Annotated in this window: 39 protein-coding genes (1 of these 39 cut by a window edge); 24 read left to right on the top strand and 15 right to left on the bottom strand. The window is 63.4% G+C overall.

Annotation, left to right across the window (positions count from 1 at the left end):
• Positions 1–224: 224 nt before the first annotated feature.
• Positions 225–1,472 carry an O-antigen ligase family protein gene (locus V4T21_RS05160; protein ID WP_332713990.1) on the bottom strand — a complete coding sequence of 416 codons (1,248 nt, stop codon included), beginning with the start codon at positions 1,470–1,472 and terminating at the stop codon, positions 225–227.
• A 141-nt stretch (positions 1,473–1,613) separates the two neighbouring features.
• On the opposite strand from V4T21_RS05160, the gene V4T21_RS05155 reads away from it, so the two are divergent.
• The 6 genes from V4T21_RS05155 (at position 1,614) to V4T21_RS05130 (ending at position 6,689) form a co-directional block, all read left to right on the top strand.
• On the top strand, positions 1,614–2,147 hold the full coding sequence (locus V4T21_RS05155) for a hypothetical protein (RefSeq protein ID WP_332713986.1): 534 nt from the start codon (positions 1,614–1,616) through the stop codon (positions 2,145–2,147).
• A complete protein-coding gene (locus V4T21_RS05150) occupies positions 2,144–2,653 on the top strand; it encodes a hypothetical protein (RefSeq protein ID WP_332713983.1) in 510 nt (169 codons plus the stop codon). Before V4T21_RS05155 ends, V4T21_RS05150 begins: the two co-directional genes overlap by 4 nt.
• A 64-nt stretch (positions 2,654–2,717) precedes the next feature.
• Positions 2,718–3,908, top strand: a complete 1,191-nt coding sequence (locus V4T21_RS05145; RefSeq protein ID WP_332713980.1) for a glycosyltransferase family protein — start codon at positions 2,718–2,720, stop codon at positions 3,906–3,908.
• Positions 3,909–4,010: 102 nt separating this feature from the next.
• Positions 4,011–4,892 (top strand): glycosyltransferase family 8 protein, encoded by an 882-nt coding sequence (locus V4T21_RS05140; RefSeq protein ID WP_332713978.1) that lies wholly within the window; start codon positions 4,011–4,013, stop codon positions 4,890–4,892.
• 2 nt (positions 4,893–4,894) lie between these two features.
• On the top strand, positions 4,895–5,710 hold the full coding sequence (locus V4T21_RS05135; protein ID WP_332713975.1) for a glycosyltransferase family 32 protein: 816 nt from the start codon (positions 4,895–4,897) through the stop codon (positions 5,708–5,710).
• An 85-nt stretch (positions 5,711–5,795) separates the two neighbouring features.
• The gene (locus V4T21_RS05130; RefSeq protein ID WP_332713972.1) at positions 5,796–6,689 is read left to right on the top strand and encodes a Wzz/FepE/Etk N-terminal domain-containing protein; all 894 of its coding nucleotides are present in this window, start codon (positions 5,796–5,798) and stop codon (positions 6,687–6,689) included.
• 36 nt (positions 6,690–6,725) lie between these two features.
• Here V4T21_RS05130 and V4T21_RS05125 read toward each other — a convergent pair whose 3' ends face one another.
• From V4T21_RS05125 to V4T21_RS05105, 5 genes are all read right to left on the bottom strand, one after another.
• Entirely contained in the window at positions 6,726–7,703 is a 978-nt protein-coding gene (locus V4T21_RS05125; RefSeq protein WP_332713969.1) for an NAD(P)H-quinone oxidoreductase, read from the bottom strand.
• A gap of 4 nt (positions 7,704–7,707) precedes the next feature.
• The gene (locus tag V4T21_RS05120) at positions 7,708–8,706 is read right to left on the bottom strand and encodes an aldose epimerase family protein (protein WP_332713966.1); all 999 of its coding nucleotides are present in this window, start codon (positions 8,704–8,706) and stop codon (positions 7,708–7,710) included.
• Positions 8,707–8,831: 125 nt separating this feature from the next.
• On the bottom strand, positions 8,832–12,161 hold the full coding sequence (locus tag V4T21_RS05115) for an error-prone DNA polymerase (protein WP_332713964.1): 3,330 nt from the start codon (positions 12,159–12,161) through the stop codon (positions 8,832–8,834).
• Positions 12,158–13,723 carry a Y-family DNA polymerase gene (locus V4T21_RS05110; protein WP_332713961.1) on the bottom strand — a complete coding sequence of 522 codons (1,566 nt, stop codon included), beginning with the start codon at positions 13,721–13,723 and terminating at the stop codon, positions 12,158–12,160. Before V4T21_RS05110 ends, V4T21_RS05115 begins: the two co-directional genes overlap by 4 nt.
• Positions 13,611–14,399, bottom strand: coding sequence for an ImuA family protein (locus V4T21_RS05105; protein WP_332713958.1), 789 nt, complete (start codon positions 14,397–14,399; stop codon positions 13,611–13,613). The genes V4T21_RS05110 and V4T21_RS05105 overlap by 113 nt, the downstream gene beginning before the upstream one ends.
• 102 nt (positions 14,400–14,501) lie before the next feature.
• Between V4T21_RS05105 and V4T21_RS05100 the strand changes: the two genes are divergently transcribed.
• Complete coding sequence (locus tag V4T21_RS05100; protein ID WP_332713955.1) at positions 14,502–15,506, top strand: ligase-associated DNA damage response exonuclease; 1,005 nt, start codon at positions 14,502–14,504, stop codon at positions 15,504–15,506.
• Positions 15,503–17,080, top strand: a complete 1,578-nt coding sequence (locus V4T21_RS05095; RefSeq protein ID WP_332713952.1) for a cisplatin damage response ATP-dependent DNA ligase — start codon at positions 15,503–15,505, stop codon at positions 17,078–17,080. Before V4T21_RS05100 ends, V4T21_RS05095 begins: the two co-directional genes overlap by 4 nt.
• A 201-nt stretch (positions 17,081–17,281) precedes the next feature.
• On the opposite strand, the gene V4T21_RS05090 is transcribed toward V4T21_RS05095, so the two are convergent.
• Both V4T21_RS05090 and V4T21_RS05085 read right to left on the bottom strand, forming a co-directional pair.
• Positions 17,282–20,413 carry an efflux RND transporter permease subunit gene (locus V4T21_RS05090; protein WP_332713949.1) on the bottom strand — a complete coding sequence of 1,044 codons (3,132 nt, stop codon included), beginning with the start codon at positions 20,411–20,413 and terminating at the stop codon, positions 17,282–17,284.
• A 3-nt stretch (positions 20,414–20,416) separates the two neighbouring features.
• On the bottom strand, positions 20,417–21,541 hold the full coding sequence (locus V4T21_RS05085) for an efflux RND transporter periplasmic adaptor subunit (protein WP_332713946.1): 1,125 nt from the start codon (positions 21,539–21,541) through the stop codon (positions 20,417–20,419).
• Positions 21,542–21,728: 187 nt separating this feature from the next.
• Between V4T21_RS05085 and V4T21_RS05080 the strand changes: the two genes are divergently transcribed.
• Positions 21,729–22,397, top strand: coding sequence for a response regulator transcription factor (locus tag V4T21_RS05080; protein ID WP_332713943.1), 669 nt, complete (start codon positions 21,729–21,731; stop codon positions 22,395–22,397).
• Positions 22,394–23,749, top strand: a complete 1,356-nt coding sequence (locus tag V4T21_RS05075) for a sensor histidine kinase (RefSeq protein ID WP_332713940.1) — start codon at positions 22,394–22,396, stop codon at positions 23,747–23,749. Before V4T21_RS05080 ends, V4T21_RS05075 begins: the two co-directional genes overlap by 4 nt.
• Before the next feature lie 79 nt (positions 23,750–23,828).
• On the opposite strand, the gene V4T21_RS05070 is transcribed toward V4T21_RS05075, so the two are convergent.
• The 3 genes from V4T21_RS05070 to V4T21_RS05060 form a co-directional block, all read right to left on the bottom strand.
• Complete coding sequence (locus V4T21_RS05070; RefSeq protein WP_332713937.1) at positions 23,829–24,089, bottom strand: hypothetical protein; 261 nt, start codon at positions 24,087–24,089, stop codon at positions 23,829–23,831.
• Between the two features lie 105 nt (positions 24,090–24,194).
• Positions 24,195–25,136 carry a Kelch repeat-containing protein gene (locus V4T21_RS05065; RefSeq protein WP_332713934.1) on the bottom strand — a complete coding sequence of 314 codons (942 nt, stop codon included), beginning with the start codon at positions 25,134–25,136 and terminating at the stop codon, positions 24,195–24,197.
• 2 nt (positions 25,137–25,138) lie between these two features.
• Positions 25,139–25,942, bottom strand: coding sequence for a helix-turn-helix domain-containing protein (locus V4T21_RS05060; protein ID WP_332713931.1), 804 nt, complete (start codon positions 25,940–25,942; stop codon positions 25,139–25,141).
• Between the two features lie 358 nt (positions 25,943–26,300).
• On the opposite strand from V4T21_RS05060, the gene V4T21_RS05055 reads away from it, so the two are divergent.
• The 14 genes from V4T21_RS05055 to V4T21_RS04990 all read left to right on the top strand — a co-directional run bounded on the left by V4T21_RS05055 (position 26,301) and on the right by V4T21_RS04990 (position 43,248).
• Positions 26,301–26,849 (top strand): c-type cytochrome, encoded by a 549-nt coding sequence (locus V4T21_RS05055; RefSeq protein WP_332713928.1) that lies wholly within the window; start codon positions 26,301–26,303, stop codon positions 26,847–26,849.
• 89 nt (positions 26,850–26,938) lie between these two features.
• On the top strand, positions 26,939–28,696 hold the full coding sequence (locus V4T21_RS05050) for a pyrroloquinoline quinone-dependent dehydrogenase (RefSeq protein ID WP_332713926.1): 1,758 nt from the start codon (positions 26,939–26,941) through the stop codon (positions 28,694–28,696).
• A gap of 99 nt (positions 28,697–28,795) precedes the next feature.
• Positions 28,796–29,650: a substrate-binding periplasmic protein gene (locus V4T21_RS05045; protein WP_332713923.1), complete on the top strand. Its 855-nt coding sequence runs from the start codon at positions 28,796–28,798 to the stop codon at positions 29,648–29,650.
• Positions 29,651–29,702: 52 nt separating this feature from the next.
• Positions 29,703–30,311, top strand: coding sequence for a zinc metalloprotease (locus V4T21_RS05040; protein ID WP_332713920.1), 609 nt, complete (start codon positions 29,703–29,705; stop codon positions 30,309–30,311).
• Between the two features lie 3 nt (positions 30,312–30,314).
• Entirely contained in the window at positions 30,315–31,730 is a 1,416-nt protein-coding gene (locus V4T21_RS05035) for a hypothetical protein (RefSeq protein WP_332713917.1), read from the top strand.
• A gap of 16 nt (positions 31,731–31,746) precedes the next feature.
• Positions 31,747–35,973, top strand: a complete 4,227-nt coding sequence (locus V4T21_RS05030) for a VWA domain-containing protein (protein WP_332713914.1) — start codon at positions 31,747–31,749, stop codon at positions 35,971–35,973.
• Complete coding sequence (locus V4T21_RS05025) at positions 35,970–36,986, top strand: AAA family ATPase (RefSeq protein WP_332713911.1); 1,017 nt, start codon at positions 35,970–35,972, stop codon at positions 36,984–36,986. Before V4T21_RS05030 ends, V4T21_RS05025 begins: the two co-directional genes overlap by 4 nt.
• A complete protein-coding gene (locus V4T21_RS05020; RefSeq protein WP_332713908.1) occupies positions 36,986–37,861 on the top strand; it encodes a DUF58 domain-containing protein in 876 nt (291 codons plus the stop codon). Before V4T21_RS05025 ends, V4T21_RS05020 begins: the two co-directional genes overlap by 1 nt.
• Entirely contained in the window at positions 37,858–38,838 is a 981-nt protein-coding gene (locus V4T21_RS05015) for an ABC transporter ATP-binding protein (RefSeq protein WP_332713905.1), read from the top strand. Before V4T21_RS05020 ends, V4T21_RS05015 begins: the two co-directional genes overlap by 4 nt.
• Complete coding sequence (locus tag V4T21_RS05010) at positions 38,835–39,632, top strand: ABC transporter permease (protein ID WP_332713902.1); 798 nt, start codon at positions 38,835–38,837, stop codon at positions 39,630–39,632. Before V4T21_RS05015 ends, V4T21_RS05010 begins: the two co-directional genes overlap by 4 nt.
• Positions 39,633–39,679: 47 nt before the next feature.
• Positions 39,680–40,714, top strand: coding sequence for an ABC transporter substrate-binding protein (locus V4T21_RS05005; RefSeq protein ID WP_332713899.1), 1,035 nt, complete (start codon positions 39,680–39,682; stop codon positions 40,712–40,714).
• Positions 40,715–40,752: 38 nt separating this feature from the next.
• Positions 40,753–41,568: an ABC transporter ATP-binding protein gene (locus V4T21_RS05000; protein ID WP_332713897.1), complete on the top strand. Its 816-nt coding sequence runs from the start codon at positions 40,753–40,755 to the stop codon at positions 41,566–41,568.
• Between the two features lie 10 nt (positions 41,569–41,578).
• Complete coding sequence (locus tag V4T21_RS04995; protein ID WP_332713894.1) at positions 41,579–42,394, top strand: ABC transporter permease; 816 nt, start codon at positions 41,579–41,581, stop codon at positions 42,392–42,394.
• On the top strand, positions 42,394–43,248 hold the full coding sequence (locus tag V4T21_RS04990; protein ID WP_332713891.1) for a substrate-binding periplasmic protein: 855 nt from the start codon (positions 42,394–42,396) through the stop codon (positions 43,246–43,248). Before V4T21_RS04995 ends, V4T21_RS04990 begins: the two co-directional genes overlap by 1 nt.
• Positions 43,249–43,310: 62 nt before the next feature.
• Here V4T21_RS04990 and mnhG read toward each other — a convergent pair whose 3' ends face one another.
• The 4 genes in view from mnhG to V4T21_RS04970 are tightly spaced (each overlapping or abutting the next) and all read right to left on the bottom strand, a layout consistent with a single transcriptional unit that may run on beyond the window.
• Positions 43,311–43,691 carry a monovalent cation/H(+) antiporter subunit G gene (gene mnhG, locus V4T21_RS04985; protein WP_332713888.1) on the bottom strand — a complete coding sequence of 127 codons (381 nt, stop codon included), beginning with the start codon at positions 43,689–43,691 and terminating at the stop codon, positions 43,311–43,313.
• Complete coding sequence (locus V4T21_RS04980) at positions 43,688–43,969, bottom strand: K+/H+ antiporter subunit F (RefSeq protein ID WP_332713885.1); 282 nt, start codon at positions 43,967–43,969, stop codon at positions 43,688–43,690. Before V4T21_RS04980 ends, mnhG begins: the two co-directional genes overlap by 4 nt.
• Entirely contained in the window at positions 43,966–44,454 is a 489-nt protein-coding gene (locus tag V4T21_RS04975; protein WP_332713882.1) for a Na+/H+ antiporter subunit E, read from the bottom strand. The genes V4T21_RS04980 and V4T21_RS04975 overlap by 4 nt, the downstream gene beginning before the upstream one ends.
• On the bottom strand, positions 44,451–45,480 hold the 3' portion of the coding sequence (locus V4T21_RS04970) for a monovalent cation/H+ antiporter subunit D (protein WP_332713879.1). Its footprint extends 611 nt past the window's final position; 1,030 of the gene's 1,641 nt are visible here — the last part of the coding sequence; the start codon falls outside the window, past its right edge — the gene reads right to left on this strand; it ends in the stop codon at positions 44,451–44,453. The genes V4T21_RS04975 and V4T21_RS04970 overlap by 4 nt, the downstream gene beginning before the upstream one ends.

The raw sequence follows: 45,480 nt of genomic DNA, 5'->3' as shown, positions 1-45,480 counted from the left end.
AGCCTTGAATCAAATCAAGCCACCACTGTCACCCGTTTATGAGTTTACGGCCTAGGGGAAGACTTCCCTAAGATCAAGCACTAGATTTGAACGGTGCTAATGAATAAGCGAAGATATCTAGAGCTATATCGAACACTCTTCGCCAGCCGGGAAATCCCACAATATTAAAGGACTCGGGGCACGCTTTAGAAAAGCCTGGAAATCATAGTCGTGTCATATGACAGTCATGTAACGTCAGCACATTCAACGCGCGGTCTGTCCTTGCAGAACCCGACGAGCACGGCGGTGAACACCACGCCGAAACATAACAGCAGCTCGGCCGCGAACGCCGAGCCGAAAACGCCGTAAATCGCATAGCAGGTTGAGACGACGAAACCGCCGTAGAGACGGGCATGATACTGGCTGTCACGCTCGGCTTTCCACGTCGCGATGATGGGGACGAGGAGATAGATGAAATATGAGGCCAGCCCGAAGATGCCCGCCAGCGCCGCGAAATTGATGTAGTCATTGTGAAGATGCGACCAGCGGGCCACACGTTGGGCGATGCTTTCGTCCACCATATAGGGACGCGCCGCCTCGACGTGATGCCTCCAGCCATGACCGAAGATCGGCGAATCGAGAAACGCCATGATGCCGCCGCGATACAGCTCGAGCCGGATGGCGACCGAGCGATCGATGGCCTGCCCTTCGGCAAAGAACAGATAGATCGATTCAATCGCCTGGAAGGCCCGCGTGTCAGCTCCCAGCGCCACAATGGCTGCGCCGCCCGCAACGGCCGCCAGCACACCCGCGCCCACCAGCGCCGATCGCCCTTTCCTGCTCAATTTGACGCCCACGAAAATAGCAAACAGGACGCTCAGCGCCATGACGATCAGGATGGCCGCCCGCGTGCCGGCCAGCACCACGGCACAGGTCGCAAAGATCGGACCGATAAAGAACAGATAGCGCCGCCAATCCCGGATCGCCCAAAAGCCCATCAGGGAGAGAAAGCCCAACATCACCGAGACCATGGCAAAGGGATTGGTGGTGTTGACCAGCCCCACAGCGCGGCGGTGCCCCATGATATGGACGTCGAAAACAGCCGTTCCCACCGCAACGATCGCCCCGATCAGCGCCAGGGTGGCGATGATCAGCGTGTTGCCGGGCCGGGCCGACCGGTCGAAAAGCCCGACGGCGGGAAGGAACAGCAGATAGGGAAGGAAATTGCCCACATTTTCGAAATGCTCCCATCCGCCCGCCGCGAAGGTAAAACCGATGAGCATGAACAAAAATGCTGTTAGATAGGCGTAGGATTCCCACCGGTTCATGGCGTGCCGCGCCGCGGCGTCCATGAACAGGAACGGCCAGGCGATCACCAGGACGACGAGATAGATATAGGGCGAAGCATTGCCGATGAGGTTGGCCAGAACCAGCAATGAGGCCAGGACTATCCAGGCGGCGATATTGGGGGCGGCGCCCAATCGTGAAAGCATGTTATCTCCCAATGATGCCCCGGCATCTGGCATCGAACGATGGCGCCTATACGGCAACCGGCCCCGAAACGCTAATGACGATTACATCGGCTTGAACCGGGTGTCGCCTTGGAAACAAGAGCCGTCATGAAAATGAGACAAATGTCCGACTCAAAATCGATCTTTGATGAATTGTCGACCCAGATGCGGCTGCACAGGGACCGCATCGATCCCGGCGCGGCGCGCTACAGCCTCGAAACCATCGAAGACCATGACGCCCTCGATGCGCTGTTCACCTGCTATCGCGGCACGCCGACCCAGGTCGAGTGTTCGATGAAAAATCCTTTCGCCTTCCCGATGCGGGTCAAGGAAGTGCGCGAACGCCTCGATGAGTTCGAGCCGGCGAACAGAAGCGCCTTTACGCGCTATGTGGCGGCATTCGGCCAGCCGGACGCCCAACCGATCGAAATGGTGCTCCCCGCTTATGGGTTGGGAACAGACGGTTTCCTGCTGCTGGACGGCAATCACCGCGCCACTGCTGCGGCCATTGCCCGCCGCCCGTTTCACCTCACCCTTGCGGTGCTCGATGGGCCTGTCGACCGGCGCATACTCAAGGATCTTAAATTCTGGGATGGCGGTCTCAGGCGGTTCGGAAGGCGCCTGCATTTAGCCCTGAGCGCCGGAACGGCCCGATGAGTACGGTATCGGAACCTTCTGCCCTCTCGCCCCAGGCGTTCAGGGCACGTTTTCCCGAAATCACCGTGGGGTTCAACTGGAAACGGTTCGAAACGGAGAACTGGCCCGTCACCCATATCCAAGTCACTGACCCCGCGAGCCTCGACAGCTTCCATACCTTTTTTCGCTACAGTCTGGGCCGCATCAACGGCCATTTTCTCCACTGGCTGGCCATGCGCCAAATGCGCGTCGGCGAGGTGATCGCCAAACTCGCCCGCGTTCCCGAGCCCGACCGCTCCAGCATCAGCCATTTCGCCGACCTTTATAAAAGAGAGAAGTCCCCCATCCCGCTCGACGTCCCCACCTTCGCCCTTCCCGATGGCGGGCAATATATAATGGACCTCAACCACCGCCTCTGCGGTCTGGCGCTCTCGGCCATGCCGTTCGCACTCGAGATCTATTCGATCGCCGGGCCGGTTGAAAAAGATGTCCTTAAGGACGCCACCCACTGCCGTCCCCGCCCCTGACGCGCTTGCGCCTCATTGCCAGTCTGGTATTGCGGCCGGTGATCAGCGTTCGAAAGGCCGATTGATGCAGCAATCGCAAAATCCAACCCCGGCATTCCCCGCCTCCTCATCGGCCGTGATCCCCGAAAACTCATCCTTGCGCCGCCTGCCGCTCAAGCCTGAACGCAAGCGCTCACCCGCATTCCTCCAGACCTTCGAATCCCGCGCGTTGATCTATGACTGCTTCCGGAACGCAACCGGACGCGATGTGATCCTCGTCGGCCCTCCGGCGCTCAATCTCGAACCGCTCTTCCGCACGGCGCGTTTCTCGACCGATGGGGGGGGCGAGCCTTTGCAGGCGAGATTTTATCCCTCGCGCTCCACGATGCTGATCGCCCTGGAAAACGTACCCCAGAACGCAACGGAAATTTCGCTAGCCCTGGCCGATCTCACCTTTGGCCTCCCAATCAGGCCCAATGAGGCCGAGCGGTTCAAGGGACGCAATGTGCTGGTCACCATGAACAAGGACAATGATCTCGATTGGATCGCGGCCTGGGCCAGATGGCATGTGCGGCTGCATGGCGCCGATGCCTGCGTCTTTTTCGACAATGGCTCGACCCGCTACACCCCGGCCGACATCGCTTCTGCCCTGTCGGTCGAAGGCATGGGCGAAATCGCCATCCTCTCCTGGCCGCACAAATACGGCCGCAAGGACCCGGCCATCCTTGACCGCCCCCACTACCCCCATTTTCTGCAGGTATCGAGCCTCAATGTTGCTTTGCGCCGTTTTGCCGGGAGTGCCCGGGGTCTGCTCAATTGCGATATCGACGAACTGGTCGGCACGCTCGATGGCAAATCCATATTCGATTTCGCGCGCGAGAGCACCGACGGGCTGGTAACGCTCAAGGGGCGCTGGGTCGAACCGGTCGCCAGCGAAACGGCGAACCTGAGCTTGCCTCATCTGGCCTATCGGCGCACCAGCAAAATACCCTTCCTTTCGCGCTGCGCCAACAAATGGGCACTCGACCCAAGCCGCCCATGGGTCCAGGACCTTGCTGCTAAGCCCAGCGTCCACCGCATCTACGACGTTCCCAAAACGCTGTTGCGCGCCGCGCCCGAAGCCCCGTTCTGGCATTTCAAGGCGATCAACACCGGCTGGAAAGAGACGCGCGACGACGACAGGCCGCCAAGCTTTTCCCTGCGCCGCCTTCAAGCGCTCGACGCCGACGCGGCGCGTTACGACCTTGCCCCAATCCCGGCCATAAACGGGCGCTAAAGCGCAGGCAGTCTTGGGCGCAGGCCGTCATAAATATGTTGCATAACGTCATTGTCCGGTGCACTCACGGGCTTTGCAGCAAGAGCCACCGGAACGAGTTTGATGAACGAACTTGAAAGCGGCCCGATCCATATCGCGCTGACCTTCGATGCCAATTTCTGGGCCCCTGCCTTCGGCACCATGCGCTCGGTCTGCCTGCATACGCGGCGGCGCGGCGATCTCGTCTTCCATCTTTGCCATCGTCCCCTCCCTCAGGACCAGATCGACGATCTGCGCGAGCTCGAAACCGAGTTCGGCGCCACGCTCAAATTCTACGACATCACCAAATCGGCGTCCTTCAACGAAAAAATCTCGCACCTCCCCTATGACAAGCGGCTGACCAACATCGTCTATGCGCGCCTGCTTTTCGACGAATTGCTGCCGGCCGAGGTCGAACGCCTCATCTATCTCGACAGCGACATGATGGTGCTCGCACCCATCGAAAAGCTCTGGACCACCGATTTGAAGGGAAAATCCCTGGGTGCCGTGCCCGAGCGCTGGGGCGCCTTCATCGCCACGGGGCGCGACTTCCGCAACAATCGCGATCTCTTCGATCCCGCTGACCCTTATTTCAATGCCGGCCTGCTCCTCATCGACATGGAAAAATGGCGCGCCGCCAGAGTTGCCGACACCATTGTCGACTTCACGAAAAAGGGGATCATGGATCGAATCTATTATGATCAGGATTTTCTCAACATCCTGTTCCGCGACGATTTTTATCCCCTCGACGCCAAATGGAACGTCATCGGCCCCGATTTTGCCCATGAAGGCCTGGAGGTTTACAACCTTCACTATGTCGGCCGGTCCAAACCCTGGAACCTTGTGTCCAAAGTCGCCTTTTTCCGCATGTACCGACATGTGATGACCAACCGAATCTTTTATAAGTTCTTCCGGCACCGCCTGCGCCGCAGGGCCGGTCGCTATCTGCCTTTCTTGAGGAGTTGAGTGTGACCGATCGTCCTGCGGTGTGCTCGTTCTGGCACGGGCCGCTCACCTATCTGGCGCGTCTTTGCCTGGCGTCCTTCGTGGAAAAGGGACATGGCGTCACCCTTTTTTCCTATGAAACGCTCGATGGCGTGCCTCCGGGTGTGGACCTTGCCGACGCGGCCCAGATCCTGCCGCGCGAACGCATGTTCTTTTACAAGGGTACGCGAACTCCGGCCGTCTTTGCCGATCTGTTCCGGCTCGAACTTATGGCGCAGGAACGCGGCATCTGGGTCGATTGCGACGTCTATTGCATAAAATCTTATGTAGGCCTGCCCGATTATGTTTTCGGCTATGAGAATCATCCCTCCCTGCGCAACGGGTTCAAGGCCCAGGTCAATCAGGCGGTCTTTGCCTGCCCCGCCGGCAGCGATTTGCTGGCGGCGTTGCAGCGCGTTTTCACAAGCGGCGAAATTCCGCCCGGCCTGGCTCCCTGGCGCCATTTCGAAGTGGTGATCCGCCGCGCGGTGGGCGAACAATTGCCGGTCCATCACATGCAGTTCGGTGCCACAGGACCGGTGCCGCTCAACCACTATATCCCCGCCATGGGCCTGCAATCCTATGTGCAGCCCAAGGACGTCTTCTACCCGGTCGATTATGGCGGAGCCGACCGATTGCTCGAATCGGGCAGCCGCATCGAGGATTTCATTGCGCCCGAAACCCTCTCCGTCCACATCTGGAACAGCGCCCTCACGTCTCGCGCGCTCGGCACGCTGCGCGCACCGGAACCCGATAGTTTTATCGATCGCGAACTCAAACGCATGCGGCTCGCCCCATAAGCGGTGCTCGCTTCTTTTTCATGCCATCGACGGGCTTGCGCCCATGCACCGCGTTTCGTAAAGGACGCTGAACCATGCGGAGACAATGATCGTGGAAACCGAAACGGCAAACGACGAAATCAGCCTCCTCGATATCGCTGTCGTGCTGGCTGAAAATTGGCTGCTGCTCGTGCTCGTACCGATTTTTGCAGCCCTCGTCGCCTTTGGCGCGCTCTGGTCCTTGACGCCCCGCTCCTACGATTCCGAAGCTCTCGTGCGGTTGAATGCCGACGATGCAGCGCTTTTGACCTCCGCCCGAGTCCTCAACCCCGCTATCCTCAACAGTTCATACATCGAAGGTTACGAAGGCGCGCTTTCACGGGCACGACAGGCTCTCATCCAGGAAGATCTGACGATCACGCCACAGGAGGGCACTGAACTTTATCGGCTTCAAGTAAGTGGACGAACTCCCGATGGGGCGCAGCAGCTTCTCCAGGCAATTCTCAATTCTCTGATCGAAAATTCGACACCGAGTGCCAGCCAGCAAAACCTTCTCGAACTCGAGCTGCAAATGGCCGAGGCATCGGTGTCCGAACTGCAAGGCACGCTTGATCGTTTCAATCGTATCGCCGACGATGTGGAATCGGGTGCCTCGGACTCTGCTGCCACGCTCGGCGAGATCGGCCAATCGATAGTGACCATTCTCACCAATATCGAAACAAGACGCGCCGACATGCTGCGCATCGAAGAAGCGCTTGAGGGATCGGTATCGGAAGAGGACATCATCCAGCCCCCCACGGAACCCGACAACGCCGAATCGCGAGGTCTTATCGTGCGCGCCGTCCTGGTGGGACTTGGCGTCGGCTTTCTGATGCTGATCGTGGCGTTCATCCGCAGCGGCTTCAAGGCGGCAAGCCAGAGCCGTGATCAGGTCGACAAGGTCAACCGCATCCGTCGGGCGTTCTGGCTCAAGCCCATCTCGGCATCCGATCGGTCCTAGAATACCATCGGCAAAAGCGGTCTCCGCTTTTGCCCTTCACCCCTCGACAGTCAGTACGATCTTGCCGATATGCGCGCTCGTTTCCATGTGGCGGTGTGCATCCGCCGCCTGTTCGAGCGGAAAGCACGAATCGATCACCGGCTTGAACGCGCCGGATACCAGAAGCGGCCAGATTTTTTCCCGCATTGCCGCGACCAGCCGCGCCTTTTCGGCCACGGGTCGGCTTCTCAGCGTCGATCCTGTCACCGTCAGGCCGTTCATCATCACCCGGGCGATATCGAGCTCGCCCATCCGTCCGCCATTGAAGGCGATGAATACGAGCCGCCCACCCCGCGCCAGCGATCGGATATTGTCACCGAGATAGGGACCACCGATGATGTCGAGGATCACTTCGACCCCTCCGACTTCGCTCTTGATGGTTTCGGCGAAATTTTCAGTCTTGTAATTTATGGCGTAGTCGGCGCCCAATTGGAGGCAATGGCGGACTTTTTCCGCGCTGCCGCATGTGACAAAAACCTTTGCGCCCATCAGTTTCGCCAGTTGGATGGCTGTCGTCCCGATGCCGCTCGTGCCACCATGGACGAGCAGTGTCTCCCCCGCCTCCAGGCGGCCGGCTTCAAAGACGTTGGTCCAGACGGTGGCGAGCGTTTCCATCACCGCCGCCCCAGCGATCATATCGACGTTCTTGGGAAGGGAGAGCACCTGTCCGACGGGGGTGGTGCAGTATTGGGCGTAACCGCCGCCGGTCAGGAGTGCGGCGACCCTGTCGCCTAATGCAAAGCCGGTTACGCCATCGCCAAGCCGCGAGATAGTGCCGGAAACCTCAAGCCCCGGAAGGTCCGACGCCCCCTCGGGCGGGGGATAGACGCCATTTCTTTGAGCGCGATCGGCGCCGTTAACCCCTGCGGCGACAATTGCGATCTGGACTTCGCCCGGCCCCGGTTCGGGTATCGGGCGCTCGACGAGTTTCAGGACTTCGGGGCCGCCTTTGCCTGCGATTTCGATGGCACGCATTTTCCTACCCGATCTCGATGGCGCACCAATGCCGGTAAGGCTTTTCGGGCGTTACGATGGAAGAGGGGAAATGGGCGTGGTTGACGGCGTCGGGGAAGTTCTGGTCTTCGAGGCAGAGCCCCGCGAAGGGGGGATATGAAACGCCATCGATGCCCGGCATTTTCATCTCGAGTTTCCAGCCATTATAGACCTGCAGTCCAGGCTGATCGGTGTAAATTTTGAGCGTCAAAGCCCCGTCGGGCGCTTCCACAGTAGCGACCGGCTCATCGGTCTTCCGGCCGGTATCGAGGACGAAGGTGAAATCGATTTTCTGGCCCTTGCCATCCCCATCGCGAAGCATGCGCGGCGCGCGAAAATCGAGGTCGGTTCCCGCGACCGGCAGGATGGCGCCGGTCGGGATTTGTCCTTCTCCCAATTGGACATAGGCTCCGCCCGCGAGTATCAGCCGGTGGTCGAGGACGTCGCCCGAACCCATGAGGTTGAAGTAATTGTGTTGGACGATGTTGACCGGGGTGGCCCTGTCGGTTTCGGCGGTGAAATCGATATCGAGCCGATGGCCGGAAAGCCTGTAAGTTACGGAAATATCGAGCGTTCCTGGATAGCCCATATCCCCGTCGGAGCTGGTGAGGGTGAGCTTTACGCTGTCGTTTTTTTCCTCGGCGATGCGCCAGATTTTTTTGGCTATGCCGCCCGGGCCGCCGTGGAGATGGTTGGGGCCCTCATTGGCCGGCAGCGTGTAAGTGGTCCCATTCAAAGTAAATTTCGCCCCGCCGATGCGATTGGCGACACGGCCGGCGATGGCGCCGAAATAAGGGCTGTGTTCGGGGTAAGACGCGAAATCGTCAAAGCCCAGAACCACCGGCCGAAGGGCGTTTCCGACCGGAACGCGCCAGTCGCGGATCAGCGCGCCATAGGTGAGGATGGCGATTGAAACCCCCGCCTGGGAGGTGAGCACCACCTCGTGGACGTCCTCTCCGTCGATCGAACCGACGATTTGTGCCATTGGCGTTCTCCCCATTTTCGAACGCTCTTAGCACCGTTCGCACAACCGGCATATACGGGTCGGGATCGGCGAAAATGCAGGTGATCGGCGCTCCTATTCGTCGTTTGGTGCGCCCTTCGTGCAAATCAGTGAAAATCGCGCGATTTCGGCACCACCCGCGCGTTGCGCGGATGGCCATGAAGGCGCTGGGGAGCGGCCTCGCCGACGCGATGGGAGAGGGCCAGCCCATCGAGCAGATCGGAGCGGTCGTAAACCGCGCTGGCGATGATGTGAATCACACCCTCCTTGCTCTTTTGCAGCTCCCCCTCGATCACCGCCAGACGCGCCGACATGATCTCGCCGCGGTAATTCTTGAACCGCGAGGCCCACATCAGGCCGTTGGCGATGCCCGTCTCGTCCTCGATGGTCAGGAAAATCGCATTGCCCTTGCCGGGCCGCTGGCGGATCAGGACGATGCCGGCGACCAACACCTTGCGCCCATCCGGAACCTCCCCGAGCGCCTTGCAGCTCAGGACCCCATCGGCAGAGAATTTCTCGCGCAGGAAAACCATGGGGTGGGCTTTGAGCGAAAGGCGAGTCGTCTGGTAATCGGCGACCACCTGTTCGGAGAGCTCCATGTCGGGGAGGGCCATATCGGGCTCATCGCCCAGCTCGCGCCCCTCGGCGGCAGCGAACAGCGGCAGAGGATCGTCCTGGGGCAGACGCCGCACATGCCAGGCGGCGTCGCGCCGGTCGAGCCCCATAGAGCCCATGGCGTCCGCATCGGCCAGAAGCGTCAACGCCCGCGCCGGCAGGCCCGAGCGCTGCCAGAGATCGTCGACCGAAGCGTAACCCTTTCCGCGTCGCGCGACGAGCCTTTCCCCCCAATCGGACTTAAACCCGTCGACCTGCCTGAAGCCGATCCTGAGCGCGCATTTGCCCGTCCCCTCGAGCGTATTGTCGTGGGCGCTGGAATTGACGTCGACCTCGCGCACCGTAACGCCATGTTCGCATGCGTCGCGCACGATCTGGGCCGGCGCGTAGAACCCCATGGGCTGGGAATTCAAAAGCGCGCAGGCAAAGACATCCGGATAGTATTTCTTGATCCAGGCCGAGACATAGACCAGCTTGGCAAAGCTCGCAGCGTGGCTTTCGGGAAAGCCGTAATCGCCGAACCCCTTGATCTGGTTGAAACAGCGCTGGGCGAATTCGGGCTGGTACCCGCGCGCGATCATGCGCGTCACCATCATCTTTTCGAACTGGCCGATGGTGCCGTTATGGCGGAAGGTGGCCATGGCCTTGCGCAAGCCATTGGCTTCGTCCTCGGTAAATTCGGCCGCCACCATGGCCAGTTGCATGGCCTGTTCCTGAAACAGCGGCACGCCCTCGGTCCGCTCCAGAACGGTGCGCAATTCGTCCTTGTCATGGGGCGGGCCGGGCTCGGGATATTCGACGTCTTCGTCCCCGCTCCGCCGCCGCAGATAGGGATGGACCATGTCGCCCTGGATCGGGCCCGGCCGCACGATCGCCACCTGGATGACCAGATCGTAGAACTCTCTCGGACGGAGCCTGGGCAGCATGTTGATCTGCGCCCGGCTTTCCACCTGGAACACGCCGATGGAATCTCCCTCGCACAGCATGTCGAAAACACCGGCCACTTCCGGATCGCTGGGGTTGTCCGATTTGATATCGGCCAGTGTCAGTTTCCGCTTGTAATGGGTTTCGATCAATTCGAACGCCTTGCGGATGCAGGTGAGCATACCCAGCCCGAGCACGTCGACCTTGAGCATCCCCACCCTGTCGATATCGTCCTTGTCCCACTCGATGAAGGTGCGCTCGTCCATCGCCGCATTGGCGATGGGCACATACTCGTCGAGCCGGTTCTGGGTCAAAACGAACCCGCCCACATGCTGGGAAAGGTGACGCGGAAAGCCCAGAAGCCGCGTCGCCAGTTTCACGGCACGCAATATGTTTGGATTGGACGGATCGAGCCCGGCCTGTTCGATGTGCTTGTCGGGGAGTTTTTCATTGGTCCAGCTTCCCCAGACCGTCGAGGCGATGCGCGAGGTGATGTCCTCGGTCAGCCCCAGCGCCTTGCCCACTTCGCGGATGGCAGAGCGCGGGCGATAGCTGATCACCGTCGCGGCGATCCCCGCCCGGTGCCGGCCATAGGTCTCGTAGATGTGCTGGATCACCTCCTCGCGCCGCTCGTGCTCGAAATCCACGTCGATATCGGGTGGCTCGCCCCGGTTTTTCGAGAGGAACCGGGCGAACAGCAGTTGATGTTCGGCCGGGTCGACCGCCGTGATCCCCAGCGCGTAGCACACCGCCGAATTGGCCGCCGACCCGCGCCCCTGACAGAGGATACCCTTGCTTCGAGCCACTTCCACGATATCGAAAATGGTCAGAAAATAGGTAGCGTATTGAAGCTCCCCGATCAGGGCGAGTTCGCCCCGAATCTGGGCCCTGACCTTTTCGGGTATCGCTTCGGGATAGCGCAATTCCGCCCGCCGCCAGGTGATTTCTTCAAGCCAGGCCTGCGGGGTCCAGCCTTTGGGCACAGGCTCCTGAGGATATTGGTAACGCAATTGATCGAGCGAAAAATCGATGGTCTGCAGCAGCGCCCCGGTCTGGGCGATGGCGTCGGGGCAGGACTGAAACAGCCTCTCCATTTCCTCTGGCGTCTTGAGATGGCGTTCCGCATTGGCCTCCAGCCGCGTGCCGGCATTCTCGATCGTCACGCCCTCGCGGATGCAGGTGAGGATATCGTGCAGATCGCGCTGCCCGGCGGCATGGTAAAGCACGTCGTTGGTGGCCAGGAGCGGCACCCCATGAGCCTGGGCCAGGAGGCGCAGATCGTGGAGGCGGCGCAGATCATTGCTCCCATGCCCCATGCTCGCCCCCAGCCAGAGGATGGCCGAGACGCGGGAGAGTTCTTTCAGCGCCTTTTCCAGACCCGGTTTTTCACCATCTGGCATCACGATGAGACTCAGCCCCGACGCGGCGAAAACCAGATCGGGAAGGGTGAGAATGCACTCGCCCTTTTTCGCCTTGAGATTGCCGCGCGTCAGAAGCCGGCAGAGCTTGCCCCACCCCGCCAGATCCTGCGGATAAGCGATGATGTCGGGCGTTCCATCGACAAAGACTAGCCTCGCGCCGACCGCGAGTTTGAAGTGTTTCGCTTGGGCTTGCAGCTCGGCCATGGTGAAGGAAAAATCAAGATCGGGGTGGCGTTCGACCAGGACGTATTCTCCCGGCCCCGAGCCTTCGCGCACCTTGTCGACGAGACGGACACCGTTGCGCAAATCCTCGAGCGCCGCGAAAGCGCGCACCACCCCGGCCACCGAATTGCGGTCGGCGATGCCGATGCCCTTGTGGCCAAGCAGCAGGGCTGTGAGAACCATGTCCTGGGCGTGCGAGGCGCCGCGCAGGAAGGAGAAATTGGTCATGGTCGCCAGTTCGGCATAAAAGCTCATGGAAAGACCCCATGCAGATACCAGCGCACCGGCTCTGTGCCCCTGCCGTAGAACCCGTAGCGGAACACCCAGAAGCGCCGCCCCGCCGCATCCTCGATGCGAAAATAATCGCGCTCGCGCGTGTCGCTGGTCTTGCGCCACCATTCGGGCGCTATGCGTTCGGGCCCCTCGGCCGAAACGACATCGAACCAAGCCCGCCGCCACAGGAATCTGCGCGGCGGCCCGTGCGGGACTTCGGCGATCACCTCGATGGCGGGGGCCGGGTAAAAAAGAAACAGGGGCCGGGTGGGAACGCCGAACGGCCTCGCCTCTCGCCAGGCTCCACTCGGGTTTTCATCGGAAATCGCTGGGATGGATTTGGCGGCCCGCTCGGGCAGATGGCTGTCATTGGCAATAAATCGCTGCACAGAGCCCGCCCCGAACCGCGCGCTCAACCGGTCGATCAAATCGCGCACTTCGATGTCCACGATCGCTTTGCCATCGAGTCCGCCCTGCAGCGCCGTCACATCGTCGCCCGCCAGCGCCGAAAGCCTGATCATGTCGAACCCGAATCCCGGATCGAGCGGGTCGACGAGGGCTTCCAGACGCATCTCCACCAGCCGGGTGAGCGTTGCCGCCGTCTTGAGCGGCTGGCCCGACAACACTTCGATGCGGACGACCTGCCCATCGGCGCGGAAGAATGCCGCCTCGAATTGCCGCCCGCCCTGCCCGTGACGGTCGAGCTTCTCGCAGAGGGTTTCCGAGAGCGTTGCAAGGGCCAAAACGATATCGTCCATGAGCCCGATGGGATCGGCGAAGCGCTGCTCGGCCGTAAACACCGGCAGGGGACGGCGCGGGGTGATCGGCCGGTCGATCTCCCCCAGGATCTGGGCGAGAACCGCCGTGATCTCATCGCCGAACCGCGCCGCAAGCGGCTTTCTGGGGCGGGCTGCAAGATGAGCCAAAGTGGTGAGCCCGGCCCGGCGCAGGCCCAGGCTGGTCTTTTCGCCGCATTCGAGCGCTTCGACCGGCAGGCGGGCCAGAGCCTGCGCCTCGGCGCCCAAGGGGACGATACCGCCCTTGCCGAAGCGGGCCAGCGCCCGCGCCGCGCGCGGCGTGCCGGCAATGGCGATGCGGGTGGCAAACCCCTGGGCCTGCAACCGGATTTTCATATCGGCGACCAGTTCGGCCTCTCCGCCGAACAGATGGGGCACGCCCGTGATGTCGCAGACGATGCCGTCGGGCGGCTCGGTGGCGACGAACGGGCTGTAGCGGTCGCACCAATCGGCCAGTCTTTCCAGAAGATCGGCATCGGCCTTCTCGTCGTGCTCGACGACGTCGAGCTGGGGCACCCGCGCCCTGGCGTCGGCAAAGGCGAGGCCGGGCCTTAAACCCTTTTGACGCGCATTGGCATCGGCCCCCGCCAGGGTCAGGATATTGCCCTTTCGGGCGACGACGACCAGCGGATGGTCAGCCGGTTTTTGCCCAGCCCGGATCGCCGAGCGCCGCAGCCGGTCTGTCGTGATGAGGGGCAACCACAGCGCCAGGTAGCGCCTGGGTTTGTGCAAATCCAAGGGTTTCATGGTTCCATTCCAGATTCCAGCGCCAGCCCGAGGGTCCGCTCCTCCGGCGCAGCAGGCGAGCGGAAAACGTCGCCCGTCCAACAAGGCCGAGAGGATCGGAAGACCGCGCCGCCTCCACCTGCCAGCGCGTTGCGGCCGCGCTCGGCTCGGGCTCGGTCATCGCCCGCAGGAGCAATCCCGTCGTCCCGCTCTCCTGGGCCGCGAGCGAAAACCTGCGGCTGGCGGTCAGATCGAGATGTTTCGAGGCTCCCCAGCTTTCAAAAATCACCGCCCCCAGCCCCGGGCATCGCAATCCTTCCAGACTTGCCCGCAAACCGTCGGTGACGGCGTCCACATGCACCACGACCAGCCGATCGGCCGCCGCGCCCATCTCGGCCAGCCCCTGGGCATAGAGCGTCCCCGTCTCGATCTCGCTCCGCCTGTGCCGCACCCAAAGGAGCGGCGCCTTTGGGGCGGCGCGCAAGGCCAGCCCCATAACGAACCCCGCCGCCGCCGCGATATCGGCGGCGTGGCCGGGGTAGATTTCATGCACCGCGCCTCGCGCCAGCCCGCCCCCCAAAGCGGCATCGACCGGGCTGGCGCCCAGGGTGAAGACGCCATGCTGCCCGGCCTCAATGCCTGGATCGAGCCTCACGAGAGCCTGCCGCAGCGCACCCAGTTGAAATGCTCTGTCCATGCTCATATGTTCCTTGTTTGTTCTATTTGGACTCAGAACAAACCAAGAGTCAATCGGCTTGATTTCGCTGAACCGAAGTGACGCAAGTAACGTTTAAGGCCCATGCTCGCAGCCACCCCGATCCTCGACCGCAACCTCCATATCAAGCGCATCGACACCTATGTCGATCCGGTGATGCCGCGCGAACGGGCCATCATCACCCATGGGCACGCCGACCACGCCCGGTCCGGCCACGGCAAGGTGCTGGCCACCGCCGACACCATCGCCATCATGCGGGCCCGCTATGGGGACGATTGCGCCGGAGCGTTCCAGGCGGTGGAGTATGGCGAGCGGATCGGGATCGACGAGGTGACGATCACGCTCTATCCGGCGGGGCACATTCTGGGTTCGGCGCAGGTGCTGATCGAACAGGGTGGCCAGCGCGTTGTGGTGACAGGCGATTACAAACGCCTGCCCGACAGGACGGCGCAGGCGTTCGAATTGGTGCCTTGCGACCTCTTGGTCACCGAGGCGACCTTTGCCCTGCCGGTGTTCCAGCACCCCCATCCCGCCGACGAGATCGCCCGGCTGCTCGCCTCCATGCGCGACCATCCCGAGCGGGCACATCTGATCGGGGCCTACGCGCTGGGCAAGGCGCAGCGGGTGATTTCGCTGTTGCGTGAGGCGGGGTATGACGCGCCGATCTACCTGCATGGCGCGATGTTGCGGCTGTGCGCGCTGTACGAGGAACGCGGCATCGCGCTGGGCGAACTACGGCACGCGACCGATGCGGGCAAGGCCGAGCTGACCGGCGGCGTGGTCATCGCCCCGCCTTCGGCGCTGAAAGATCGCTGGAGCCGAAGGCTGCCTGATCCCGTGCTCGCCATGGCCTCGGGCTGGATGAGCGTCAAGCAGCGGGCGCGTCAGCGGGGCGTGGAGCTGCCGCTGGTGATTTCAGATCATGCCGACTGGCCCGAACTGTTGCAGACCATCTCCGATACCGGGGCGCAGACGATCTGGGTGACCCATGGGCGCGAGGATGCGCTGGTCTATCAGTGCCGCAAGAACGGGCTGGTGGCCGAACCGCTCAACATTCAGGGCTATGGGGACGAGGGGGAGGAGGAATGAAAGCCTTCGCCCGGCTGCTCGAAACCTTGGCGCTGACCCCGTCGCGTAATAGGAAAATCGCGGCGCTGACCGAGTATTTTGCCGCGACCCCCGATCCCGACCGCGGGTATGCGCTGGCGGTTTTAACCGGGGCGCTGAGCTTCGATGCGGTGAAACCCGCACGGCTCAAGGAGGTGGTGCTGGGCGAGGTCGACGCACATCTTTTCGCGCTCTCTTATGACTATGTCGGCGATCTGGGCGAGACGATCGCGCTGATCTGGCCACATAGGGGTGGCACGAAACCGCTGCCGCGTTTGTCCGAACTGGTGGAAATCCTCAACACAACGGCCAAATCGGAACTGCCGGGTTTGATCGCCGGGCTTCTGACCAGCGCCGAGATCAACGAGCGCTGGGCGCTGGTCAAACTGACCACTGGTGCGCTACGCATCGGGATTTCGGCGCGGCTGGCCAAGACGGCGCTGGCCGAGATGAGCGGGACCGATCTCAAGGATATCGAAGAGGTCTGGCACGGGCTCAAAATGCCCTACGAGGATTTGTTCGCCTGGCTCGAAGGACGGGCGGCGATGCCCGCGGTCGATCACGCGACGCGGTTTCATCCGCTGATGCTGTCCAACCCCATCGACGAGACCAAGGATTTTGCCGCGCTCGACCCCAAAGATTTCGCCGCCGAGTGGAAATGGGACGGGATCAGGGTGCAGCTCATTCTGGGAGAGGGAACGGCGTCGCTGTTTTCGCGCACCGGCGACGATATCGCGGCGGCCTTTCCCGATCTGATCGAGAACGCCTTCGGGCACGGGGTGCTCGATGGGGAATTGCTGGTGGGCCATGATTTCGAACCGGCGCCCTTCAACGCCCTCCAGCAGCGATTGAACCGCAAGACGGCGAGCGAGAAGCTGATGGCCGATCATCCCGCCTTCATGCGCGTCTATGACATGCTGTTCGACGGCAATGTCGATATCCGAGCCCTCCCCTGGACCGAACGGCGCGCGCGGCTCGAAGCGTTCTTTGGCGCAATGCCGCAGACACGGCTGGATCTGTCGCAGACCCTCGAATTTTCAGGCTGGGGCGATCTGGGCGCGATCAGGCGCAGGGGAGCCGACGAGAGCGGGTACGAAGGCGTGATGATCAAACTGAAATCGGCGCCCTATGTGCCGGGCCGGCCCAGCGGCATCTGGTACAAATGGAAGCGCGATCCCAACCTCGTCGACGCCGTCCTGATGTATGCCCAGCGCGGGCACGGCAAGCGGTCGTCGTTTTATTCCGATTTCACCTTCGGGGCGTGGCGGGGCAATGAGCTGGTGCCGATCGGCAAGGCCTATTTCGGCTTTACCGATGCCGAACTGAAAGACCTCGACAAATGGGTGCGCTCGCACACCATCGCCAGTTTCGGGCCGGTGCGGGAAGTGGAAAAGCTTTTGGTGTTCGAAGTGGCCTTCGACAGCGCCCAAGCCTCGACGCGGCACAAATCCGGCGTCGCGCTGCGCTTTCCGCGCATCAATCGCATAAGATGGGACAAGCCTGCCGCTGAAGCGGCACACCTTTCCGAGGTCGAGGCGTTAATCCCGGCGACCTGAGCCCTTGCCATGAACGCTTGGATATTGGCAGGCGCTGAGACTGGATTCCGGGAACAAGTCCCGGAATGACAGGCTGAGGTGTGGCATGGCTGCGCTCCCCCTCCACCGTGTCACCCCGGGACTTGTTCCCGGGGTCCAGCAGCAGGATATCCACGAGCAACGACTCTGTTTTCCGCCACCAGCAACTGAATGAAGGTTGGGCTAAGCCGGCTGCTCCGTCTTGGCCTCCTCGTGACCGTGATCGTCAGGCGCTTTGGGCAGGAAACGCCGCACGAACCGGCCGAAGGAGTCGACATAGGTCAGCATCACCGGCACGACGAGGAGCGTCAGGAGGGTCGAGCTGATCAGCCCGCCGATCACCGCATGGGCCATGGGCGCGTTCTGCTCGGAGCCCGGATGCAGCGCCAGGGCGAGCGGCAGCATGCCGAAGATCATCGCCAGCGTGGTCATGATGATCGGCCGGAAACGCGTTCCGCCCGCCACGATCAGGGCCTCCTTGATCGAGAGCCCCTCGCGCATGCGCTGGTTGGTGTTGTCGACCAAAAGGATGGCGTTCTTGACCACCAGACCCATGAGCATGATGAAGCCGATCATCGAATACATGTTGAGCGTCGAGCCGCCCACCATCAGCCCCAGCAACACGCCGATCAGCGACAGCGGCAGCGCCATCATGATGGCGATGGGCTGCAGGAAGCTGCCGAACTGGCTGGCCAGCACCAGATAGATGAAGACGATGGCCATGACGAGCGCCGAAGCCATGCTCGAAGTGGTATCGGCCAGCATTTCGGCGTCGCCGCCCTGGTCGATTACCACGCCCGCCGGCAGGTCGAGCGCTGCGATGGCCGTGTCCACATCGGCGACCACTTCGCCCAGGATACGGTCCGACACATTGGCCGAAACCGTCACCTGGCGCTGCTGGGCCTCGCGCTCGATCTCGTTGGGGCCGAACGTCTCGTTGATGTCGGCCACCTGACCGAGCGCCACCGAAACGGGAACCGAACCCGTCGATTGCTGGGCCACCGGCATGTCCAGAAGCTCACTGGTGTCGGACCGCTGGTTTTCGGGAAGACGCACGACGACATCGACGCGATCCCCGGCGGGGTTGGTCCATTCGCTGGCCGTTTCCCCGGCGATCATCACGCTCATGGCCGTGCCCACTTGCTGGGCGGTGATCCCCAGATCGCTCGCCGCCTGCCGGTTCATGACGATATCGAGCATGGGCTGGGCCTGCTGCACTGAAAGCCCCACATCGATGGTGCCGGGCACCGCTTCGATCGCCGCGGCAACCATTTCGGCTGCCTGGTTGAGGGTATCGACCGAACCGCCGCGCAGATTGATGGAGATGGGGCTACCGCCCATGCCCAGACCGCCGCCAGTGGCCAGCGTTATATCAGCCCCCGGAATGGCGGCCACCGCATCGCGGATCACCTCCAGCGTCTGGCTGTCGCTGAGCGCGCGTTCGGCAGGCTCGACCAGATTGACCGCGATGGTCGCCTGGTTCTCGCCCGACGCCTGGCCCGAATTGACGTTGGTATAGGTGCTTTCCACCCCGTCGATGCCGCGCGCGATGGTCTCGACCTGCCGCGCCTTGAGGGCGGTATAATCCTGGGAGGACCCGACCGGGGTTTCCACAGTGACGTTGACGAGGCTCGCATCATTGGACGGAATGAATTCAAAGCCGACCATGGGCACGAGGAAAAAGCTCGAGATGAAGATACCCAGCGCCGCGAGCATGGTGAGAATGCGGTGGCGCAGGCTCCAGCCCAGAACGCCCGTGTAGCGTTTCCCGACCCACTCGAACCCTTCCTCGAACTTGCCGATCACCCGGCTGAACCAGCCGCGCTTGGCATTGGGATCGGACGCCGGATCGTACCAGACGCTCGACATCATCGGATCGAGGGTGAAGGCCACGAACAGCGAGATCAGCACCGCGACCGAAACGGTGACGCCGAACTGAAGGAAGAACTGCCCCACGATGCCTTCCATGAAGGCCAGCGGAAGGAAAACCGCGCAGATCGAAAACGTGGTCGCAAGAACGGCCAGCCCGATTTCATTGGTGCCGTCGAGTGCCGCCTGCAAATGGTTCTTGCCCATATGCAAGTGTCGCGTGATATTTTCGCGCACCACGATCGCGTCGTCGATCAGGATACCGATCGAGAGCGTGAGTGCGAGCATGGTCATGACGTTGAGCGTGAAGCCCAGCATGGAAATCACGGCGAGCGTGCCCAGGATCGCGATGGGCAGGGTGAGCGCGGTGATCACCGTCGAGCGCCATGAATTGAGGAACAAAAAGACGATGACGACGGCGAGAAACGCGCCTTCCATCAGCGTCGCTTCGAGCGTGTGATAATCCGATTCGATCTGTTCGGCGGTATCTTGCAGGATATCGACGCTGGCACCCTCGAGCGCCGGATCGGTATTGAGATTGGCAACGATGGCGCGGATCGCCTGGGCGATCCCCACGGTGTTGCCGCCATCGACCTTGGAGACGTTGATCGCCAGCGCCGGCTCGCCATTGCGCAGCGCCAGCCCGCTGGCCTCCGATTCGCCCGGCACGATTTCGGCCACATCGCCCAGCGTCACGATTTCCTGGCCCTGGGAGGAGACGACGACATCGCGGAAATCGTCGAAGCTCTCGAGCTCGGTATTGAGCTGGATGGTCTGCACCAGCGCGCCATCCACGATCGAGCCGGCCGGCATCGTCATGTTGTCGCTCTGGAAAGCGGAGACGACTTCGGACACCCCGATATTGTAGGCGTTGAGCCGATCGAGATCGATCAGGATATCGACCTGCTGGTCGATCGAACCCACGACGGTGGCGCTGCCCACACCGTCGACATTGGTGAGCGCTGGAGAAACAACGTCCTCGGCCAGACGGGTGAGGTCGGTCATGGCCAGACCCTGCCCGCTGAGCGCCAGCGAGATGACCGGCATCGCGTTGGGATCGAACCGCAGAACCTGGGGCGTATCGGCGCCATCGGGAAGCGAAACCGCCGCGATACGGTCGCGCACTTCCTGGGCGGCCTGGATGCTCTGGGTTTCGAGCGTGAACTGGATGATGACCGTGGAATGGCCCGAGGTCGAGGTCGAGGTGATCGCTTCGATGCCCGAGAGCGTGGAGACGATATCCTCGATCGGTTCGGTGATCTCGGTTTCGACAGCCTCGGGCGCGGCGCCCGTATAGGGAGTGAGAACCGCAACCACCGGGAAATTGACTTCCGGGGTCGATTCGATCGGAAGATTGCTGAAGGCGTTGAGGCCGAACACCATGATCGCGACCATGATCATGGTCGCAAAGACGGGGTGGCCTACGCTGATGCGCGTCAAAAACATGGTTTAGCCCTCGATCGCAACCGGCTGGCCGGCCTCGAGCCCACTCAGGGGCATGGAGATGACGGTATCGCCGTCCTCGATTCCGCTGGCGATCTCGACGCGGTCGAGACGCGTCCAGACCTGGGCGACTTCGACGTCCTTGCGCACGATCTCGCCATCCTCGACGACCAGGACGTAACGGGCATCTTCTTCGCCCAACAGCGCCCGCGAGGGCACGGCAAGGGCGTCGGGTGAAGACGCGGTAACGATCCGGCCGGTGACGAACATGCCGCCGCGCAACCGGCCCTCGGGATTGTCCAGGGTCAGATAGGCAGTGAACGACCGCGTGCCTTCGACGGCAATCGGGCTGATGCGGTCCACTGTCGCTTCAAGAGCGAGATCGTCGAGCCCCTGCACCGAAAGCGAGGCCGTCTGCCCGGTTTGAACAAGCGCGGCACCCGAAAGCGGCACCAGCGCATCGACGGTTACGCGGCTGAGATCGACAATCGAAAAAAGCGCGGTGCCGCTCGAAACCACCTGGCCGGGCTCGACCATGCGGGCCGAAACGATTCCCGAAAAAGGAGCCTTGATGGTGGCCCGCTCGATATTGGTCTGCACCTGTTCGACCTGCGATTCGAGCGAAACCAGATTCGCCTCCAGCCCGTCCACCTCGGCGATCGCAGCGTCAAGCGTGCTCTGGGGCGTAAGGCCCCGGTCGGCCAGCGAGCGGGTCCGGTCGAGCGATTGCTGGGCCGCTTCGAGCTGGATTTCGGTCGAATCGCGCGTCGCTTGCTGCTGGCGGAGCTGCAGTTGGAGATCGCGGATATCGATCTGGGCCAGAACCTGCCCCACCGCGACCGCCTGTCCGGACCTGACGTTGACCGCCGTGGCGATGCCCGAGACCTGGGCGGAGATGTCGGCGGACTGCGCGGGCTGGATGGTACCGGTGAAATTGAGCGTCGCTGTGAGGTCGCCCCGCTCGACCGTATGGACTTCGCTGGGATGGAGCTGCATGACGCGCGGCTCGGTGCTGACCGGCTCGGCCTGCGCCACCGGCGCTTCGGCATCGGCCGCCTCCGATATGTCCCATACCCCGGTCAGGATTGCGCCCGCGCCGATCGCGACGACGGCGAGGAGCGCCAGGAGCACCCAGCGCCACCGATTTTTTCTCGATCGCGGAAGATTATTGTTTTGTGTCTGGTCGGTCATTGTCGATCTTTATCGCGATAATCGTTAAGGGCGTCTGTGTGGTGGTATTGGATTGCCGCAACATTGCAATAAACCGCAATGTTGGCGCAACGTCGTTATCTTTTGCTGGCCACATAAGGAATGGACAATGCGTATTTTGCTGGTCGAAGATGAAGATGCCATGGCGACGCTGCTCAACGCGGCGCTCGCAAAGCACCATATTGTCGTCGATCACGCCAGCAATCTCGCCCTCGCCGAGGAGGCTTGCCTTGCCAAGGTTCATGACGCCGTGCTGCTCGACCGCAAGCTGCCCGATGGCGACGGTTTGTCGCTGATCCCAAAGCTGCGCAAGATCAACCCTTCGATCCCCATCATCGTGCTCTCGGCGCTCGGCTCGCTCGACAACCGCGTGATCGGGCTCGATACGGGGGCCGACGACTATCTGGCCAAGCCCTTTTCGACCGACGAACTGCTGGCCCGGTTGCGCGCCGTGCTACGCCGGCCCGCTCAGGTCAATCACGACGCGCTGACCGTGGGCGGCATTGAGTTCGAATCCGAGCACCGGCAGGTCAAGATCAATGGCAAGGCCGTCGAATTGCCCCGGCGCGAGCTTCTGGCGCTCGAAGCGCTGATGCGCCGGGCCGGGCGGACGGTGTCGCGCGACGCCCTGCAAGAGGCCGTCTATGGCTTTGACGACGACATCGCCTCGAACGCGCTCGATGCCCATATCTCGCGGCTGCGGCGCAAGCTGGCCCCGGCCGGCGTGCAGATCCACGGCATACGCGGCATAGGGTATCTGCTCCGGGCCATGCAATGATCCGGGAACGCTGGCATTCGCTGACCTTCAGGCTGACCCGGAAACTGGTGCTCTGGCAGGTCTTGACCCTCGTGGTCTTCGCGCTGATCGCTTCGATCCCCATTTCGCGCTTCGCCTCGGGGGTGGGGCTCGACGATCGGGTGGTCAAGACCATCGCCGATGCCGTCGAGGTCGAGGACGGCGTTTTGAGCATGACGCCCACCAAGGACCTCAACGCGGTGCACGATGCCTATCCCGCGTTCTGGTTCCACGTCGTCAACGAGGATTACGGTAGCGTCAGCGAGGGGCCGATACCGCCCGAATTCGCCCCGGCCATCGAAAACATCATCTATGTGTCGTTCGCCGATTTCGGCAATTACGAGCATCCCGACAACCTTAACCCCGCCATCGTGCGCCAGGCGCCGACCGCGGCCGGCTGGGTCCATATCGCGACCGGAGGCGGGCCGCGTTTCGAGGGGGTATCGCTGGGGCTCTTGCTGGCCAACCGCTATTTCGTCGGGTTCTCGGCTGCCCTCAGCCTCGTTCTGATCATCGTCATCCCCATGACCTTGCAGCGCGAATTGCGCGGCCTCCGCCGCGCGGCCGAAGAGGCGGGGCATATCGATGTCGACCAGAGCGGAGTGCGGCTTTCCCAGCGGGAAATCCCCGAGGAGATCCGCCCCTTGGTGCGGGCGGTGAACGCCGCGCTGGCCCGTCTCGACGATGGCATCGAACGGCGCCAGCGCTTCATGGCCGACGCCGCCCATGAATTGCGCACGCCCATCGCAATCCTGCAGATGCGCATCGATCTGCTGCCGCCGGGCACCGAGCGCGAGCAATTGCTGCTCGACGTGGCCAGATTGTCCAACCTCGCCGACCAATTGCTCGACCTGCAGCGCATCGATATGGGGCAATCCAATTTCGGCACGTTCGATCTTGTCGAACTGGCCGAAACCGCCACCGCCGACGTCGCCCCGCTGGTCATCGCGGCGAACGACGAAATATCGTTCGAGAGCGAGTCCGAAGATGTCGTGGTGCGGGGGGATCGGGTGGCGATGAGCCGGGCGGTCACCAATCTGATCCAGAACGCCATCACCCATGCCGGAGCCGGAGCCAGGATCATCGTCAGCGTGGGCGCCGCGGGCACGGTGACGGTAAGCGACAACGGGCCCGGCATTCCTCCCGAGCAGAGAACGCGGATCTTCGATCCCTTTTATCGGGTCAAGCCGAGCGCCAGGGGCGCCGGGTTGGGGCTCAATCTGGTGCAGGAAATCGTGCTGCGCCACAGGGGGGCGATCAGGGTCGCCGATTCGGCACTGGGCGGCGCCGCCTTTATCATCACGCTGCCGCTCGATACGGCCGAAGAGGCCTGACGCACAAAGGAAAAGGCCAGGTCCGAAAACCTGGCCTTTTGCGGTGCTTGGATTGAGGCCCTAAACGGGTCACACCCGATCAGACGAGGCCGGCGCGCTGGCAATCGGCGAGCTGGATGGACTGGAGATAAATGCCCGAGGCAACCGTCTGGGCGTGGCTCGGCCGATGGTTGAAGCCATCCCAGGGGCTCATTGTCGCAAGCTCTTCACAATAGTCGATTACGGCAGGCATGCCCGCGTCGGTTACATGGACGGTGCCGACCGGCGTCTGCGCAAAGGCAGCGGCGGGAAGCGTACCGAGGGCGAGGGCAACAGCAAGAATTTTTGAAGTCTTTTGCATTTTTAGTCTCCACAGTTGACGCCGCTTCGTTTCCGATGCGGCATGCTCATCCTATGGCTGCCGGATTGCCTCAACATTGCGCAATCGGGCGATTTGGTGTCGGGCTTATGGTTTTAACGCCGGCTCGAACCTTTCAACGATCACCGACCGGTCCCCGCCCGCAATGGGCGAGCCCATCAGCGTGATGATTGCGCCGTCATAGGCGGCGGCCCCGAACCCGTGGCGCGCCGTGGGCAGGGGCGCGAGCGTCTGCCACTCGTCGGCGGCCGGATCATAGGCCTCGGCGGCGTCGAACGTCATTTGCCGCGTTTCGCCGCCCAGCACATAGGCCTTGCCGTCGAGAACGGCGACTGCGACCCCGCTCCGGGCTGTCGGCATCGGCGTGCCCGTACTCCAGGCATCGGTGGCCGGATCGTAGATTTCCACCGTGTCTAGATTGAAGGCAGGGTCCCCGTCCACCCTGCCGCCCAGGGCAATGATCCGGCCATCGATGGCGACCACGCCCAGATGATCACGCGGCGTGGGGATGGGCGCTGCCGCCTGCCAGATGCCCGAGGCCGGATCGAATATCTCATGGGTATCGACATTGACCGCGCCCGAGACGGAACCCGCGACCACATGGATGCGCCCCTCGATCACCGCCGCCCCGCCCGCGGCGCGTGGCGCGGGCATGGTTTCGCCCTCGGTCCATGTGAGGGTCGCGATATCGAGGACCCAGACGGCGTCGCTCGCTTCCCAGCCGTTTACATAGCCGCCGAACACATAGACCCGGCCATCGAGCGCGGCGGCCATGGGGTGGTGGACCGGATGAGGAAAGGGGGGACCTACCGTCCAGCTTTGCTCGTCGAGATCATAGATGAGCACCTCGCGCGCGCCGTTGTAATCTCCAATGAGATAGGCTTTCCGTCCCTCCTGAACCACGGCCATTTCCGAGCGCGGCTGCGGACCGCTAGGCCCCACCTCCCACTGGCCGGCTATATCGTGCGCCAGGGCGCCCGTGACCAGCAAGATGGCCGCCAGAACCGAGCTAAAGACCCACCGTGCCATCGTCATCCTCCCAGCGCCTCGGCAAAACGCGGCGCCACGTCCAGAAGGCGCGGGGCGAGATCGGCGACGCCCTCCTCGGGGCCGATCACCCGCCGAAGCACCATCAACCCCAGCGCGCCATAGAGCCTGTTCTTGCCCATGACCGGCACGCCGATCGCCCAGATATCCCCGCCGAACGTGGCCGTAATGTATTGGGCGTCTCCCAGTGCGTAACCCTTTTTTCGGATGTCGGCGACCAGATTTTCGACATGTCCGGGTTCGAGCATGATGCGGTTCCAGCCGGCCGGGTTGAGGCGCAGCCGCTCGAGCAGCGCCTCGCGGTCGTCCTTTTCCATGAAGGCGAGATAGGCCCGCCCCAGCGAGGTGGTCAGCATCGGCGGCCGATGGCTTGGGTGGCGCGACACCATCATGCCGCGCAAATCATGCGTCATATCGGCGACGATCATGGCGTCGCGATCGAAAATGGCGAACGAGGCGGGCCATTTAAGGATTTCCCGGCTCGCGGCCATGACCGGGCTCACGAGCCTGCCCATCTCCCGCACCGCCGAATACCCTCCCGACAATGTGAGCGTGAGCCCGGTAGGCCGCCAGAGATGACCCGTTTCGGAGTGGGTGACGTATCCATCCAGTTCAAGGGTCTCGAGCATGCGCACGATGGTCGCCTTGTCGAGCCCGGACCGCGTATGAAGGGTGCCGACCGTCGCTTCGTTTTCCTCATTGAGAAGCCGCAATATCGCAAGGCCGCGCGATAGCGCGGCCACCGGCTTGAACGAGCTCATGCTTCCCCCCGTATCGAGCAGCGTCATCGTGTCACACCTGCTCGGTTCGAGACAAGCCGGCCATTAGACTTTCGTCGAATCCGAACTTCGGGTGGCGCCACATCTTCGCCAAAATCGCGAAAAACCCGCGTTATTCAACGGGATTACGCAGTAAGAACGGACAATTTCGCGCTCATTCCGGCCATTCTACTCAAATTGACATACCCTCTTGCGGCCCATCGGTTTTTGTGAAATGCCATTTCACGTGCGACGCCTTGTCACTTGCCGATCTGTCGCAAGCGACAATTGCGCGCATATAGGGCACGCCGGAAAAGGCCGAACCAAAATCGGCCGCCGGCGAGGAGGGATGATTATTTCTGGCCTCATGAAATTGAAGGATTTGAGTATGTTGGACTCCATTGGTCTGCGCCGTCTGGGTCGGACCGTGCTCGTCGCAGCAGGCATCGCTGCGCTTGCAGGCACGTCTGTCGCGTTTGACAACATGTCGGCCGAACAACGCGCGGCGCTTGAAGTCGCGCAGGCCGAAGCCAACGAAACGGCCGACGAAGCGGGCAGTGAAGACGCCGCGGCCGATGCCGGTGGCGAACGCACGATTTTCGATGGCGTCTATACCGCCGCGCAGGCCGAACGCGGCCAGGGTTTCTTCGGCTCCGATTGCGCGTCGTGCCATTCGAACACGGCACGCGGTTCCTCTGCGGCTCCGGGCCTCATCGGCTACACGCTCGACAACAAATATGCCGACCGGCCGCTCTTTGATTATTACGATTACATGCGCGCCAACATGCCTCCGGGCAATGCCGGCTGGTTCACCGATCAGGAATACGCCGACATCGTCGCCTATCTGCTGCAGCTGCACGGCGCGCCCGAGGGCGATACCGAACTCGAAGGCACCGACGAAGCGCTTGCGGCCATTATGGTCGTGCCGACCCCGTAAGGCCGGTTTCGATCAATCGATTTGAGGGAAGTCGGAGGGCCGGCTTCCCCATAATGCAGGGCAACCTGCTCTTTAGAGGGAGTGAGGCATTGGCTTCTCATCTTTTGAAACTCGTCCTTGCGGGGACGACGGCGCTGGGACTGGTGTCGACCCCCGCGCTTTCCCAATCCGACATCAACAGCCTGGCCCCGGTGACCGACGAAATGTTGGCCAGCCCGGACGATGGCGACTGGCTGGCCTATGGCCGCGCGGTGGACAATTACCGCTTCAGCCCGCTCGAACAGATCAACGATGAAAACGTTGGCTCCCTGCAGATGGTCTGGTCGCGCGGCCTCGAGGCCGGCCCGATGCAGTCTTCGCCCATCGTTTATGACGGCATCATGTTCATCGCCAATCCCGGCGACACCATCCAGGCGCTCGACGCGGTGACCGGCGATCTGATCTGGCAGTACCGCCGCCGCCTGCCCGATACCAACACGCTTCACTCGCTCGGCGACCGCAAGCGCGGTATCTCGATCTATGGCGACCATCTCTACTTCATGAGCTGGGACAACTTCCTCGTCGCCCTCGACATGAAGACCGGCCAGCTGGCTTGGGAAGTCGATCGCGGCCAGGGCACCGATCTCGTGTCCAACACTTCCGGCCCGGTCGTCGCCAATGGCGTGATCATCGCCGGCTCGACTTGCCAGTACTCGGCGTTCGGCTGCTTTGTCTCGGGCCACGACGCCGAAACCGGCGAAGAACTCTGGCGCAACACCTTCATCCCCCAGCCGGGTGAAGAAGGCGACGAAACCTGGGGCAACGACTATGAGTCGCGCTGGATGACCGGCGTCTGGGGCCAGATCACCTATGATCCCGAACTCGACCTGGTCTTCTACGGCTCCAGCGCCGTGGGCCCGGCTTCCGAAACCCAGCGCGGCACGCCTGGCGGCACGCTTTACGGCACCAACACCCGCTTTGCGGTCAACCCGCAGACCGGCGAAATCGCCTGGCGTCACCAGACCCTGCCCCGCGATAACTGGGACCAGGAATGCACGTTCGAAATGATCGTCGCCGATACCGACGTGAACCCGAGCGAATCCATGGACGGCCTGCGCGCTATCGGGGCGAACGCTTCGGGTGAAGGCCGCCGCGTTCTGACCGGGGTGCCGTGCAAGACCGGCACCATGTGGCAGTTCGATGCCGAAACCGGCGAATTCCTGTGGGCACGCGATACCGCCTACACGAACATGATCGAAAGCATCGACGAAGAAGGCATCGTGACCGTCAACGAAGACGTCATTCTCGACGAGATCGGCGTTCCGGTTGAACACTGCCCGGCCTTCCTGGGTGGTCGTGACTGGCCGCCCTCCGCGTTCAACCCGAACACGGGCATTTATTACATCCCGCTCAACAATACGTGCCAGATCTCCACGCCGCGCGACAACGAACCGACTGCACTCGACGTTTACAACGCCGATTCCCAGTACACGCTGCCGCCCGACGAGACCAATGTCGGCCGTATCGACGCCATCGACATCGCGACCGGTGAGACCCTCTGGAGCTGGGAACAGCCCGCTTCGCAGTACTCACCCGTGATGGCCACGGCCGGCAACCTGCTGTTCACCGGCGGTGGTGACCGTTACCTCAAGGCCTTCAACGCCGAAACCGGCGACATGCTGTGGCGTTCGCGCCTGGCGTCGGATGCCTCGGGTCACGCCATCACCTACGAGGTCGACGGACGTCAGTACGTCGCCATTCCGGCAGGTCCGGCAGGCTTTTCTTCGGCGCTCATGATCGCAGAAGGCAATGTCGACCAGGGTGGCACGAACTCGGCCATCTACGTCTTCGCTCTGCCTGAGCAATAAGCCGAGCGTATAACGAACCGGGCTCCAGCGGTCTGACGCTGGAGCCCTATTCATGCCGGGTCCCGGCATGGGCGGACCCAACGGGAGGAGAAACCGCCTGTGAATTCCAAAGCTTTCCGTACCGGAACTCTCGCGCTGGCGCTCAGCCTCATGGCCGGCGCAAGCCTTGCCCAATCGGTCGAGATCGTCCCGCGCGAACTCTATACCGAGCGCATGCGTCAGGAAGGCAACAAGCTCATCTTCTGCGTCAATCCGCAGGGAGTACTGGCCCAGTTCGAGCGCGACCTGGCCGAAGCGGTGGGGCAGAGCCTTCTGGCCGACGTCCAATTTTATGAAATCGGCGAACGCGATTGGCCAACCCGGCCCCTGCCCTACGATTATCGCCTGATGCTGGACGAGCAGCAGATGTTCATCATGCTGGCGCAGGAATGCGACGGCTTCATGGGTTTCCTGCTCTCTCCGAGCAATCCGGCGTGGCTTTCGGTGACCCGTGCCTATCTGAGCGCCCGCACCGTGCTTGCGACCCATGGCGAGGATGCGGCATTCGCCGAAGTTCCCCATGGCGAAACCATCGGGGTTCGCATGATGGCGGCGGGCGACAACAGGCTGATTCAATATCTGGCGGCCCAGCCCGACACCGAAAGCTGGAGGCGCACGCCCTATCCGGACAATGAGTTGCTGCTCGAACGGCTTGCCGATGGAACCGTCGCGGCCGGCATGATCTGGGAATACGGCCTGTTCGGTGCGACCGGCGGCGACCCGGTCGCGGCGGGCTATTCCTATACCTACGACCTGCCCTTTCCCGTCGACCCGATCGAGATCGGCATCGCGACGCGGTCTGAAGACACCTATCTCAACGGCCTTCTGTCCGACGCCATCGCGGCGCTTGAAGCCGACGGAACAATAGACGATCTTCTCAGACAGAACGGGCTGACCGACAGCTCCGGGGGTTGACCGGTATGACGGTTGTCCCTTTCGAATCGTCCTGCGGAAAGGGAGCGCATCGATGTTCGATCTGAGCTTCCTGCAAATGCTCTCGCGCGCCATCGCCATCGTGATCGTGCTCACGGTCATGGGCTTTTCGGTCGCCGCGTTTGCCCGTCTGCTGGGCGACAAGGGGGCGGTCTACGACGCCAAGCTCACGCCCAATCCCTTTGTTCACATCGACATTTTCGCGCTCGCCGCCGGGATCGTGGGACGGGTCGGCTGGGTGCGCCCCATCGCCATCGATCCGGCCCAATGCCGTGGCGGGCGGGCCGCGCCGGTCGTCGTCGCGATCGCTTCACTGATCGTGGTTTTTCTAATGGGCCGACTGGCCCTGCAGCTTCTTCCCTGGGTGGCCGTCTCCTGGCCGTCGAGCAGCGCAGCCTTCGCCGATTCCACCCTGCGCACGCTGGTCGACGTCGCGGGCTGGACGCTGGCCGCCAACCTCATTCCCCTGCCCCCCTTGCTGGGTGGATATCTGCTGCAGGCTTTGGCGCCCAAAGCCCATGGATGGTTGGTCAAGCGCCATTTCTTCATCTCGATCGCGCTGCTCGTGCTGGTCGTTCTCACCTATCGCATGCTGCCCGCATCCGTGCTGGGCGAGGCGGCGCGGTTTTTCGGGGCCCGTTGAGCCATGGCCCAAGCCACAGCCCCTTTCGATCCCATCATCGATCCGCTCAACAGGGTGGTGGCGCGCCGCCGGTTGCGGGCGCTGGCCCGGCTGGTGCTCGCATGCATGGTTTCGATCCTCGCCACTCTTGTGGTGCTCGCCCTGGCGCGGCGCGCGGGATATGGCATCGACCCGCTGCCAATTGTGCTTGGCGTGGGCGTTTTGACGGCGGCCATTGCCGCGACGCTGGCCTGGAGAGGACGGCGGACCACCGTCGAGGAAGCCTTTTTCATCGATCGCTCGAGCGGGTTCGGCGAGGCCTATGGGACCGCCGTCGAACTCGCCGCGCGGCCCGGAAGCGCATCGGCGCCGGTTCCTACCCAATTGATGGATGCTGTGCGCGCCCGGGCCGGAACGATCGCCCCCGCCCGGCTCGTCAAAATAGTGACGCCCGGCTTCGTCCTCGCGCTCTTCGCCGCTGTCGGCCTTGCGGCGGCCGTCTGGTGGATCGCCGGCCAGCCGGTTCCCTCGCCCGAGGAGATCGCCATCGAGACGACAGCCCCGGCCGAGCCCGCCAATGTGGAAACCATCTCCACCATCGCCCAGATGCTGGCCGACGACGCGCAGGACCGCGAAGATCCCTTGCTTGACGCCATCGCCCGCACGCTGGACGAGCGCGCCCAGGCCGCGCGAATGGAGGGGCTGACCCCCGAACTCCAGCAGCAGATCAACGACCTGCTCGATCAGGCCGCAGCCGCCTATGGCGAGGATACGCCGCGCTGGCTGGGCGATTCCGAAGGCATGCGGCTGGCAGAGCTCGAGGACGCGCTCGCGGCGATGGAAGCCGCCGCCATGGGGGCCGCGCCGACCACCCTGCCGCCCGACCCTAACCGGACGACATCGAACGAAATCCTTGCCTCGGAAGAGGGACCGGGACTTTACGATGCCCGGCCCGAACTGGCTGATCGCTATGCCGATCGGGCGGATGACGAGGTGATGGGAGCGGGTGGAACACCCACCTCGGACCAATTGCCGACCGATCTTGGCGATAGCGCCTCGCCCACCCAGGGGCCGGCGCTGATGGAGCCGCAGCGGCTGCAATCGATCGGTTCGATTCCTGTGGGCGCGGCGCTCGATTCCGGGCGGGGCCTGTCCAACGCGGCGGGGCTGGGCGAACAGGACATCCAGGCCGATGATGCCTTCACCCAACTCGGCGCCGCGCCGGGGGAGGACATGGTGGTGAGCGCCGAACCCCAGGCGGGCGGCAGCCGTATCCGCATCGAGATCGTCCCCCAGACAGCGGAGGAGGGCGTCAGCGGGGCGGCCAATGCCATAGGCGGTCAGACCGGGGCGGGTTCGACAGAGCCGGTGGCGCGCGACTTCGTACCCTCGAACGCGCGCGATATCGCCGCGCGCTATTTCGAGCGCCTGGACCAGTGAGGCGCGTTTTGACCGTATGATCGGATTTGCGGCCCCCCTTTTTGCGGCATTGGCATTGACCGCCGGCTTCATCTGGTTCCTCCACAGCCGGCGCGAATACCGCCATGTGGTGCCCAGCCTGATGCTGTGGCGGCAATTGCAGACCCATGCCGGCCTCAAGCCCAAGGCGCGGCTGATCCCGCCCATCACCCTGCCGCTGGTGCTCCAGATTCTGGCGGTGGCGCTACTGACGGCGGCGCTGACCCAGCCCTTCTGGGGCAATCGCAGCGTTCCCGACCATCTGGTCGTCGTCATCGACACCAGCGCGGCCATGAGCGCCCGCGAGGGGAATGTTTCCCTGTTCGAGATAGCGAGGGACGATCTGGTGGCCGATTTTGGCGGCAACGGCCAGCGGGCGCCGCAAAGGCTGTCGGTCGTCGCCGCCGGCCCCCAGCCGGCCTATAGTGCGGCGCGCTGGGCGTGGGAGGACGGACGACTCGAGGCCGCGCTGGCCGATTTGCGCCCCATCGGTGGCACCAATGATTGGCGCGAAACGTCGCGATTGGTCTCACGCCTTACGCGGGACGGTGAAACCACCGAAGTGCTGGTCGTGGGCGCAGAGCCCGTTCCCGGCATTTTCAGGGAAGCGCTGGCCGAGGTGACGGTGACCGAACGGGTGCTGGCGGTGCCGGGCCTCGACGCTGGACTTTCCGGACAATTGACGCTGTCCGATCCGGAAGCCGCCCGTTGGACCCTTGCCGGCGAGGCGACAATCCGCGACGAGCGCGAAAGCCTGACGATCACCGTGCAATACGCCACCGACATGGCCCGCACGCCGCTCGACTGGGGCACGATCGAGATCGAACGCGATCCCGAAGGGGGCGGCACGATCGCCTTTTCCGAGGAGCTGGAACTGCCCGGCCCGGGCATCGTCACCGCGTTTATCGAAAGCGACGCGACACCCCAGAACAACCGCCTGCGCTTTGTCGCCGAAGCCGCGCCGCAAAGTCTCGATATTCTCTATGTCGGCGATGGCGAGCAGCCGTTGCTGAGGGCGCTGAACGCCGTCGAGGGCGTGCGGCTTTTCCAGGACACCGCGCTCGGCGCCACCGCCGACGAATTCGGGCTGGTGATCCTTGAGGGTTCGGAGGCGAGCGAACCGCCGGCCACCAATTTCATCGCCATCGAAACCAGTGGCGAGACCCTTGCCGATCCCGACCCCGACTATTGGAACGCCGATCATCCCCTCTCGCGCGATATCGACTGGTCGGCGCTAAGGATTGCCGAAGCGGGTGGGCTCGATATCGGGGCGGATGAAACCGTGCTCCTTTCAGCCGATGGCGCGGCACTGATCGCGACCGGCGCGACACCGGCGGGCCGCAAGCTGCGGATCGGTTTCGACCTGACGGCCAGCAACTGGCCCGAGAGCACCGGGCTCCCGGTGTTCGTTTCCAACCTCATCGCCTGGATGGGGCAGACGCCCGGAACCGCGACGCCGGCCAGTTGCACAGTGGGATCGGCCTGCCCGATCGACGCGCGCCTCGCAGGTGAGCCTCTGGTCAACCTCGAAGCGCCGCGCCCCGATGCCCAGCGCGTGCCCGATGGCGAATTTGTTCCCACCGAAACCGGCCTGTTCCGCGTCGGTCAGGGCGCGCTTACCCGCCTCGTTGCCGTCAATCCCGCGCCCTTCCCGCCGGCGAGCGATGCAGAGCCAGCCCAAAGCGCACCGGGCCTGCCCGAGGGGCTGGCGATCTGGCTGGTCGGCGCCGCCCTTGTCGTCCTTGCCCTCGAGGCGGTGTTGACAGCGCGGCGGCGCCATTGGCTGCCGCGTCTGTCCGTCCTGCGTGTCCTCAGCCTGGTTCTTCTGGGTGCGGCGCTTTTCAATCTGCCGTTGCCCTGGCTGAACCATCGGACGGACCTCGTGCTGGTCATGGCCGATGCCGGCGAAATCGCAAGCCCAGCCGGCCCAGGCCTGGGGGCACCGGCCATCGGTGCGCTGGGGGCCGGACCGCAGGCCCGCGTGCTCGCCGATCTGGGCGACGCAACGAGCGCCGGGCCCGATATCCTGCGCGTCACCCACACCGCCGATGCCCTCAATCTTGCCGCCGCCATGATCCCGCCAGGGCGCGAGGGTCATATCGTTCTGGCCGGCGACACGGCACGGGACCCCCTGCTCGATCGGCTTTTCGCCGAACGCGGCATCGTCGTCGATTATCTCGACGCACCGCTGCCCGGCGATGGCGAGCTTTACGTCCGGCGCCTCGACATGCCCGAACAGGTGCTATCGGGCGAGGCCGTGCCCCTCACCGCCCTCGTCCACAGCACAGCCCCGCAGACGGTCAATATGGAGATCGTTTCGGGGGGCGAGGCGGTCGCCAACCAGGATATCGAACTCACGCCGGGCCAGAACCGCATCGAGGCTGTTCTGCCCGAAGTCGACGCCGATGGCGGTCTCATCGAATTGCGGCTCGCGGGCAATGACGCCTTTCCGCAAAACGATTCCATTGGCCAGATCCTCTCGGCCGCCCCGGTGCGCCCCATCGCCGTGATCTCCGCCGACCCCGCCCATGGACAGGCCTTCGCAGGGCTTCTTTCCGATCAGGGGCTCGAAGCCGAAGTGTTCGAACCGGCCCGCGCGCCCTATTACCTCAAGGACTGGCTCGGCTTCGGCGGCATCGTGCTGGTCAATACGCCAGCGCTTTCGCTCACGACATTGCAACAGACCCTCATCGAAACCAGCGTCTCCCAATATGGCACCGGTCTTGTGATATTGGGCGGCCCCAACAGCTTCGGCCCCGGCGGCTATTTCGGCACGCCGCTTGAAACCCTGTCGCCCCTTTCGAGCCGCGTGCCCCAGGACGCCCCCGAAGTGGCCATGGTGTTCGTGCTTGATCGTTCCGGTTCCATGCAGCAGCCCGTGGGCGAGGGCAACCGGCTCGACGTCGCCAAGAGCGCGACGGTCGCCGCCACCCAATTGCTCAACCCCCAGAGCCAAGTGGGCATCATCGCCTTCGACGCCGAGGCGCGCACGCTGTTGCCGCTGACCCGGCTGGCCGATGCCCCCGATGCCGTGGAAAACGCGCTCGAAGGGTTCGACCCCGGCGGCGGCACCGCGATCTATCCGGGTCTGGTCGAAGCCTATGAGATGATGGCCGGGCTTGATGCCCCTGCCAAGCATCTTGTTGTGATGACCGACGGGCTGAGCCAGCCGGGCGATTTTCCCGGCATCGTGGGCCAGCTGCGCGCCGAGGGCATCACCGTATCGGCCGTCGCCATCGGCCAGGGCGCCGATACCAATGTGGCGCGCACCATCGCCGAACTGGGCGGGGGCGCGGCCCATATCACATCCGATTTCGCGGCGCTCCCCTCGATCCTCTCGCAGGAAGCCATGCTTTTAGCCTCCCCCATCGAGGAGGGCGCGACCCAGCCCGTCTGGCAGGATCGCAGCGCGAGCTTCCTTTACGCCCTGCCCGACCCTCTGCCCCCGCTCGCCGGCTTCGTGGGCACCACGGCCAAGCCCGAGGCCCAGCTTGTCGCCACCGCCGCCAATGCTGACGGCGAGGACATGCCCGTGCTGGCCTATTGGCGCTATGGCAACGGCATGGTGATGGCACTTTCGACCGATGCGACCGGCCCCTGGTCGGAGGCCTGGCAGGTCCTGCCCCAATATGGCGCCCTCTGGAGCGATGTCCTCTCCCGGTTCCAGCCCACGACGCCCCGCCCTGGCTTGACGCTTTCCACCCAGGGCAATGGCGATTATCTCGACCTGCGGGTGACAGCGCTCGACGCCGAGGGCCTGCCGCTGACCGGGCGAAGGATGACCGCCACTGTGACCGCTCCCGATGCCGAGGCGGGCGAACCCATGGCGCTGACCGAAATTACGCCCGGCCAATATCAGGGCCGGCGCATCCTCGACGCCACCGGCCGCTACGATTTGGCCGTCGACCAGGGCGACGACGCCGAGCCGGTCGAGAGCGCCTATTATCATTCCTACGATCCGCGCTACGATTTCTCCCGAGCCGGGGGCGCAGCCGCGCTGGCCGAAGCGACCGGAGGCCGGGCGATAACCCCCGACGAGATCGAAACGCTGGGAGCCGGAGTGACCCTGGGCATGCGGCACCAATGGCCAATATGGGTTCTTGGCGCCTTTGCCCTATTCTTGCTTGACCTGACCCTCCGCTACCGCGGATTTTCGGCCCGCCGCAAGGCCGGGTCCGGCCCAACCGAACCCGATGCCTTGCGCCAAGGAGGACCATCCCGATGACCGCGATTTCACCCCAAACCCCGGACAAGGACGGCGCCGCGCAATTGAGCGCCCTACGCGATGCGCTGGCCCGCACCCGAACCAGCATCGCAACCACGGTCATCGGGCAGGAAACCGTCGTCGATTTGATGCTGATCGCACTGATGGCCGGCGGGCACGTGCTGCTCGAGGGCCCGCCGGGCGTGGGCAAGACGCTGATGGTGCGCTCGCTGGCCAGGGCCGCCGGGCTCACCTTCTCGCGCGTGCAGTTCACCCCCGATCTCATGCCCGCCGACATCACCGGCGCCTCGGTGCTGGTGCCCAATGCCGATGGGCGCACCCAGCTCGAATTCCGCAAGGGCCCGATCTTCGCCCAACTGCTTCTGGCCGACGAGATCAACCGCGCCACCCCGCGCACCCAATCCGCGCTGCTCGAAGCCATGCAGGAGGGCACCATTTCGGCTGGTGGCACGACGATGGACCTGCCCCGGCCCTTTTTCGTCCTCGCCACCCAGAACCCCATCGAAATGGAGGGGACCTATACGCTCCCCGAAGCCCAGATCGACCGCTTCCTGTTCCGCATCGACGTGCCTTATCCGTCCGAAGAGGTGCTCACCAACATCCTGACCGCAACCACGGGCACCGAGCAGGCCGACCTCATCCAGGCCATGACCGGCGAAGAGATCATCGCGCTCCAGGGCCATGTGCGCTCGGTGCCCATCGCCACCGCCATGCAGCAGGCCATCGCCCGCTTCTGCCTTGCCACCCAGCCCAAAGGCGGCGCCACCGACAAGGACGTGGCGCGCTATATAAGGTTCGGCGTCAGCCCACGTGGGGCGCAGTCCCTCGTGGTCGCAGGCAAGGCCCATGCCTTCATGGCCGGCCGCAATCACGTCTCGGTCGCCGATCTGCGCGCCGTGATGCTGCCGGTGATGCGCCACCGCGTGCAGGTCAATTTCGAAGGCCGCGCCGCCAATGTGGACGTCGACAAATTGCTGCTGCGCCTCTTCGACCAGACGATGGACAAGCTCTGATGCGTCCACCCGCCGCCCTGCTCGAGCAATTGACCACTTCGCGCCTGCTGCCCGCCTATGCCCAGCCCTCGGTGGGCACGGGCGAAAGGCGGTCGCGGCGCAAGGGGCCGGGCATGGAATTCGTCGACCACCGCCCCTATCGGGCCGGCGACGACACGCGGCACCTCGACCCCCATCTTTTCGCGCGCACCGGCGACTATGTGGTGCGTGAATATGCGCTCAACCAGCAATTGCCGGTGACCATCGTCATCGATCCGTCCGCATCCATGGGCGGCAGGGAACCGAGCAAATTCACCCAGGCGCGGCTGATCGCCCAGCTTCTGGGCTTTGCGGCGCTGGCGGGCGGCGATCAGGTGCAGGCGGCGATCCCCACCCCCATGGGCAACAGGCTCTCCCCGCGCTGGCACGGGGCGGCGCGCGCCGATCTGATGTTCGACTGGATCGGCAAGCTGCCGGTCGGCGGCGCCGAGAATTTCCGCGACGCCCTGCGCACGCTCAACGAAAATCTCGCGCCCAACGGTCTCGTCATCGCCATCAGCGACTGGTGGCAGGACGATCTCAAGCCGGCGCTCGATACACTGTTTGCCGCCGGCCAGGAAGTGCTGGCCATCCAGATCCTCTCGCCCGAGGAAATCGACCCGCAAGCCATGCCCTCGGGCGTCGTGACTATCGAGGATTCCGAAAGCGGCGAAGAAATCGAACTAGTTGTCGACCGGACGCTGCTCGACCGTTACCGTGAGGCATTCGCGCTTCGCCAGGAGGAGTTGCGCGCAGTGTTCAACGCCAAGCATTGGCATTTCGTCACGGTTTCCGCACAGGACGATCTCGGCCAGTTATTCATGCGCACCTTCCGCGCCCAGGGAGTTCTTTCATGAGCGCCGCTATGCCCCAGACGGCAGACAGCCAATCGGCCATTCTGGTCGAAAACATCTCCAAGCGTTTTGGCCGGGTGCTGGCGCTCGACGACATTTCGCTCGCCGTGCCAGAGGGTGATATCTTCGCGCTGCTCGGGCCCAATGGCGCGGGCAAATCCACCCTGATCGACATTTTGTGCACCATCACCCGCCCCGATGGCGGCCGCGCCGAGGTGGCGGGGATCGACGTGGTGCGCCAGCCCCTGCGCGCCCGGCGCAACCTGGGCGTGGTGTTCCAGGAAACCACACTCGATACCCGGCTTTCGGTGCGCGAAAACCTCGATTTCCATGGCTTGGTCTATCAGATGGGCCGGGCCGACCGTCGCCGCCGCATCGACGAAATGCTCGAACTCGTCGAGCTTTCCGATTGGCGCGAGGCTGTGGTGCGAACGCTGTCCTCGGGCATGCGGCGCCGGCTCGAAATCGCCCGCGCGCTGATGCACCAGCCGCGCATCCTGTTTCTGGACGAACCGACAGTGGGGCTGGACGCCCAGTCACGGGCCCGCATCTGGAGCTATCTCGAAACGCAGCGCAAAAACAATAACCTCACCATAGTGGTCACCACCCATTATATCGAGGAGGTGGAAAGCTGCGATTCCATCTGCGTCATCGACCACGGCAAGATTTTGGCGCGCGGCACGCCGGACTCCCTCAAATCCGAATACGGCACGAGCCTGCTCCGCGTCACCCCGCGCACGCCGGAAGCCCATGCGGCGCTATTGGCGCGCTATCCGGGCACCATCGAGGGCGCCGAGGGGCAATTGCTCATCAAGCTCGAAGCGGCCACCAGCGCCGACGCGCTGCTGGGCGAATTCGGCACGCAATTGCGCCAGGTTACCGTCGATCAGCCGTCGCTCGAAAGCGTGTTCCTGGCGCTGACCGGCCGCGATCTGCGCGAGGCACCTCCGGCTCCGGCAAAGAAGGGGCGACGCGGATGACGCAGGCCCCGCCCAGATCGAACACTGTCCGCCGCGTCGAAGGCGAGCCCGGCCCATGGGTCGTGGCGGCCTCGCGCGTAGGCTTTCTGGTTCTGATCGTGCTGCTGTGGTGGATCGCCTCGATCAACGTGGCCCGTTCCATCATCCCCTCCCCGCTCGCCACGATGGAAGCTGCCGGACGCCTGCTTTCGGACGGGCAGTTGCAGGACGCAGTGCTCGCTTCGCTCTCGATCTATCTTTCCGGATATGGCCTGGCGATCGCGCTGGCCATTCCGCTGGGGGTGGTCATGGGCGCCTTCAACCTTCTGGGCCGGACACTGGAAATCTACGTCTATGCCCTCTCGGCCACCCCGCGCGTCGCCTTCATTCCGCTGGTGATCGTCATCCTGGGGCTGGGGTCGGAAGCCAAGGTGTTCATCGTTTTCCTCGGCGCGGTGATGCCGATCCTGATCAACACCTATGCGGGCGTGCGCCAGTCCGATCCCGAACTGATCGAGATGGCGCGCTCGGTGGGCGCCGGCCGGTTGCGCATCTTCACCCGCATCGTCCTGCCCGGCGCGGTGCCCTATATCATCGTCGGGCTGCGGCTGGGCGCGACGATCGGGCTGATCAATACAGTGGTGGCCGAACTCTATACCGCCGTGCGCGGCCTGGGTGGATTGCTGGCCATTTACGGGAACACGTTCCGCATGGCTGAATATTTCGTCATCGTATTATCATTGGCCGCTATCGGTGTTGTTGTAACCGAAGGCCTACGTTTTGCCGAACAGCGTCTAGGGCGCTGGCGGCGGTAACAAGAACCTGGATCGCTGCAATGATCCAGCTTGCATGGGAGAATGAAATGATCACCAGAAAACTGACCGCGGCACTGGTCGCGAGCCTCTCGGCGCTAGCACTGACGAGCGGAGCGGCGCTGGCCCAATCGGACGAGCCGTTCCGCCTCATCCTCACCCATCTCGAACCGCCGCTCGTCCCCAATTCGGTGATGGATCTGGCCGCTGAGCTGGGTTATTTCGAGGAAGAGGGCGTCAATGTCGAACTGATCCGCGTCCAGCAGACCCCTTCTGCCGTCGCCGCCCTGCAATCGGGTGACGGGGACATGGCCAATATCGGCGTCGATGCGCTGCTCCAGGTCATCCACAACGGCGCTACCGACTTCCGGGCCGTCACCTCGCCCAACAAATCCCTGCCCTTCCTTATCGCCTCGGTCGAGGATATCGCGACGCCAGAGGACCTGGCCGGCCGCAGCTTCGGCGTCGGCCGCGTCGGCAGCCTCGACCATTCGCTGAGCGAAATGGTGCTCGGGAGCCTGGGCGTCTCGCTCGATGAAGCCGAGGTTGTGACTCTGGGCCAGCCCAATGTCCGCGCCCAGGCCCTGGCCGCCGGCCAGATCGATGCGACGACGATTTCCATCGGCGTCTGGAGCGAAATGCCCGACACCACGGGCCTGCATGTGCTCGTCGATCAGGAGGCCTATTACGAGGGCGCGCCGGTCGTGAACAAGGTCAACGCCGTGCCCGGCAACGTCCTCGAGGAACGCCCCGACGACGTTGCCGCCGTGATCCGCGCGCTGACCCGGATTTCGCGCGACTTCGCCCAGGACCCTCAGCTGTGGGTCGACGCTATGGCCGATGTGCGCCCCGACGTCGATGTCGCCGTGCTCGAAATGCTGGCCGAGTCCTTTGCCGGTAGCTGGAGCGTCAATGGCGGCATGAGCAATCAGGAGCTCACCTTTACCGCCGAATGGCTCTATGAAACCGAGGATTTCGTCAATTTCGAGCCGCTGCCGCTCGATGCCTGGGTGGATTTCGGCCCCGTCGACGCGGTTCTGGCCGAGCTTGGCACCGATGACAGCATGGACCCGGCCGATAGATGAACGTAGTCCGCTTCCCGGAGAGCGATAGACCGAAGCCGATGGGGTCCGAACCGAAAGTGCTTTTGACTTTCGACAATGTCGAAAAGCGTTTCATGCGCCCCGACGGCTCGGTCAGCGTCGCCGTCGATGGCGTCTCGCTGGGCGTCGAAGAGCACAAGTTCGTGGCCGTCATCGGCCCTTCGGGGTGCGGAAAGACCACTCTGCTGCGTCTGGCCAACGGGCTGATCGAGCCCGACGCGGGCGAAGTGACCATAGAGGACCGGGCTCCCATGCCCGGCCCCGACATGGGCTTCGTCTTCCAGGGGTTCCGGCTGATCCCCTGGGCGAGCGTACAGGCCAACGTCGAATTCGCGCTCGAAAGCCTGCCCCTTTCCAAGGCCGAGCGCGCCGAGCGGGCCCGGACCTATCTCGATCTGGTGGGCCTCTCACGCTCGGCCAAATCCTATCCCAGCCAGCTCTCGGGCGGCATGAAGCAGCGCGTCGCGCTGGCGCGTGCTCTCGCCGGCGAGCCGCGCGTGCTGCTGATGGACGAGCCCTTCGCCAGCCTCGACGCGCAGACGCGCGAACTGATGCAGGCCGAATTGCTGGCCATATGGCGGCGGCGGATGCCCACTGTGATGTTCGTCACCCACAGCGTCGACGAAGCACTGGTGCTCGCCGACACCATTGTGGTGATGGGAGCCGGCAAGGTGCTCGAAAAGATCGCCGTCGATCTTCCCCGCCCCCGGCTTTCGGCCCAGATGCGGGGCGACAACCGTTTTATCGAATTGCGCAATTACCTGTGGGACCGCATCCGCGCACTGGTCCTGTCCGATCCGGCCTCGGAATTTTACGGCCGCAATCTGAATGAATAGGGAGCCCTTGATGATTGGGAGCGTGCTAGGGCAATTGGGAGGCGTTTACGCCATTTGGCTGCGGGAGGTGAAACGCTCCCTGCGCGACAAGGGGCAGTTGATCGGCGGGGTCAGCCGGCCCCTGCTCTGGGTGCTGATCCTGGGGATCGGACTCAACCCCTATTTCCGGGGCGAGGTCTATGGCGAGGTGCGGTTCGTCGTGCCCTATACCTATCTCCAGTTCATCTTTCCCGCGGTGATCGTCCTCAACATTCTCTATACCTCCATCCAATCCGCCGTCTCGCTGATCTGGGACCGCGAATTCGGCTTTCTGCGCGAGGTTCTGGTGTCACCCATGTCGCGCAACATGATCCTGCTGGGCAAGGTTCTGGGCGGGGCGACGACCGCCGTGATCCACGGCTGCATGGTACTTGCAGTCGCCCGGCTGGTGGGCGTAGCGCTGACGATCGAGGACATTTTCTGGGCCATCGTTTTGATGTTCGTCCTCGCCTTCGGGCTTACCGCCTTCGGCATCGTCATCGCCAATTACGTGCGGGGCTTTGAAAGTTTCGGCGTCTTTTCCAACGCGGTGATCCTGCCGCTCTATTTCACCGCCAGCTCGGTTTTCCCGCTCGATCCGGCGCTGACCCGCGCCCAGACGCTGGTCACCTACCCCGAATGGCTGGTGATCATCGTCGAGCACAACCCCCTGACCTACGCCGTCGACGCCATGCGCGGCATCCTGATCGGGTTCAACCAGTTCGATCCGATGCTGGGCTTCCAGGTGGTGGGAATCATGGCGGTCGGCCTCTACCTGCTCGCCATCTGGGAATTCAGGAAAGTCTGATGGCCGCCGATCTACCCCCGCGCGACTGCCCGCAAAAGCGTAGCGGATTTTTCGACCTGCTCCCATTGGCGGTCGTTTTCGCGCTGCTGTTTGCCGTGAGCTTTTTGCCCCCCGACACCTCTCGGGCCGAAGTCGACCGGCTGGGCCGGCTCAGCGTCTGCATGCCCTCGCTCTATCCGCCACTGGTCACCGGGGACAGCGAAGCGCCCGGCTTCGAGGTCGAGCTGATGCGGGAAGTCGCCGACCGGCTCGACTGGCGGCTCAATGTGGTTTCCAACGCCTCCATGGGGCGCGACTTCAACCCGCGCAACTGGCGCATCAACCGCGCCCAGTGCCAGGTGCTGGCCGGCGGCATCGCGCTCAACAGCACCACCCAATCGTTTCTCGATACCTCCTCGCCGCATATGGTGACCGGCTGGGCGCTGGTCGCCCCGGCGGGAGAGACCATCCAAACCGTGGAAAGCCCCGTCGGTTTCCTGGCCGGTCTTACCGGCCTCAACCGGATCGAGCTGGGCCAATATCTGCGTCACGAGGGGATCACCGCCTCCATCGTCAACAACGCGGCGGGGCTGCGCTCCGGGCTCGAATCTGGGGAATTCAACGCCGCGATCACCGAAGCGCTGCTCGCCCAGCAGACCTTCGGGGACACCGATTACGAGATCACCGTTCTGGGCGAGCCGCTGGAACGCTTTTCGCTCGGCATTGGCTTCTGGAAGGGCGACCTCACCTTAAAGCAGGCGGTCGAGGGCGCGCTGGCCGATATTTGGGACGACGGCACCATGGCCGCGATCGCCGCAACCTATGGGCTGGACGAGGATATCCTGTGCCCGCCGCGCGCCACCGATTGCGCTTGAGTGAGCGCGACAAAACAAAGACTTGGAGCCGTTGAGCGATTCGCAGAAAAAGCGAAAATGCTCTAGATCTTGCCGTCGTCCTGATCTTCTCTCGAGCGCCTCGCGACCGAGCTGGGCTGGGGAACATCGGGCAGCCCATGCGCCCGATCCCGATGGAGCGCGGCGCGCGAGAGCAGCATTAGCGTCACCGGCGTGGTCACGGTGATGAACACCAGGATGAGGATTTCGTGCAGCACCGGGCGCATCTCGACGAGCGAGAAATAGAGCGCCGAAGCCACGACCACGCCCAGCATGCCGAAACTGGTGCCCAGCGTGGGCGCGTGCACCCTGGCATAGAACGTGTTTAGCCGCGCCAGACCGATGCAGCCCAAGAGCGCCAGCGCGGCACCGATCAGGATCGAGATGGAAAATACGATGGCGGCCCAGAGGGGAATCTCGATCATTCGATCACCTCTCCGCGCATGAGGAATTTGGCCAAGGCCACGGTGCTGACGAACCCGAGCATGCCGATGACCAGCGCCACTTCGAAAAAGATCGAGGTTCCGATCCTTATGCCCACGGTGACCAGCATTAGCATGCCGATGACGTAGAACGCATCGAGCGCCAGAACCCGATCCTGGGCGCGCGGCCCGATGATTGCCCTATAGACCGCCAGGACCATCGCCAGCGCGAGCATGACCTGTGCGATGATGAGGGACCATTCGACCAGTTGCAGGCTCATTTGGAAATCTCCAGCAGGCGTCTTTCGTAGTGATTGGTGATGAGGTCGATCCACGCCGCCTCGTCCACCAGATCGAGCACGTGGAGCAACAGCTCTCCGGATTCGTCATCGAATTCGACCCAGACCGTGCCCGGCGTCGCCGTGATGATGATGGCCAGGAACGAGAGCATCGTCTTGTCGCGAAGCGTCAACGGCACGCGCAGGAAACCCGCGCTCTGCGGGGACGTGCCCTGCGTGGCGATGATCCAGGCCACGGCGACGTTGGAGCGGATGACGTCGATGGCAACGACCACGACCAGGGTGATCATCACCCAGGGCTTGCGGATCACCGGTCTCTCCAGATCGAGATTGCCGGTGATCAGCCCCGCCACGATGCCGATCGCCGCGCCGAGCAGGATATGGCCCAGGGATGTATCCTGTTGCAGGATGAGCCACAGCACCGTCAGCGACAGGGTGAGGACCGGATGGGGAAGGACGCGTCTCATGGTAGCGCTCCGCGTCCGGGGTAGGGAACCGACGGCGAAGACACCACTCCGTGGACATAGGCTATCGGGTTATGGAGTTCGGCCGCTGCCGCCTCGAAATACCCCATCGCCGGGCCAGCGAAGATGGTGAGCGCCAGGCACGCCCCGATGAGCACGGTGATCGGCACGATCTCGACAACTCCGATGGTCGGCGTCATGTCCTCGCGGGTGGCCCAGAAGGTGTTGATGCCGCCGCGCAGCATGGCGATGAGCACCGCCAGCCCCGATATGATGAGCAGCGCCGCTGCCGCCCAATCGGTGGCCGCGATCGGGGTGTCGACGCCCCCCGTATGGATGCCGATGATGCCCGTGAGCATGGCGAATTTAGCGATGAAGCCGGAAAAGGGCGGCATGCCGGCGATGAGCAGCGCGCAGGCAATGAAGCTGATACCGAGCAGGGCCAGCTTGCCGGGAATAGGAATACCCACCTCCTCCTCGTCGGGCAGCGCGTCCTCGTCCTCGAACCCGAAGGCCTCCATGGTCACGGCCAGAACGTCGGCGCCGGCCATGCGCCCGCGTTCGATCAATTCGACAAGCATGAACAGCGCCGCGAGCGCCAGCGTCGATCCCACCATGTAGTAGAACGCGCCGGCAGCGACCTCCACCCCGCCGATACCGATGGCCACCAGCATGGTGCCCGAGGAAACGATCACCGCATAGGAGGTGAGCCGGGCAAGACTTTGGGAGGCTAGGACGCCCACCGAGCCGAAGACCAGTGTCGCCAGTCCGCCGATCAGCAGCCAGTTCTGGGTGAGCCCCGCTGACGGGCCGGTTTCGAGCCCGAAGATCAGCAGCGACAGGCGCCAGACGATATAGATGCCGACCTTGGAGAGGATGGCAAAGATCGCCGCGACGGGGGAAACCGCCGCCGAATAGGCCGAGGGAAGCCAGAAGCAGAGTGGCCACATGCCCGCCTTGATGAGGAAGGCAGTGCCCAAAACGGCAGCCCCGACCTCGAACAGCATGCGGTCGGCATCGGCGATCTCG

It is taken from the genome of Pelagibacterium mangrovi (genome assembly GCF_036662815.1).
Taxonomy (GTDB): Bacteria; Pseudomonadota; Alphaproteobacteria; order Rhizobiales; family Devosiaceae; genus Pelagibacterium; species Pelagibacterium mangrovi.
Note: the sequence above shows the minus strand (reverse complement) of the source record. Positions and strands in the feature narration are given on the sequence as shown.

What these genes read in the sequence shown, in the direction of transcription:
- V4T21_RS05160 (WP_332713990.1), bottom strand. Translation starts at nt 1,472, where the DNA reads ATGCTTTCACGATTGGGCGCCGCCCCCAATATCGCCGCCTGGATAGTC.
- V4T21_RS05155 (WP_332713986.1), top strand. Translation starts at nt 1,614, where the DNA reads ATGTCCGACTCAAAATCGATCTTTGATGAATTGTCGACCCAGATGCGG.
- V4T21_RS05150 (WP_332713983.1), top strand. Translation starts at nt 2,144, where the DNA reads ATGAGTACGGTATCGGAACCTTCTGCCCTCTCGCCCCAGGCGTTCAGG.
- V4T21_RS05145 (WP_332713980.1), top strand. Translation starts at nt 2,718, where the DNA reads ATGCAGCAATCGCAAAATCCAACCCCGGCATTCCCCGCCTCCTCATCG.
- V4T21_RS05140 (WP_332713978.1), top strand. Translation starts at nt 4,011, where the DNA reads ATGAACGAACTTGAAAGCGGCCCGATCCATATCGCGCTGACCTTCGAT.
- V4T21_RS05130 (WP_332713972.1), top strand. Translation starts at nt 5,796, where the DNA reads ATGATCGTGGAAACCGAAACGGCAAACGACGAAATCAGCCTCCTCGAT.
- V4T21_RS05125 (WP_332713969.1), bottom strand. Translation starts at nt 7,703, where the DNA reads ATGCGTGCCATCGAAATCGCAGGCAAAGGCGGCCCCGAAGTCCTGAAA.
- V4T21_RS05120 (WP_332713966.1), bottom strand. Translation starts at nt 8,706, where the DNA reads ATGGCACAAATCGTCGGTTCGATCGACGGAGAGGACGTCCACGAGGTG.
- V4T21_RS05115 (WP_332713964.1), bottom strand. Translation starts at nt 12,161, where the DNA reads ATGAGCTTTTATGCCGAACTGGCGACCATGACCAATTTCTCCTTCCTG.
- V4T21_RS05110 (WP_332713961.1), bottom strand. Translation starts at nt 13,723, where the DNA reads ATGAAACCCTTGGATTTGCACAAACCCAGGCGCTACCTGGCGCTGTGG.
- V4T21_RS05105 (WP_332713958.1), bottom strand. Translation starts at nt 14,399, where the DNA reads ATGGACAGAGCATTTCAACTGGGTGCGCTGCGGCAGGCTCTCGTGAGG.
- V4T21_RS05100 (WP_332713955.1), top strand. Translation starts at nt 14,502, where the DNA reads ATGCTCGCAGCCACCCCGATCCTCGACCGCAACCTCCATATCAAGCGC.
- V4T21_RS05095 (WP_332713952.1), top strand. Translation starts at nt 15,503, where the DNA reads ATGAAAGCCTTCGCCCGGCTGCTCGAAACCTTGGCGCTGACCCCGTCG.
- V4T21_RS05090 (WP_332713949.1), bottom strand. Translation starts at nt 20,413, where the DNA reads ATGTTTTTGACGCGCATCAGCGTAGGCCACCCCGTCTTTGCGACCATG.
- V4T21_RS05080 (WP_332713943.1), top strand. Translation starts at nt 21,729, where the DNA reads ATGCGTATTTTGCTGGTCGAAGATGAAGATGCCATGGCGACGCTGCTC.
- V4T21_RS05075 (WP_332713940.1), top strand. Translation starts at nt 22,394, where the DNA reads ATGATCCGGGAACGCTGGCATTCGCTGACCTTCAGGCTGACCCGGAAA.
- V4T21_RS05070 (WP_332713937.1), bottom strand. Translation starts at nt 24,089, where the DNA reads ATGCAAAAGACTTCAAAAATTCTTGCTGTTGCCCTCGCCCTCGGTACG.
- V4T21_RS05065 (WP_332713934.1), bottom strand. Translation starts at nt 25,136, where the DNA reads ATGGCACGGTGGGTCTTTAGCTCGGTTCTGGCGGCCATCTTGCTGGTC.
- V4T21_RS05060 (WP_332713931.1), bottom strand. Translation starts at nt 25,942, where the DNA reads ATGACGCTGCTCGATACGGGGGGAAGCATGAGCTCGTTCAAGCCGGTG.
- V4T21_RS05055 (WP_332713928.1), top strand. Translation starts at nt 26,301, where the DNA reads ATGTTGGACTCCATTGGTCTGCGCCGTCTGGGTCGGACCGTGCTCGTC.
- V4T21_RS05040 (WP_332713920.1), top strand. Translation starts at nt 29,703, where the DNA reads ATGTTCGATCTGAGCTTCCTGCAAATGCTCTCGCGCGCCATCGCCATC.
- V4T21_RS05035 (WP_332713917.1), top strand. Translation starts at nt 30,315, where the DNA reads ATGGCCCAAGCCACAGCCCCTTTCGATCCCATCATCGATCCGCTCAAC.
- V4T21_RS05030 (WP_332713914.1), top strand. Translation starts at nt 31,747, where the DNA reads ATGATCGGATTTGCGGCCCCCCTTTTTGCGGCATTGGCATTGACCGCC.
- V4T21_RS05025 (WP_332713911.1), top strand. Translation starts at nt 35,970, where the DNA reads ATGACCGCGATTTCACCCCAAACCCCGGACAAGGACGGCGCCGCGCAA.
- V4T21_RS05020 (WP_332713908.1), top strand. Translation starts at nt 36,986, where the DNA reads ATGCGTCCACCCGCCGCCCTGCTCGAGCAATTGACCACTTCGCGCCTG.
- V4T21_RS05015 (WP_332713905.1), top strand. Translation starts at nt 37,858, where the DNA reads ATGAGCGCCGCTATGCCCCAGACGGCAGACAGCCAATCGGCCATTCTG.
- V4T21_RS05010 (WP_332713902.1), top strand. Translation starts at nt 38,835, where the DNA reads ATGACGCAGGCCCCGCCCAGATCGAACACTGTCCGCCGCGTCGAAGGC.
- V4T21_RS05005 (WP_332713899.1), top strand. Translation starts at nt 39,680, where the DNA reads ATGATCACCAGAAAACTGACCGCGGCACTGGTCGCGAGCCTCTCGGCG.
- V4T21_RS05000 (WP_332713897.1), top strand. Translation starts at nt 40,753, where the DNA reads ATGGGGTCCGAACCGAAAGTGCTTTTGACTTTCGACAATGTCGAAAAG.
- V4T21_RS04995 (WP_332713894.1), top strand. Translation starts at nt 41,579, where the DNA reads ATGATTGGGAGCGTGCTAGGGCAATTGGGAGGCGTTTACGCCATTTGG.
- V4T21_RS04990 (WP_332713891.1), top strand. Translation starts at nt 42,394, where the DNA reads ATGGCCGCCGATCTACCCCCGCGCGACTGCCCGCAAAAGCGTAGCGGA.
- mnhG (WP_332713888.1), bottom strand. Translation starts at nt 43,691, where the DNA reads ATGATCGAGATTCCCCTCTGGGCCGCCATCGTATTTTCCATCTCGATC.
- V4T21_RS04980 (WP_332713885.1), bottom strand. Translation starts at nt 43,969, where the DNA reads ATGAGCCTGCAACTGGTCGAATGGTCCCTCATCATCGCACAGGTCATG.
- V4T21_RS04975 (WP_332713882.1), bottom strand. Translation starts at nt 44,454, where the DNA reads ATGAGACGCGTCCTTCCCCATCCGGTCCTCACCCTGTCGCTGACGGTG.